General features: G+C 59.1%; 54 protein-coding genes and 2 tRNA genes (2 of these 56 cut by a window edge). 22 read left to right on the plus strand and 34 right to left on the minus strand.

The annotated features are described in order from the left end of the window. From ligA to AC097W_RS08830, 5 genes are all read right to left on the minus strand, one after another. A protein-coding gene (ligA, locus tag AC097W_RS08810; protein ID WP_479602424.1) for an NAD-dependent DNA ligase LigA crosses the window boundary here: on the minus strand, positions 1-608 show its start. 1,495 nt of this gene lie to the left of the window's left edge; the window shows 608 of its 2,103 coding nt (coding positions 1-608); its start codon is at positions 606-608; its stop codon lies off the left edge, out of view. Between the two features lie 20 nt (positions 609-628). Beyond that, positions 629-1,669, minus strand: coding sequence for a cell division protein ZipA C-terminal FtsZ-binding domain-containing protein (locus AC097W_RS08815; RefSeq protein ID WP_479602132.1), 1,041 nt, complete (start codon positions 1,667-1,669; stop codon positions 629-631). Between the two features lie 16 nt (positions 1,670-1,685). Further along, positions 1,686-5,201 carry a chromosome segregation protein SMC gene (gene smc, locus AC097W_RS08820; RefSeq protein ID WP_479602133.1) on the minus strand — a complete coding sequence of 1,172 codons (3,516 nt, stop codon included), beginning with the start codon at positions 5,199-5,201 and terminating at the stop codon, positions 1,686-1,688. An 86-nt stretch (positions 5,202-5,287) separates the two neighbouring features. Then, positions 5,288-5,674: a response regulator gene (locus AC097W_RS08825; RefSeq protein ID WP_479602134.1), complete on the minus strand. Its 387-nt coding sequence runs from the start codon at positions 5,672-5,674 to the stop codon at positions 5,288-5,290. A 329-nt stretch (positions 5,675-6,003) separates the two neighbouring features. After that, on the minus strand, positions 6,004-6,282 hold the full coding sequence (locus tag AC097W_RS08830; RefSeq protein WP_479602135.1) for an Hpt domain-containing protein: 279 nt from the start codon (positions 6,280-6,282) through the stop codon (positions 6,004-6,006). A gap of 190 nt (positions 6,283-6,472) precedes the next feature. On the opposite strand from AC097W_RS08830, the gene dapC reads away from it, so the two are divergent. Genes dapC through AC097W_RS08860 form a run of 6 tightly spaced genes read left to right on the plus strand, consistent with a single transcriptional unit; the run spans position 6,473 to position 13,774 of the window. Beyond that, complete coding sequence (gene dapC / locus AC097W_RS08835; protein WP_479602136.1) at positions 6,473-7,690, plus strand: succinyldiaminopimelate transaminase; 1,218 nt, start codon at positions 6,473-6,475, stop codon at positions 7,688-7,690. Between the two features lie 22 nt (positions 7,691-7,712). After that, the gene (gene dapD, locus AC097W_RS08840) at positions 7,713-8,537 is read left to right on the plus strand and encodes a 2,3,4,5-tetrahydropyridine-2,6-dicarboxylate N-succinyltransferase (RefSeq protein WP_479602137.1); all 825 of its coding nucleotides are present in this window, start codon (positions 7,713-7,715) and stop codon (positions 8,535-8,537) included. Between the two features lie 29 nt (positions 8,538-8,566). Then, on the plus strand, positions 8,567-9,727 hold the full coding sequence (locus AC097W_RS08845) for a PilT/PilU family type 4a pilus ATPase (protein WP_479602138.1): 1,161 nt from the start codon (positions 8,567-8,569) through the stop codon (positions 9,725-9,727). After that, positions 9,727-10,938: a succinyl-diaminopimelate desuccinylase gene (gene dapE, locus AC097W_RS08850; protein ID WP_479602139.1), complete on the plus strand. Its 1,212-nt coding sequence runs from the start codon at positions 9,727-9,729 to the stop codon at positions 10,936-10,938. Before AC097W_RS08845 ends, dapE begins: the two co-directional genes overlap by 1 nt. Then, positions 10,935-11,834 (plus strand): 50S ribosomal protein L3 N(5)-glutamine methyltransferase, encoded by a 900-nt coding sequence (gene prmB / locus AC097W_RS08855; protein WP_479602140.1) that lies wholly within the window; start codon positions 10,935-10,937, stop codon positions 11,832-11,834. The genes dapE and prmB overlap by 4 nt, the downstream gene beginning before the upstream one ends. Next, on the plus strand, positions 11,831-13,774 hold the full coding sequence (locus tag AC097W_RS08860) for an ABC-F family ATP-binding cassette domain-containing protein (RefSeq protein ID WP_479602141.1): 1,944 nt from the start codon (positions 11,831-11,833) through the stop codon (positions 13,772-13,774). Before prmB ends, AC097W_RS08860 begins: the two co-directional genes overlap by 4 nt. A gap of 210 nt (positions 13,775-13,984) precedes the next feature. On the opposite strand, the gene AC097W_RS08865 is transcribed toward AC097W_RS08860, so the two are convergent. The 7 genes from AC097W_RS08865 to AC097W_RS08895 form a co-directional block, all read right to left on the minus strand. Beyond that, positions 13,985-14,060, minus strand: a tRNA-Lys gene (locus AC097W_RS08865). Positions 14,061-14,123: 63 nt separating this feature from the next. Beyond that, a tRNA-Lys gene (locus AC097W_RS08870) sits at positions 14,124-14,199 on the minus strand. A gap of 46 nt (positions 14,200-14,245) precedes the next feature. Next, the gene (locus AC097W_RS08875) at positions 14,246-15,070 is read right to left on the minus strand and encodes a tRNA threonylcarbamoyladenosine dehydratase (RefSeq protein WP_479602142.1); all 825 of its coding nucleotides are present in this window, start codon (positions 15,068-15,070) and stop codon (positions 14,246-14,248) included. Between the two features lie 8 nt (positions 15,071-15,078). Then, entirely contained in the window at positions 15,079-15,858 is a 780-nt protein-coding gene (ybgF, locus tag AC097W_RS08880) for a tol-pal system protein YbgF (RefSeq protein WP_479602143.1), read from the minus strand. A 17-nt stretch (positions 15,859-15,875) separates the two neighbouring features. Beyond that, positions 15,876-16,412 carry a peptidoglycan-associated lipoprotein Pal gene (gene pal, locus AC097W_RS08885; protein WP_479602144.1) on the minus strand — a complete coding sequence of 179 codons (537 nt, stop codon included), beginning with the start codon at positions 16,410-16,412 and terminating at the stop codon, positions 15,876-15,878. Positions 16,413-16,436: 24 nt separating this feature from the next. Further along, positions 16,437-17,702, minus strand: a complete 1,266-nt coding sequence (tolB, locus tag AC097W_RS08890; protein ID WP_479602145.1) for a Tol-Pal system beta propeller repeat protein TolB — start codon at positions 17,700-17,702, stop codon at positions 16,437-16,439. A gap of 7 nt (positions 17,703-17,709) precedes the next feature. Continuing rightward, positions 17,710-18,564, minus strand: coding sequence for a glycosyltransferase family 2 protein (locus AC097W_RS08895; protein WP_479602146.1), 855 nt, complete (start codon positions 18,562-18,564; stop codon positions 17,710-17,712). Between the two features lie 69 nt (positions 18,565-18,633). On the opposite strand from AC097W_RS08895, the gene AC097W_RS08900 reads away from it, so the two are divergent. The 3 genes from AC097W_RS08900 (at position 18,634) to msbA (ending at position 22,538) form a co-directional block, all read left to right on the plus strand. Continuing rightward, the gene (locus AC097W_RS08900) at positions 18,634-19,422 is read left to right on the plus strand and encodes a glycosyltransferase family 2 protein (protein WP_479602147.1); all 789 of its coding nucleotides are present in this window, start codon (positions 18,634-18,636) and stop codon (positions 19,420-19,422) included. A gap of 99 nt (positions 19,423-19,521) precedes the next feature. After that, positions 19,522-20,730, plus strand: a complete 1,209-nt coding sequence (locus AC097W_RS08905) for an O-antigen ligase family protein (RefSeq protein ID WP_479602148.1) — start codon at positions 19,522-19,524, stop codon at positions 20,728-20,730. A gap of 83 nt (positions 20,731-20,813) precedes the next feature. Next, positions 20,814-22,538 (plus strand): lipid A export permease/ATP-binding protein MsbA, encoded by a 1,725-nt coding sequence (gene msbA, locus AC097W_RS08910; protein ID WP_479602426.1) that lies wholly within the window; start codon positions 20,814-20,816, stop codon positions 22,536-22,538. On the opposite strand, the gene AC097W_RS08915 is transcribed toward msbA, so the two are convergent. Genes AC097W_RS08915 through AC097W_RS08960 form a run of 10 tightly spaced genes read right to left on the minus strand, consistent with a single transcriptional unit; the run spans position 22,535 to position 31,426 of the window. After that, entirely contained in the window at positions 22,535-23,701 is a 1,167-nt protein-coding gene (locus AC097W_RS08915; RefSeq protein WP_479602149.1) for a glycosyltransferase family 4 protein, read from the minus strand. The two genes, msbA and AC097W_RS08915, sit on opposite strands and share 4 nt — an antisense overlap. After that, entirely contained in the window at positions 23,701-24,447 is a 747-nt protein-coding gene (locus AC097W_RS08920) for a polysaccharide deacetylase family protein (protein ID WP_479602150.1), read from the minus strand. The genes AC097W_RS08915 and AC097W_RS08920 overlap by 1 nt, the downstream gene beginning before the upstream one ends. Positions 24,448-24,484: 37 nt before the next feature. Further along, positions 24,485-25,960, minus strand: coding sequence for a ribonuclease G (gene rng, locus AC097W_RS08925; RefSeq protein ID WP_479602151.1), 1,476 nt, complete (start codon positions 25,958-25,960; stop codon positions 24,485-24,487). Between the two features lie 34 nt (positions 25,961-25,994). Next, positions 25,995-26,612, minus strand: a complete 618-nt coding sequence (locus AC097W_RS08930; protein WP_479602152.1) for a Maf family protein — start codon at positions 26,610-26,612, stop codon at positions 25,995-25,997. 7 nt (positions 26,613-26,619) lie between these two features. Beyond that, positions 26,620-27,087, minus strand: coding sequence for a 23S rRNA (pseudouridine(1915)-N(3))-methyltransferase RlmH (rlmH, locus tag AC097W_RS08935; protein ID WP_479602153.1), 468 nt, complete (start codon positions 27,085-27,087; stop codon positions 26,620-26,622). Positions 27,088-27,094: 7 nt separating this feature from the next. Beyond that, positions 27,095-27,859 (minus strand): ribosome silencing factor, encoded by a 765-nt coding sequence (gene rsfS / locus AC097W_RS08940; RefSeq protein ID WP_479602154.1) that lies wholly within the window; start codon positions 27,857-27,859, stop codon positions 27,095-27,097. Further along, the gene (gene nadD / locus AC097W_RS08945; RefSeq protein WP_479602155.1) at positions 27,859-28,476 is read right to left on the minus strand and encodes a nicotinate-nucleotide adenylyltransferase; all 618 of its coding nucleotides are present in this window, start codon (positions 28,474-28,476) and stop codon (positions 27,859-27,861) included. Before nadD ends, rsfS begins: the two co-directional genes overlap by 1 nt. After that, complete coding sequence (hemF, locus tag AC097W_RS08950) at positions 28,473-29,390, minus strand: oxygen-dependent coproporphyrinogen oxidase (RefSeq protein WP_479602156.1); 918 nt, start codon at positions 29,388-29,390, stop codon at positions 28,473-28,475. Before hemF ends, nadD begins: the two co-directional genes overlap by 4 nt. A 21-nt stretch (positions 29,391-29,411) precedes the next feature. Further along, a complete protein-coding gene (gene purD / locus AC097W_RS08955) occupies positions 29,412-30,710 on the minus strand; it encodes a phosphoribosylamine--glycine ligase (protein ID WP_479602157.1) in 1,299 nt (432 codons plus the stop codon). Next, complete coding sequence (locus tag AC097W_RS08960; RefSeq protein WP_479602158.1) at positions 30,707-31,426, minus strand: YebC/PmpR family DNA-binding transcriptional regulator; 720 nt, start codon at positions 31,424-31,426, stop codon at positions 30,707-30,709. The genes purD and AC097W_RS08960 overlap by 4 nt, the downstream gene beginning before the upstream one ends. Before the next feature lie 58 nt (positions 31,427-31,484). Between AC097W_RS08960 and AC097W_RS08965 the strand changes: the two genes are divergently transcribed. From AC097W_RS08965 to AC097W_RS08975, 3 genes are read left to right on the plus strand one after another with little or no spacing between them, the layout of a single operon-like run. Beyond that, positions 31,485-33,014, plus strand: coding sequence for a helicase HerA-like domain-containing protein (locus AC097W_RS08965; protein WP_479602159.1), 1,530 nt, complete (start codon positions 31,485-31,487; stop codon positions 33,012-33,014). A gap of 54 nt (positions 33,015-33,068) precedes the next feature. Beyond that, positions 33,069-33,698, plus strand: a complete 630-nt coding sequence (gene upp, locus AC097W_RS08970; RefSeq protein ID WP_479602160.1) for a uracil phosphoribosyltransferase — start codon at positions 33,069-33,071, stop codon at positions 33,696-33,698. 7 nt (positions 33,699-33,705) lie between these two features. Further along, positions 33,706-34,986, plus strand: coding sequence for an amidohydrolase family protein (locus AC097W_RS08975; protein WP_479602428.1), 1,281 nt, complete (start codon positions 33,706-33,708; stop codon positions 34,984-34,986). Between the two features lie 308 nt (positions 34,987-35,294). Here AC097W_RS08975 and AC097W_RS08980 read toward each other — a convergent pair whose 3' ends face one another. Continuing rightward, positions 35,295-35,645 carry a DsrE/DsrF/TusD sulfur relay family protein gene (locus tag AC097W_RS08980; RefSeq protein ID WP_479602161.1) on the minus strand — a complete coding sequence of 117 codons (351 nt, stop codon included), beginning with the start codon at positions 35,643-35,645 and terminating at the stop codon, positions 35,295-35,297. Between the two features lie 11 nt (positions 35,646-35,656). Then, on the minus strand, positions 35,657-36,328 hold the full coding sequence (locus tag AC097W_RS08985) for an ArsR/SmtB family transcription factor (RefSeq protein ID WP_479602162.1): 672 nt from the start codon (positions 36,326-36,328) through the stop codon (positions 35,657-35,659). Between the two features lie 78 nt (positions 36,329-36,406). Between AC097W_RS08985 and AC097W_RS08990 the strand changes: the two genes are divergently transcribed. Beyond that, the gene (locus tag AC097W_RS08990; RefSeq protein WP_479602163.1) at positions 36,407-37,258 is read left to right on the plus strand and encodes a sterol desaturase family protein; all 852 of its coding nucleotides are present in this window, start codon (positions 36,407-36,409) and stop codon (positions 37,256-37,258) included. A gap of 24 nt (positions 37,259-37,282) precedes the next feature. Beyond that, positions 37,283-38,014, plus strand: coding sequence for a DUF1499 domain-containing protein (locus tag AC097W_RS08995; protein ID WP_479602164.1), 732 nt, complete (start codon positions 37,283-37,285; stop codon positions 38,012-38,014). A gap of 43 nt (positions 38,015-38,057) precedes the next feature. On the opposite strand, the gene AC097W_RS09000 is transcribed toward AC097W_RS08995, so the two are convergent. Continuing rightward, positions 38,058-38,534, minus strand: coding sequence for an FKBP-type peptidyl-prolyl cis-trans isomerase (locus AC097W_RS09000; RefSeq protein ID WP_479602165.1), 477 nt, complete (start codon positions 38,532-38,534; stop codon positions 38,058-38,060). Between the two features lie 28 nt (positions 38,535-38,562). After that, positions 38,563-40,011 (minus strand): exodeoxyribonuclease I, encoded by a 1,449-nt coding sequence (sbcB, locus tag AC097W_RS09005; RefSeq protein WP_479602166.1) that lies wholly within the window; start codon positions 40,009-40,011, stop codon positions 38,563-38,565. A gap of 30 nt (positions 40,012-40,041) precedes the next feature. Here sbcB and cdd point away from each other — a divergent pair, with 30 nt between their 5' ends. Genes cdd through deoA form a run of 4 tightly spaced genes read left to right on the plus strand, consistent with a single transcriptional unit; the run spans position 40,042 to position 43,481 of the window. After that, the gene (cdd, locus tag AC097W_RS09010) at positions 40,042-40,479 is read left to right on the plus strand and encodes a cytidine deaminase (protein WP_479602167.1); all 438 of its coding nucleotides are present in this window, start codon (positions 40,042-40,044) and stop codon (positions 40,477-40,479) included. Beyond that, entirely contained in the window at positions 40,476-41,327 is an 852-nt protein-coding gene (locus tag AC097W_RS09015) for a purine-nucleoside phosphorylase (protein ID WP_479602168.1), read from the plus strand. Before cdd ends, AC097W_RS09015 begins: the two co-directional genes overlap by 4 nt. A gap of 8 nt (positions 41,328-41,335) precedes the next feature. Then, positions 41,336-42,106 carry a deoxyribose-phosphate aldolase gene (deoC, locus tag AC097W_RS09020; RefSeq protein WP_479602169.1) on the plus strand — a complete coding sequence of 257 codons (771 nt, stop codon included), beginning with the start codon at positions 41,336-41,338 and terminating at the stop codon, positions 42,104-42,106. Positions 42,107-42,134: 28 nt separating this feature from the next. Further along, a complete protein-coding gene (gene deoA, locus AC097W_RS09025) occupies positions 42,135-43,481 on the plus strand; it encodes a thymidine phosphorylase (RefSeq protein ID WP_479602170.1) in 1,347 nt (448 codons plus the stop codon). Positions 43,482-43,828: 347 nt separating this feature from the next. On the opposite strand, the gene AC097W_RS09030 is transcribed toward deoA, so the two are convergent. From AC097W_RS09030 to AC097W_RS09040, 3 genes are all read right to left on the minus strand, one after another. Further along, positions 43,829-44,293: a hypothetical protein gene (locus AC097W_RS09030; protein ID WP_479602171.1), complete on the minus strand. Its 465-nt coding sequence runs from the start codon at positions 44,291-44,293 to the stop codon at positions 43,829-43,831. 100 nt (positions 44,294-44,393) lie between these two features. After that, the gene (locus tag AC097W_RS09035; protein ID WP_479602172.1) at positions 44,394-46,631 is read right to left on the minus strand and encodes a RelA/SpoT family protein; all 2,238 of its coding nucleotides are present in this window, start codon (positions 46,629-46,631) and stop codon (positions 44,394-44,396) included. A gap of 21 nt (positions 46,632-46,652) precedes the next feature. Next, on the minus strand, positions 46,653-47,549 hold the full coding sequence (locus AC097W_RS09040) for an alpha/beta fold hydrolase (RefSeq protein ID WP_479602173.1): 897 nt from the start codon (positions 47,547-47,549) through the stop codon (positions 46,653-46,655). A gap of 70 nt (positions 47,550-47,619) precedes the next feature. Between AC097W_RS09040 and AC097W_RS09045 the strand changes: the two genes are divergently transcribed. Further along, positions 47,620-48,390: a 3-hydroxybutyrate dehydrogenase gene (locus AC097W_RS09045; protein ID WP_479602174.1), complete on the plus strand. Its 771-nt coding sequence runs from the start codon at positions 47,620-47,622 to the stop codon at positions 48,388-48,390. Positions 48,391-48,396: 6 nt separating this feature from the next. On the opposite strand, the gene AC097W_RS09050 is transcribed toward AC097W_RS09045, so the two are convergent. The 3 genes from AC097W_RS09050 to AC097W_RS09060 form a co-directional block, all read right to left on the minus strand. After that, complete coding sequence (locus AC097W_RS09050; RefSeq protein ID WP_479602175.1) at positions 48,397-50,853, minus strand: protein kinase domain-containing protein; 2,457 nt, start codon at positions 50,851-50,853, stop codon at positions 48,397-48,399. Between the two features lie 126 nt (positions 50,854-50,979). Next, the gene (locus AC097W_RS09055; RefSeq protein WP_479602176.1) at positions 50,980-51,687 is read right to left on the minus strand and encodes an SIMPL domain-containing protein; all 708 of its coding nucleotides are present in this window, start codon (positions 51,685-51,687) and stop codon (positions 50,980-50,982) included. Positions 51,688-51,736: 49 nt separating this feature from the next. Next, on the minus strand, positions 51,737-52,030 hold the full coding sequence (locus tag AC097W_RS09060) for a hypothetical protein (protein WP_479602177.1): 294 nt from the start codon (positions 52,028-52,030) through the stop codon (positions 51,737-51,739). A gap of 161 nt (positions 52,031-52,191) precedes the next feature. Between AC097W_RS09060 and ompR the strand changes: the two genes are divergently transcribed. After that, positions 52,192-52,923 carry an osmolarity response regulator transcription factor OmpR gene (gene ompR, locus AC097W_RS09065; RefSeq protein ID WP_479602178.1) on the plus strand — a complete coding sequence of 244 codons (732 nt, stop codon included), beginning with the start codon at positions 52,192-52,194 and terminating at the stop codon, positions 52,921-52,923. 17 nt (positions 52,924-52,940) lie between these two features. Further along, a complete protein-coding gene (locus tag AC097W_RS09070) occupies positions 52,941-54,350 on the plus strand; it encodes a sensor histidine kinase (protein WP_479602179.1) in 1,410 nt (469 codons plus the stop codon). On the opposite strand, the gene ispF is transcribed toward AC097W_RS09070, so the two are convergent. Together ispF and ispD are read right to left on the minus strand one after the other, a co-directional pair. Then, complete coding sequence (ispF, locus tag AC097W_RS09075) at positions 54,322-54,819, minus strand: 2-C-methyl-D-erythritol 2,4-cyclodiphosphate synthase (RefSeq protein WP_479602180.1); 498 nt, start codon at positions 54,817-54,819, stop codon at positions 54,322-54,324. The two genes, AC097W_RS09070 and ispF, sit on opposite strands and share 29 nt — an antisense overlap. Then, on the minus strand, positions 54,816-55,553 hold the full coding sequence (gene ispD, locus AC097W_RS09080; RefSeq protein ID WP_479602181.1) for a 2-C-methyl-D-erythritol 4-phosphate cytidylyltransferase: 738 nt from the start codon (positions 55,551-55,553) through the stop codon (positions 54,816-54,818). Before ispD ends, ispF begins: the two co-directional genes overlap by 4 nt. Before the next feature lie 96 nt (positions 55,554-55,649). On the opposite strand from ispD, the gene mfd reads away from it, so the two are divergent. Beyond that, positions 55,650-57,671 carry the 5' portion of a transcription-repair coupling factor gene (gene mfd / locus AC097W_RS09085; protein WP_479602182.1) on the plus strand. It continues 1,506 nt past the right edge of the window, so only the first 2,022 of its 3,528 coding nucleotides appear in the window; its start codon is at positions 55,650-55,652; its stop codon lies beyond the right edge, outside the window.

A 57,671-nucleotide genomic window follows, 5' to 3' on the forward strand; every position in this document is an offset into this window, starting at 1 on the left:
AAGGCTTCGAAATCATCGCGCCGCATGTAGACCTCGCCCCGCACTTCAAGCACTGGAGGTGCACCGGCGGGCAAGCGCAGAGGAATCTGGCCAATGGTGCGGATGTTCTGCGTTACATCCTCTCCATATTCCCCGTCTCCGCGGGTGGCTGCCTGCACCAACACGCCGTGCTCGTAACGCAGGTTCATGGCCAGGCCGTCAAATTTGAGTTCGACCACATACTCCACAGGCGGATCGGCTTCAGTCAGACCCAGCTCTTTGCGGACCCGGGTGTCAAAATTGTGGGCCCCGGTGGCTTCGGTATCGGTCTCGGTGCGGATGCTGAGCATGGGTACCGCATGACGCACTGGTGCGAACTGGTCCAGCGGTTTGCCACCCACCCGCTGTGTGGGTGAATCCGCCGCCACCCACTCGGGATGCGCTGCTTCCAGAGCCTGCAGTTCCTGGAACAAGCGGTCGTATTCCGCATCGGGAACCGAGGGCGCATCCTGAACGTAGTACTGATGGGCATACCCATGTAGCAAACGGCTCAATTCTTCCATTCGCTGTTCGTCAGAGGGTTTCTCAGCGTCCGCCTCCGCTGCTGAGAACAAATCCAGATTGGCCATCATTCGACCCCGCCGATCGCTCAGGAAAACAGGCGACGCGCCAGCAGCGAGCCCGCTGCCAGATCCCGTTGTTCGAGCATGTCGTAAAGCGATTGCAATTCGGTGCCAATCACATCCATGGTCTGTGGAGCCAGTGGCTGGCCATTGTCATCCGTCACCACGCCGTCCATGGTTTGCGCCAGAGCCATGGCTGCTTCGCGCATGCGCTCAAAGGGTTGTTCGCCGCGCTCCACCTGGGGTACGTCCAGGTGCAGCGACAGCTCCCGGATGGCCGACTGTGCCGGGTCTTCTGCCAGGGCAGCCTGGGAATCAAAGCTCAAAACCAGCAGCGGCGCCATGCCCTCCGCGCTTGCGGGCAGCACCATCCGCCCCGGAATCACACCCGCAACAAACCCGAGACGCGATGCGTTTTGCGCAATGTAGCCCGGGCTCCACGACGCATTGCGAGCCCGGATGGTGAATCCCAATTGGGCATCGTGTGCGCTGGCGAACTGGTCCAGCTCGCGCGCCCTGGCCACTTCGTCCCGCATTTCAGGAAACTCAGGCGTGCCATTGATGGTGTCGGCAAACGCCTGCGTCTTGACGACAAACTCGGAATACTCGATCTCATTGAGCGCGCCAGACCGGTTGGCCAACTGCACTCCGGCCTGAAAACCACCGTAACGCTGCCCCGCCGCCGGTGGCTCCCATACCAGCGACTGCAGGTTGTAGCCTTCAATCGCAAACGGCTTGCTGCCCGCCCGCCGTGTGGCGGGCAGGGCGGCCAGTGCGGCCTCACCGGACACGGCGGTCGCCGGGCCATCCAGCGCAATGGTGGCAATTACATCAATCAACGAATCCATGACGGGACGCCGGGCGACTGCTGGCAACGGAAAGGGGTTGGTATCGAGTTCCGGCTCCGTCAGGGTCGGCTCCCGGCCTGCCACGGGAAGTCCGTCGGAGCCAGCCTCTGGCAGAGCCTGCCTGGGCGCGTTTTTGCGCGCGCTCCAGGCACCGTGGGCGACCACAGCGGCCAGGATCACTCCACCCGCAACCGCCAAACCAATCTGTAAATTACTCATGCTTTTCGTCGATCCATCAGGCCAGCTCAGCCAGTGTGATGGCGGACTCCATGTCCACGGCAACAATGCGCGAAACGCCTTGCTCCTGCATGGTCACGCCAATGAGTTGTTCGGCCATTTCCATCGCAATCTTGTTGTGACTGATGAAAAGGAATTGGGTTCCCTTGCTCATGCTGGAAACCAGTTTGGCATAGCGCTCGGTGTTGGCGTCGTCCAACGGCGCATCCACCTCATCGAGCAGACAAAACGGCGCCGGGTTGAGCTGAAAGATCGCAAACACCAAGGCAATGGCCGTCAGAGCCTTCTCGCCACCCGACAGCAAATGAATGGTCTGGTTCTTTTTGCCCGGCGGCTGCGCAATCACCTGCACACCGGAGTCCAGAATTTCATCACCGGTGATCACCAGCCGCGCGTTACCCCCACCAAACAACTCGGGGAACATCAAGCCAAAGTGGTGGTTCACCTGGTCAAAGGTGCCGGAGAGCATTTCGCGCGTTTCCGCGTCGATTTTGCGAATGGCATCTTCCAGCGTTTCCATGGCCTGTGCCAGATCGGTGTTCTGGGCATCCAGAAACTGCTTGCGCTCGCGCGCTGAAGCCAGTTCGTCCAGCGCAGCCAGATTGACCGCGCCCAGGGCGGCAATCTCGCGGTGCAGGCGGTCAATCTCGCCTTGCATGCCAACCAGGCGCACGTTACCTGCCAGTATGGAGCGCTCCACGGCCTCCAGGTCGGCTTGGGCATCTATCAATTGGGCTTCGTATTGTTCAAAGCCCAGGCGCGCAGCCTGTTCCTTGAGCTGGAATTCGGTGATGCGCTGGCGCAGCGGATCGAGCTCGCGCTCCAGTTGCATGCGCCGCTCGTCGCTGGCGCGCAGCTTGGCGGTGAGGTCGTCGTATTCGCTGCGCCGGGCGCCCAAAGCCTGCTCGCGGTCGAGTTTGAGGGCCAAGGCGTTTTGAAGTCCCGCTTGTGCTGCCGCGTCGGTCAGGCGGGTCAACTCGTCTTGGGCGCGCTGCAGCTCGGCATGGATGGAGTCGGTTTGCTGGGTGGCGGTGTCAATCGTACGGGCCAGCTCGGCGTTGCGCGCCTGCAGGCTGCGCTGTGCAAAGGTGGCCTCCTGCGCCTGGCGCTCCAGGCTGCGCTGCTGCTCGCGGCACTGGGTCAGCTTGCGCTGGACTTCAATGACCCGCTCATCCAGTTGCGCATGGCGCTCCTGGTTGTCGGCCAACTGCATGTCCAGCGACTCAAACCGGCCTTCAGCGGTCTCCCGGCGCTCCTGCAGATCGTCCAGCTGGGCATTCACCTCGGCCAGATCCGCCTCAATTTGCGCACTGCGCGCACGCGCCTGTTCGGCCAATTGCGACAGGCGCAAGGTTTCAACCTGCAGGGTATGTGACTGGGTTTGTGCCTCGGTTGCCTCGCGACGCACACTGACCAGGCGCTGTGAAGCGTCGGCATAGGCGGCTTCTGCGCGTACCAGTGCGGCGCGGGCTTCGTCCGAAATCATGACCTGGGCGCGCAGTTCCTTCTCGGTATTTTCGATTTCCTGCGCGCGTGCCAGCAGACCGGCCTGCTCGGAGTCCTGCGCGTAAAAACTCACGCTGTGCGCGGTGACCACATGGCCCGATTTGACGTAAATACTCTCGCCAGGCTGCAGCTGGCCGCGCTGGGCCAGCGCGTCCTCGAAACTGGACGCCGTGAAACAGCCCTGCAGCCAATCCATTAGCACAGCCTTTTGACCTGCATCGTTCAGGCGCAACAGATCGGACAAGCGGGGCAAGGCGGCAGTGCGTTCAGGCACCGCGGCAAGTGGCGGACTGAAAAACGCCAGCTTGGCCGGCGGTGCGTCGTTGGCGAAGGCGCGCACCATTTCCAGACGGGACACCTCCAAAGCCGAAAGCCGCTCGCGCAGCGCGCCCTCCAGGGCATTTTCCCAGCCTTGTTCAATGTGGATACGACTCCACAAACCCTGCAAACTGTCGAGCCCATGCCGGGCCAGCCAGGGTTGCAGTTTGCCGTCGGTCTTGACTTTTTCCTGCAACGCCTTGAGCGCCTCCAGACGCGCAGACAAGTCGGCCTGACGGGAGGATTCGGCGTTGACCCGCTGCTGCTGGGTACGCCGGGCCTCGTCGCGCTGCGGCACCTGCTCCTGCAACTCTTGCAGGCGGCCATCGGCTATCGCGGCAGACTCCTGTGCTGCCTCCAGTTGCATCTGCAGGTTTTGCAGCCGCGCCTCGTCGGGTGCAGCCAGTGCATTGCGGTCAGTGGCCAACCGCTCGGCACGCGTGGAGACCTGGCGAGACTGCTCCTCGATGCTGCGCTGCTCGGCAGCCAGCACCTGAATCTGCTGCTGTACCTGCATCACGCTGCCACGCTGGTCATTGGCTGCGGTTTGCGCCGCAGTCAACGCGTCCTCCAGGTCAGGCAATTGCTGCGCCTGCTCTTCCACCTGCGCGGCCAGCAGTTCGGTTTGCTCGTCGCCCAACAAGGCCAGTTCGGCCAGTCGCTCAATCTCACCCAGTGCATCGTCCTTGCGCGTGGCCCACTGCCCGACTTGCTCCTGCAAGGTCACAAGGCGCTGTTCGACGCGTTGCCGCCCCTCGACCACGAAGCGGATCTCGGCCTCCAAACGGCCCACGTCGGTGCTGGCCTCATAGAGCAGCCCCTGGGCCTGGTTGACCTGGTCACCCGCTGCGTAGTGGGCCTGGCGCACGGTTTCGAGATCGGACTCAATATGGCGCAGATCCGCCATGCGGCTTTCGAGCGCATTGACCGCGCCCTGCGCATCTGCTTTGACCTTGGACTGGTCCGCCAGCGCCTCGGCGCGCTTCAAGAACCATTGCTGCTGCTGCTTGAGGCTGACATCCGCCTGCAAGGTGTTGTATTTGAGGGCCACCTCGGCCTGCTTTTCGAGCTTTTCGAGATTGGCATTGAGTTCGCGCAGGATGTCCTCGACGCGCGTGAGGTTCTCGCGGGTGTCCGACAAGCGGTTTTCGGTCTCCCGCCGACGCTCTTTGTATTTGGAAACCCCGGCCGCCTCTTCCAGAAACAGGCGCAACTCCTCGGGCTTGGACTCAATAATCCGGCTGATGGTGCCCTGACCGATGATGGCGTAAGCGCGTGGGCCCAAGCCCGTACCCAAGAACACGTCCTGCACGTCCCGGCGGCGCACTGGCTGGTTGTTGATGAAATAGCTGGAGGTGCCGTCACGGGTGAGCACGCGCTTGACCGCAATCTCGCCAAACTGGCCCCATTGGCCGCCGGCGCGATGGTCTGCGTTGTCAAATATCAGCTCTACGCTCGCGCGGCTGGCGGGTTTACGCGTGTTCGTGCCGTTGAAAATCACATCCTGCATGGATTCGCCGCGCAGTTCGCTGGCACGGCTCTCGCCCAGCACCCATCGCACCGCATCCATGATGTTGGATTTGCCGCATCCGTTGGGCCCCACCACGCCGACCAGTTGGCCCGGCAACAGGAAGTTGGTGGGCTCGGCGAACGATTTGAACCCGGATAACTTGATGGAATTGAGACGCACGAAAGAAAGAAATTAGGCAGAACGGTCGATGATACCGTGTGCGGTCGTCAAGCCTGCCTTGGCGGCGCGCATCACAAGCACCTCACTCAGTTACGCAGCGCCACTTCGATTTTGTGCGCCAGTGCCTCCAGCGAGGGCGGTTTGACGAGATAGCCGGACACCCCTAGCGGCACGGCTTCACCGACGGTGGCCTTGCTGGAGTCGGCGCTCAAAAAAATCACCGGGATGTTGCTGATCTGATTGTTCGACAGTGCGCGCATTTGCCTGACGAAATCAATGCCGCCCATGGGTAGCATGTGGATGTCGGTCAGTATCAGATCGGGCTTGACTTTGGCGACTTCCCGCAACGCAGCGGCACCGTCTTCGTAGGCAAAGAGATCCAGGATGCCAATACGCCTCAGGGTGCCCAAAATGAAAGCACTCATGACGCGCTCATCCTCAATCACCATGATTCGCGCTCTTTTTATATCCACGTCAACACTCCATCCCAATGCAAATAGCCAGCGTGCCTGAAAAAACTCAGTGTCGGCAATTGACACACGGTCCCACCCGCCAAGTCTATTACGGAAAATCTGCCGACTCGCCGGCGGGTTCGCGCATACTGCTTCCCTTTGGCGACTTCGAGGAAATCCCTATGACACTGTGTCCGATCGCGGTCGTAACCGGCTGCGCAAAATGCGCGGCTTTCAAGATTTGCCCACTCAAAGGCGTCATCGGCGACCAAGCGAAGCCGTCTGCGACAGAAGCGCCCAAGAAAGCGGCGCGCAAAACAAAGAAATAACACGATTGCCCGGCGCAGCAGTCATTCGTTTGCAGGCAGCAACGCCAGATACCGGTCAATCTCAAGCTGCAACGCCTGCAACTGGGGCATGAGCGCCGAGTAGGCCCGCCCCACCTCCAGTGCAACGCCAGATTTACTCAATTGCTCCACCTTTTCCAGGTGCTCGCACAGGGTGGGAGTACAAAAAATGGGCATGCATCCCTTCAATGAATGCAGCAATCGGCTGGCCCCGGTGGCGTCTTCGGTGTCCAGAAGATGGGCGATCTGCGGGACGTCCCGCTCCAGGAGCTCTTGAAGCATAGGAAGCATATTCCGCAGAGCCTCAACGTTTCCGACCTGCCGCAGTGCACGCGGAACGTCCAGGTACATCAGTGAATCTCCATCTGGGGAAGTGCTCAACATCCATTGCTCCTGGCACGATTACGATCAAAAAATACCGCAGGCGGCAGCCGCCGACAGTGTAGCGACTGCTCGGGGATAATAGTGGCCCATGAACCCGAACTTGTCCCACTTGCAGGCTTACCCGTTTGAGCGCCTGCGCCAGCTGTTTGCCTCCGTCACCCCCAACCCCGCTTACCGCCCCATCAGCCTGGGCATTGGCGAACCGCGGCACCCTACCCCCGCATTGATCAAGCAGGCCTATTGCGATGCCATCATGGCTCCGAACGGCGGGCTTTCCACCTACCCCGCCACGGCGGGGGAGTTGGGGCTGCGCCAGTCGATTGCCGGCTGGCTGCAGCGCCGCTACGGACTGGCACTGGATGTGGCGACCCAGATCCTGCCGGTCAATGGCACACGGGAAGCCCTTTTTGCCTTCGCGCAAACCGTGGTCAACCCCGTGCTGGCCAGCGAAAAGAAGGAGCCGGTGCTGGTCGTTTGCCCCAATCCGTTCTACCAGATCTATGAGGGTGCGGCCATTCTGGCAGGCGCCGAGCCTTACTTTGTACCATCCAACCCGGCACGCAACTTTGCGCAGGATTGGGATGGCGTACCCAGCGAGGTCTGGGCACGCACCCAACTGCTCTACGTGTGCTCCCCCGGCAACCCCACTGGTGCCGTCATGCCGCTGGAGGAATGGCAAAAGCTGTTTGCACTGAGCGATGAATACGGCTTTGTAATTGCGTCAGACGAGTGCTACAGCGAGATCTACTTCCGGGAAGAGCCGCCGCTAGGAGGGCTGGAAGCTGCTGCGCGCCTGGGCCGCCCCGACTTCAAGAACCTGCTGGCTTTCACCAGCCTGTCCAAACGCAGCAATGTGCCCGGCATGCGCAGCGGTTTTGTTGCGGGCGACGCCCAATTGGTCAAGCAGTTCCTGCTGTACCGCACCTACCACGGCAGCGCCATGAGCACGGTCGTGCAGGCCGCGAGCATCGCCGCCTGGGATGACGAACAGCACGTGCGTGACAACCGTGCACAGTACCGGGCCAAGTTCGCCCAGGTGACACCCCTTCTGGCGGATGTGCTGGATGTTGCCCTGCCTGATGCGGGCTTCTATTTATGGGCTGGCGTGAAAGGCAGTGACACCGATTTCGCCCGCGACCTGCTCGCTCTTTACAATGTTACTGTTTTGCCAGGCAGCTACCTGGCGCGCGAGGCCCAGGGCCACAACCCTGGCGCCAACCGAATCCGCATGGCATTGGTCGCTGAAACCGCCGAGTGCGTGGAAGCGGCCCAGCGCATCGTCCAGTTTGTTCAATCCCGAGTCTGAAATTCAACTAAAACCCAACCCCATGAGCCAACAACTCCAAACCATCATCGACGCCGCGTGGGAAGACCGCGCCAACATCACTCTGCAATCCGCTTCCAGTGAAGTACGAGAAGCCGTGGAACATGTGATCCAGGGTCTGGACGAAGGCAGCCTGCGCGTCGCCACCCGCGAAGCGGTCGGCCAATGGACCGTTCACCAGTGGATCAAAAAGGCGGTGCTGTTGAGCTTTCGGCTGCGGGACAACGAGATCATCCAGGCGGGCCAACTGGGTTTCTATGACAAAGTGCAAACCAAGTTTGCGGACCTGTCGCCCGAAGAAATGCGCGCCACCGGCGTTCGCGTGGTACCACCGGCTGTGGCCCGCCGCGGCAGCTTTGTTGCCAAAGGTGCGATTTTGATGCCCAGTTTTGTGAACATTGGTGCCTATGTGGACGAAGGCACCATGGTCGACACCTGGGCGGCTGTGGGCTCCTGCGCACAGATCGGTAAAAACGTGCACCTGTCGGGTGGCGTAGGCATTGGCGGCGTGCTCGAACCCATGCAGGCCAACCCCACCATCATTGAAGACAACTGCTTCATCGGCGCACGCTCCGAAGTGGTTGAGGGCGTGATTATTGAAGAAAACTCGGTCCTGTCCATGGGTGTTTACATCGGACAGAGCACACCGATTTACGATCGCGCCGCAGACACCGTGAGCTACGGCCGCGTGCCATCGGGTTCGGTGGTGATCAGTGGAACCCTGCCCAAAGACGGTGGCAAATACAGCCTGTACGCGGCCATCATCGTCAAGCGCGTGGATGCGCAGACACGGGCAAAAACCTCGCTCAACGATTTGTTGCGCGATTGATTCACCTGAACCCCAAGCAAGGCTGACTTATGGCAACGACCAGCGCACCCGGCACGATGGACCGGATTCTTCGCCTCATGAGCGAAAAAAAGGCGTCAGATGTCTATCTGTCGGCACATTCACCCGCGCTCATCAAGATCAACGGCCAGTGCGTCCCGATCAATAGCCAGTCCTTGCCTGCTGATGCGCCCCGCAACCTGCTGGCTGAAGTGCTGCCCGCTGAACGCATGGCCGAACTCGAAGCCACAGGCGAGCTCAATATGGGTTTTCCTCTGGAGGGTGTCGGGCGATTCCGGGTCAGCGCCATGCGCCAGCGCGGAACCATTGCCGCAGTGTTTCGCTTTATTGCCGTGGAGGTTCCACCACTGGCCAACCTGTCGGTTCCCACGGTACTGGGTGACCTGATCATGGAGAAGCGCGGGCTGATCCTGATGGTCGGCGCCACCGGCGCGGGCAAGAGCACCACGCTGGCCTCGATGATCGATTTCCGCAATGAAAACGTGGCAGGCCACATTCTGACCATTGAAGACCCGATTGAGTTCTTGTTCAAGAACAAAAAATCCGTGGTGAACCAGCGCGAAATCGGCACCGATACGGAGAATTTGCAAGTGGCGCTGAAGAACGCGTTGCGGCAAGCGCCTGACGTGATCCTGATTGGGGAAATTCGCGATCGCGAAACCATGTCGGCGGCGATTGCCTATGCGCAATCCGGGCACCTGTGCCTGGCAACCATGCACGCGAACAACAGCTACCAGGCACTCAACCGTATTCTGAACTTCTACCCCATTGAGGTGCGACAGAGCATGCTGGGCGACCTGGCCGCAGCCATGCGGGCCGTCGTGTCACAGCGCTTGCTGCGCTCCACCACCGGCAGCCGGGTTCCTGCGGTAGAGGTCTTGCTCAATACCAAGCTGATTGCGGAGTTGATGGAAAAAGGCGACTTTTCCGGAATCAAGGAAGCCATGGAGAAGTCGATGGCTGAGGGCTCCCAGTCCTTTGAGCATGACATAGCGCGCCTGATTGTGGAGGGCCAGGTGGACCGCAAGGAAGGTCTGGCGCACGCCGACTCGCCCACCAACCTGATGTGGCGCATGCAAAACGACTTTCATAAAGCCGCCCAGCCCGTGGCGGCGCCGGAAGAAGATGAAGAAGCGTCGTTTACCGAGATCACCCTGGACGTGAAACATTGATGAGTGCAACGCTTTACCTGGCTGAGCAGCTGATTGCGCGCGCATCCGTCACCCCCACCGACGCCGGCTGCCAGGACCTGATTGCCCAGCGATTAACCGCGATAGGCTTCGTCTGCGAGACCATCGTCAGTGGCCCGGCCGACTTCTCCGTCACCAATTTATGGGCAAAACGGGCTGCAGCCCCCGTAGAATATGCGCAGGCAGCTACTGATTCGATAGCAAAGCGTGCGCAGCCCAAGACGCTGGTGTTTGCCGGCCACACCGATGTCGTGCCGACGGGGCCCCTGACCGAATGGCGCAGCGCCCCGTTCACGCCCAGCCACCGCGATGGCAAGCTGTATGGCCGTGGTGCCAGTGACATGAAAGTTTCGCTGGCCGCGTTTGTCGTGGCCATCGAAGAATTCATTGCAAGCAACCCACAGCATGGACTGAACATCGCCCTGCTGCTGACCAGTGACGAAGAAGGCCCGGCAAACGATGGCACGGTTGTTGTCTGCAATGCACTGAAAGCGCGTGGTGAGACACTCGACTATTGCATCGTCGGCGAGCCCACGTCGGTCGAGCGGACCGGCGACATGATCAAAAATGGCCGGCGCGGCACCATGAGCGGCAAGCTCACGGTCAAAGGCGTTCAGGGCCACATTGCGTACCCGCACCTGGCCAAAAACCCCATCCATCTGATGGCGCCTGCGCTGACTGAGCTGATCACCATTCAATGGGACATGGGCAACGCCTTCTTCCCGCCCACCACCTGGCAGGTGAGCAATATCCATGGCGGCACCGGTGCCAGCAATGTCATTCCCGGCACTATCGTCATCGACTTCAACTTCCGTTTTTCCACCGAGTCCACCCCCGAGTCACTGCAAAAGCGCCTGACCGGTGTGCTGGAAAAACACGAACTCGAATATGACCTGACCTGGACTGTCGGCGGCCTGCCCTTCCTGACCACACCGGGTACGCTGGTGGATGCCGTGCGCGACGCGATTGCAGCCGAGACCGGCTTGACAACCCAGCTCTCGACCACCGGAGGCACTAGCGACGGACGCTTCATCGCGCAGATCTGCCCGCAGGTTATCGAGATGGGACCGCCCAACGCCACCATCCACAAGATCAATGAGTACGTGGCCGTGGCGGACATTGAGCCCCTGAAAAACATCTACCGCCGCGTGCTGGAAAATCTGGACCAACAGGAACGTGAGGCCCGTGCATGACCCTGATTGAACTGATCGAGTCGGGCGCGCAGCAACTCACCGACGCCAGGGTGTCGTTTGGTCATGGCACCACCAATGCAAAAGACGAGTCCGCCTGGCTGGTGCTGTGGTGCCTGGGCTTGCCACTGGATTCCGCCCTGGATGGCGAAGAATCCATAGCCAATCAGCCTGTAGCCCCCGTAGATACTGCGCGGGTAGCTACGCTTTTAGGAGCGCGCATCAGCACCCGCAAGCCTGCGGCCTACCTGACAAACGAGGCCTGGTTGCAGGGCGTGGCGTTTTATGTGGATGAGCGCGTGATCGTGCCCCGCTCACTGATTGCCGAGCTGCTGGTCGACGCCACCATTGACTACTGGCTCAAAGAGTCCACCCATACCGTGCTGGACCTTTGCACCGGCAACGGCAGCCTGGCCATCCTCGCCGCCATGACCTACCCCGATGTGGAAGTAACAGGCTCCGACCTGTCGGCTGACGCACTGGCCGTGGCTCGCATCAATGTAGACAGACACGGTTTGCAGGACCGCGTGACCTTGCTGGAATCCGACGGCCTGGGCTCATCCGAGCTGCAAGCGCGCGGGCCGTTCGACCTGATCCTGTGCAACCCGCCCTATGTCAATGCCCAGAGTATGGCCGCGCTACCAGCCGAATATTTGGCTGAACCCGCGCTGGCGCTGGACGGCAACACCGCTGGCGGCAGTGACGGCATGGACTTTATCCGTGCGCTGCTGAAAGACGCCCCGAAAAACATGACACCAGGCGCAGTCCTGGTGTTGGAGGTTGGCAATGAGTGCCAACACTTTGAAGCCGCATTTCCAAAACTGGAAGTGATCTGGCTGGAAACCAGCGCTGGTGATGACCAGGTCTTGCTAATTACGCGCGAAGCGCTTTTGAAATGATCACTCTGAAAAATGTCATCTTGCGCCGCGGCGCAAAGGTGCTGCTCGACGGCGCAACCGTCACCCTCAATCCCGGAGAAAAAGTCGGTCTGGTGGGGCGCAATGGTGCGGGCAAATCGTCGCTGTTTGCACTGCTCAACGGTAACCTCCATGAAGACGGGGGCGAGTACTACATTCCCACCCAATGGCGCATGGGCCAGGTCGCCCAGGACATGCCAGAGACCGATCAGGCCGCTACCGACTTTGTGGTCGATGGCGATACCCAGCTGCTGGCCGCGCAGGACGAAGTGACCGCGTCTGAAGCCACCGACGACTACGACCGCATGGCTCACGCCTACATGGCCTTGCAAGACGCGGGCGCACACGATGCCCCCGCCCGCGCGCAAGCGCTGATTCTGGGTCTGGGCTTCAAAAGCAGCGAGCTCAACAACCCGGTCAACAGCTTCTCGGGCGGCTGGCGCATGCGCTTGCAACTGGCCCGTGCGCTGATGTGCCCGAGCGATCTGCTGCTGCTGGACGAGCCCACCAATCACCTGGACCTGGATGCTTTGGTGTGGCTGGAGGCCTGGCTGAAAAAGTACGAAGGCACCATGGTGGTCATCAGCCATGACCGCGAGTTTCTGGATGCAGTGACCAACGTCACCCTGCACATCGACGCGGGCAAGCTGGTGCGCTATGGTGGCAACTACAGCAAGTTTGAAGACCTGCGCGCCGAGCAGATGGCCCTGCAACAAGGCGCCTATGCCAAGCAGCAGGACAAAATCGCCCACCTGCAAAAGTTTATTGCCCGCTTCAAGGCCAAGGCCAGCAAGGCCAAGCAGGCGCAGAGCCGGGTCAAGGCGCTGGACCGCATGGAGAAAATCGCGCCGCTGCTGGCGGATGCAGATTTCACCTTCGAGTTCAAGGAGCCCGCCAACCTGCCCAACCCGATGTTGTCCATGAGTGGCGCCAGCTTTGGCTACCCACCGCCTGAAGACGCACCCGAGGGCACGCCCCCCACCGTGATCGTGCGCAATGTGAGCCGCTCGGTGTTGGCGGGGCAGCGTATTGGTATTTTGGGTGCCAACGGCCAGGGCAAATCAACACTGGTCAAAACCATCGCCCGTGACCTGAAGGAAATCGGCGGCGAAATCACCGAAGGCAAGGGTCTGAACATTGGCTACTTCGCCCAGCAAGAGCTGGACGTGCTGCGCCCGGCCGACACCCCGCTGGAACACATGATTCGCCTGGTCAAGGAAGTCACTGCCGCTGGCAAAATTTCCGGCCAGCAAACCCGTGAGCAAGACTTGCGCAGCTTTCTGGGCACCTTCAACTTCGGCGGTGACATGGTCAAACAAGCCGTGGGCAGCATGAGCGGTGGCGAAAAGGCTCGCCTAGTGTTGTGCATGATTGTGTGGCAGCGCCCCAACCTCTTGCTGCTGGATGAGCCAACCAATCACCTGGACTTGGCAACCCGCGAAGCACTGGCCATGGCGCTCAACGAGTTTGAAGGCACCGTGATGCTGGTCAGCCACGACCGTGCTCTCTTACGCTCGGTGTGCGACGAATTCTGGATGGTGTCCCGCGGTGGTGTGGAACCGTTTGATGGCGATCTGGATGACTACCAGCGCTACCTGCTGGACGAAGCCAAGCGCATGCGTGAAGAGGCCAAAGAGGCGGCCAAGGCCCCCGCGAAACCGGCTGCGGTTGCCGCTCCGGTTAAATCAAAGGGCAAGGGCGACACTTCACCCAAATCCAAGAAGGCGCTTGACGATGTGGAATCCCGCATGAAGGTGCTCAACGGAGAAGGCGCACAACTCGAAGACCGCTTGTCCACCAATCCGCACCCCTCGGAGATTGCCGAAATTGGGCGCAGCTTGAAGCTTGTCAATGACGAACTGGCACAACTGGAAGACCAGTGGCTGGAGTTGTCCAGCCGCAGCGAGACCACCGGTGCGTGACGCAGGAAAGTAACTGGATGCGCGCTGAATACCTGATGGACCAGGCGATTGCGCTCACCTACCGGTGGGCGGGATACGCCCTGCTGAACTGGGCCGACGATGCTGCACTCATGGCGTTGATGTTCTGCTGAGCAGTTAGCCCTACAAGAGCCAAAAAAAAAGCCTGCTCACTTTTCAGTAGCAGGCTTTTTTGTACCCTTTCGGGCCATCTGGTGGGATCTGAGAGATTCGAACTCTCGACCTACGGATTAAGAGTCCGCTGCTCTACCAGCTGAGCTAAGATCCCGGAAAATCGTGATCACTAATGAAAATGCCCGGAACCGTGAGGTACCAGGCATTTACAAAATACTGGTGGGACGTGCGGGGGTCGAACCCACGACAAACGGATTAAAAGTCCGCTGCTCTACCAACTGAGCTAACGTCCCGACAGGTCATATCAATGTTACTTGTTACACCCTGCGAAGCTTTAAATTATAGCGTTTTTTCGCTCTCGATTTGAGAGCGGTTGGAAATTTTATCAATCACCCAACCCGCCGCGCACAAACCGAATGTAGCGGTCACCGTTACCAGCGAACCGTATCCGTGACAGTTGAGCGAATTATCTTCTTGTATTGCGCACGATGCATCGGCGGCGGCCACGGCCTCCCGGCTGAACACACACTGGACTGCCATCTTCTTGCCCTCGCGTGGAGCATTGTGTGACTTGCGCAACCGGTAGCGTACTTGCGCTAGGAGCGGGTCATGGGTGGTTTCACTCAGGTCCGCTATATCGACCTTGTGTGCGTGGCGTTTTCCGCCCGCTGCGCCAACACAGATAAAAAGCGTCTTGCTGCGCCGCGACCAGTCCGCCATCGCAGTCTTCGCCTTAACCTGATCGCACGCATCAATGACCGCATCCACGCCAGCAGGAAGGAGGGACAACCAATTGTCTGGCTCCACAAACGCGTCAATGCAGATCACCTTGCAATGAGGATTGATGAGCGCGATGCGCTGCCGCATCGCTTCAATCTTTGCCATACCGACGGTGGATGTCAAAGCGTGGACCTGTCGATTGATGTTGGACTCAGCCACATGGTCCATATCAATCAGCGTCAATTGGCTCACGCCGCTTCGTGCCAAAGCCTCAGCGGCCCATGACCCTACACCGCCAATGCCCGCGATGGCCACGTGTGCATCGCGCACTGCCTTGGCTCCGGCGACGCCGTATAAGCGATCCAGTCCGGAGAAGCGTCGCTCCAGGGCTGATGCATCAATTTCTGGCAGGGGCTCCCCGAGCCGTACATGAACGTCAGTCAAGGGCGACCTTACCGAAAGCGCGCCAAACGGTCCTTGGCCGCGGCTGCGGCCTCTGATCCTGGGTACTTGGCGACCAACTCTTCAAGCGTTTTGCGCGCCGACTTGGTGTCCTTCATTTCCAGCTGACAGTTTGCAACAGCCAATATCGCTTCCGGGACCCGCATATGGTCAGGAGTCGATGCGACCAAGGCCCGGAAACTGGTCAATGCGTCCTTGTAATCTTTGGTGGCATACTGCGCGTTACCCAGCCAAAACAATGCAGACGGACGGTACCCGGTATTCGCATTCCTGTTCAAGAAGTCGACAAAAGTAACCTGCGCCGCAGCAAACTCGCCTCTGCGAAAAGTGGCCATCGCAGCGTCATAGTCACGCTTTTCAGAAATTTCTGCCACAAACTCGCGACCATCCAGTGTGACGCGGGTAGGTTCGAATTTGCGCAATCGTTCATCCACGGACTGCGTGGCATCCTTCTGACGTCTTTGCACCTCAGCCAACTCACGGGCCATCTGTTCGTCTTGACCACGCAGCTTCGCCAGTTCACCACGCGTGATTTCGAGCTGGTTTTGCAACTCGATGAGGCTGCGGCGCAACTGAGAGGTGTCCTCGACTGATCTTCTTGTTTCTTCCGCGAGCTTCTGGTCCGAATCAGATCTGACCGTGTCGATTCTTTGGCGCAAGTCCAGTATGGCCCTGCGAGCCTCTTCATCGTCAAAAAGGCCAGCACTTGCATGACCAAAGGTCGTCACCAATGTAACGACCACAGCCATGCGCATCGCTCGTGAAGCCATATAAAACGAATAAGAATTCATCGGTAAGAAATTTCGGCACGGCGATTCTTCGCCATGGCTGCTTCCGTTGAGCCCAGTTCCGCAGGTTTTTCCTTGCCGAAACTCACGGCTTCAATCTGATTTTCAGAAACGCCCAACAGACCCAGCGCGCGGCGTACGGCTTCTGCCCGCTTCTGGCCCAAAGCAAGGTTGTATTCACGTCCACCACGTTCGTCGGTGTGCCCTTCAATCGCGACTTTCTTGTTTTTATCGGCTTTGATGAATCGGGCATGGGATTCAATCACGGACTGAAATTCCGGCCGAATGACGAAGCTGTCGTAGTCAAAATAGACCATTCGGGCGGTCGATTGCATGGCAGCATCCTGGTTGGCCTTGCCAAGGTCGACAGCAGCGACGCCGCCCTGACCTACGCCGCCAGCATTGCCCCCACTCATTGCGCCTGACCCGACACTCGCGCCAGATTTATCTTCAACCGGTACGTTGTCCAGCTTGACCGGTGAGCTGCAAGCGGTTACCAACGCAGCAATACCAACCGCCAATATCAGTCGATTCATCCAATACTCCTAGTTAAATTGCAATCACTTTTGCACGGGACCCCAATCGGGCTCCCGAATGTCACCACTTTTACCCGCCAGTCGGGCCTTGATTTTTCCATCAAGCGTTGTCGTCATCAACGCCTCGCGCCCTTGCTGCTGGGTCGCGTAAATGATGAGTCTGCTATTGGGAGAAAAACTGGGATTCTCATCTGCAGTGGTGTCAGTAACCGGATTTGCCGCGCCCGACGCAATGTCCATAACATGCAGCTTAAAGGCGCCGCTTATTCGGGAAATATAGGCCAGCCATTTCCCATCGGGACTGATCGATGGAGAAATGTTGTAAGTGCCGGAAAACGTGACCCGTTCTGGATTGCCACCTGATGCGGGCATGCGATAGATCTGCGGCGAGCCACCACGATCGCTTACAAAATAGATGGTTTTACCGTTTGGAGTGAAGGTTGGTTCGGTATCAATGGCGCTGGATTGGGCGAGCCGCCTTGGCTCGCCGCCGGTCGCATCCATAAGATACAACTGGGAACCGCCGTCACGACTTAAAGTTGCCGCGAGCGTTTTTCCATCGGGTGACCAGGCCGGCGCACTGTTGGAGCCCTTGAAGTTGGCGACCAACCTACGCTTTCCGGTCGCGACATCGTGGACAAAAATCACGGGCTTGCGGGACTCAAAGGACACATAGGCAATCTGGGCTCCGTTCGGCGCCCAGGTTGGAGAAATGATGGGCTCGGAGCTGTTCAATGCGCTTTGTGCGCTCTCGCCGTCAGCGTCTGCCACCCAAAGGTTGAATGATTGTCCAACTTTGGTTACATATGTAATGCGGGTCGAAAACACGCCTTTGTCACCGGTAAGCTTCTCATATACAAAGTCTGCCACACGGTGCGCGGCCAGTCGGAGATCGCCAGAAGTCACGGCATAACTTTGCCCGCCCAGATCCTGCCCACGGACTACGTCCCAAAGGCGCATGCGTACATCAAAGCGGCCATCAGCAAGACGACTAATGCTACCGGTTACTAAAGCGTCGGCCCCTTTCTGACGCCAGGCAGACACTTCCGGTCTGGAACCCTCATCCAGCGAAAAACCACCGGCGTCCACACCACGAAATTGGCCGCTACGCTCCAGATCAGCCAACACAATGGACGCGATCTTCTGCGGCGCAGCGTCATCACCCCGAAAAGCGACCACGGCAATCGGTAACTGCGTCAAGCCAACTCCAGACACCTCAACCCGAAACTGGGAAAAAGCCGGAAGGCACACAAGACCTGCAAACAAACAAAACAAAAAACGTTTCAACATGGCGCCATTATCCCAGTCTTGTAATCACAACCCCTTCGGAGTCGTGTTTATGTGAAAAACCTGTCGTTGATCGGGTCACTTTCGATGTGACCCGCTCCATCACCGTTCGGGCGTTTTGCGACTCGCGATCACGTGCGGCTTCCTTATGCCAGAGATGAAAAACTTCTGTCGCACAAAATCCATTCTTTCTTGCCACCCCACTGTGATGGAGGCGCAGCACAAAGTCCGCATCTTCGTGCCCCCAGCCGACAAATGACTCATCGAACCCATCAACGCGTTCAAAATCGGACCTCCAAACTCCCATATTGCAACTGCGTATTCCCTTCCATGAGAACGTGCGCCTCACACGAAAAGAGCCATCAGGCAGTCTGATCAAACCACTCAGCTTGTTGGCGCGACCCAAAACACGCTGCGTGAGCCAAAACCAAGGGGAACGACCACAAAGTGACTCTACGCCAGCGAGCACACCCTGGGTGAGATCTGCGGACAGAAGCACGCGGCTGCCATTCACAAAGACGCCCTCTTGCCCAAGCAGCTTGTGTCTGGCAATAAAATCGACTTCGGGCACACAATCACCATCAAGAAAAATAATGTACTTCCCACAGGAGTTCGCCACGCCACGGTTACGAATACTGGAGGCCGTAAAGCCGACATCCGGGTGCCACACATGGATCGCTCGCAACGTCCGTGCGGCTTGCGACCCAAAAACCCGCTGTTGATGCTCCAAACGGGAACCGTCATCTGCCACGATGACCTCAAAGTTCTGATCGGTCTGACAGGTCAGACCGTCCAGCACCGCCAGCAAGGCATCGCTGCGGTTGTAGGTGGTGACGACCACTGAAACAAGATCGGAAGTATCCATTTTGAACTAGACTCGACGGCTGGCAAAGTGCCGTTTACGCTGGACAGGCGCCAAATACTAACATCTCCGATGAGCAAAATATCCGTATACATCATCGCTTACAACGAAGCAGAAAAAGTCGCTGCGACCATCGAAAGCGCCCAATGGGCAGACGAGGTGGTTCTGGTGGATTCTTACAGCACGGACGGGACACAAGAGATCGCTACTCGCCTGGGCGCCCGAGTCGTCCAGGTTGAGTTCAAGGGTTTCGGGGATTTGCGCAACCAGGCGATAGCCGCCTGCACGCACGAGTGGATCTTCAGCCTCGACGCTGACGAGCGCTGCACACCAGAGGCCGAAAACGAGATACGAGAGACCATCGACAGTCCCGATGCAGCGGATGCCTACTGGATGCCCAGGCGCAATTTTTTCATGGGTCGCTGGATCAAACACTCGGGTTGGTACCCCAACTACCGCCAGCCGCAATTGTTTCGTAAAGGCTGCATGAGTTACGAGTTGAAAGCAGTCCATGAAGGCTATGTGCTGAACTCTGCCAAATCAATCGGCCATCTTCAAAATGCTATCTGGCAGTTCCCGTTCAAAAATATGAGTGAGGTAATGCACAAGGCCAACCGGTACTCTTCACTGGGGGCGCAACGCATATCCGAGCGCCGCCTGTCGATGGGAACAGCCTTGTCGCACGGCATCTGGTCTTTTGCCAAACACTATTTTTTCAAACTGGGCTTTTTGGATGGCTGGGCGGGTTTCGTCATCGCACTGGGCAATTTTGAAGGTACCTTTTACCGGTATGTCAAAGCCATTGAAATCCAGAAGGGTGTCGAATGGCAGGCTCCAGTGCACGCCAACCACCCGAAGTAGCCATCGTTGTCAATGGCACCCACTACACGTCCACCGCATGCCGGCTGGAGCTTGCGTCTGATTTTTGTATGCCTGGCCGCCGTTTCAGTAAGCTTACCAATGGCATGGATCAGCCTTTCCAAATTGATTCTGTTTGTTTTGGGATTGGGATATCTGCTGGCCGGGTACGTCAACAACCGGAGCGACTCCACATTTCAGCGACTCTGGACAACAAAGACCATTCTCGGAATCCTGATTGCGTTCGCACTCAGCCTCCTGTGGACCGAGGTCAGTATGGATTTTGCCTTGAGCATGTTTGTCAAGCACGCCAAGCTACTGAGTATCTTGCTTCTGATTTTCTTGATAAGGACAGAGCGGGAAGCTCGGTTAGCTATTGGATTTCTCGCTGCTGGGCAGCTCTTTGTTCTGATCGCGTCGTGGGCACTCGCCTCTGGAATTCTTCCATTCTTGCACTCCGACTCAACAACAAACCCAGCCAACCGGTCTGTGGTTTTCGCCGAGAGCTACCTCGATCAATCCATCATGTTTGCGACAATGGCCGCCATTTTCTGGCACCTTGCACCAGAAAGATTCTGGCCCCGTTGGTTGGCTGGTTTGGTGGCGTTGGCCGCTCTTTCCAATGTCTTGCTGCTCCTTCCAGGGCGCACCGGCTATCTGGTCGCTTTGGCAATGCTGTCTCTGGCTGCCATGTGGACGATGAACAAGCGGTTGCGACTAATTGCCCTCATCGCCACACCCCTTGTTGTCGTCATGGGTTTGTACCTTTCATCCGGTCAAGTGCGAGAGCGTATATCCCAGGTAATCATCGAATCGCAGAGTTACACCAAGCAAGTCGAAACGGCCAGTTCCTCCGGTTGGCGTCTCAACGCTTGGCGACGCTCTGTTCAGGCAATATATGAAAAGCCTTGGAACGGATACGGTGTGGGAAGCTGGACACCCGCCGTCAAACGCATGGAGGGAGACACAGCAACCCAAACCTTCGGAGTCAGCAACTCCAGCAACCCGCACCAAGAGTATCTATTGTGGGGTGTTGAATTAGGCGTTGGTGGCCCCTTGCTTTTGATCACTTTATTGGTTGCAGTGATCCGCGATACACGATTTTTCCCCGCTGCTGTTGCCAGGGCTACGTTATCGATCCTTGCTGGCATTGCCATTGCGTGCCTCTTCAACTCCGCTTTGTTTGACGATTTGATGGGCGACTATTTATGTATCAGCCTCGGACTCATGATGGCACTGGGACTGCGAAGCCGCTCTCCAAGGCAAGTCGGAAGGACACAAATGCCACAGCCTATTGAGGGCAGAACGTGACACCCGATCAATCCGCCCCTCCGGTTCAACCCGATTTGAAAAACCCTCCAGCAACCACCGTGATTGCCCGCATACGACGATTGATGCCCTATTTTGGCACCTACCCTGGAACCTGGCTGCTGGTTGCAGTAAGCGCGGTCGTAGGGGCTGCATCGGAGCCGCTGATCCCCGCACTACTGAAGCCATTATTGGATCGTGGGTTTCAACAGGGAACACTTGAAATTTGGACGGTTCCGGTCGCCTTGATATTGCTCTTTGGAGTCCGTGGTTTGGCTGGATACATATCGCAAATCGGGCTATCCAAAATCACCAATCGCGGGCTCCAGAACATGCGTCACGCAATGTTCAACAAAATACTAGTCGCCGACTTGAAACTGTTTTCAGGTCAAACCTCCAGTGCACTTACCAACACCCTCGTATACGAAGTTCAGACCGGTGCAGTGATGTTGGTCAACTCCATATTGAGCCTCGTGAGAAACGGCCTGACTTTGCTGGCACTCGTCGGATATCTTTTCTATCTCAACTGGAAATTGACCCTCATTGTGGCGGCGATCTTTCCGGCAGTGGCGCTAGTGATGCGCGTACTTACTGGAAGAGTTCATCGACTTACCCAAGCCAGTCAGGAAGCAACAGACAAGTTGGCATATGTGGTCGAGGAAAACGTGTTGGCCCATAGGGATATACGCCTTTACTCAGCGCAGCAATCACAGTCCGAGCGCTTCTCTCAACTTGGGGAGGCTCTGCGGCACCTCGCCATGAAATCGACGGTTGCGGGAGCCGCCATGACCCCCATGACGCAGATGCTGGCTGCAGTAGCCTTGTCAGCTGTTATATCGGTCGCACTCGTCCAAAGTGCCAGCAGCGGCACTTCGGTAGGGGGATTTGTTGCGTTTGTTACCGCTATGCTGATGATCATTGCGCCGATCCGACAACTTTCCGAAGTATCCAGCCCAATCACCCGTGGTCTCGTCGCGTTGGAACGAGGTTTATCACTGATTGAGGAAACGCCAAGCGAAATAGAGGGCAATTTCTCCAAACCGCGTGCAGCGGGGGATATATGCTTTCAACAAGTAAGTGTCCGCTACCCCTCCAGTTCAACACCCGCGATCGAAGACCTTGACCTGAACGTAATGTCGGGGGAGACGGTTGCGCTGGTCGGCAGCTCCGGGTCAGGTAAAACGACTCTGGCAAATCTCCTTCCCCGGTTTGTAGATGTTTGCTCAGGGCAGGTTCTTCTGGATGGCCATGATGTGCGTGATTGGTCACTGCAGGCACTGCGCTCACAGATTGCTTTTGTAAGCCAAAGCGTGGTCATGCTCAATGACAGTATTTTGGCCAACGTGGCACTGGGAATGGAGATCAACCGCGACAGAGTGACTCAATGTCTCAACGCGGCCAATCTGGCGCAGCTTGTGCAAGATTTGCCCCAGGGCATCGACACCATCGTTGGCCACAATGCCACTCAGCTTTCCGGAGGGCAACGGCAACGACTTGCCATCGCGCGCGCGCTCTACAAGGATGCACCCGTACTGATCCTGGATGAAGCCACTTCGGCGTTGGACACCGAATCCGAAAGGGCTGTTCAGGATGCATTGCAGAAATTGATGCAGAACAGAACCACTCTGGTCATCGCGCACCGGCTTTCCACCGTGATGCATGCTGACCGCATTGTCGTCATGAATGCCGGACAAATCGTCGAAACCGGCACACATCAGGACCTGATTGAAAAAAACGGGCCATATGCACGGCTGTACAAACTCGGCCTCCATGGATCAGATGAGGTCGATATGCCTGTGGCATCAGTCTAGCCCGTTGATTGCACAGCGGAATAGTAGATTGCTTCTTGCTTGCGCGCCATTTCAGACCAGAGATGAGCTTGCGCAAATAATTTCCCGGATGCCGTCATTCGCGCTGTCAAGTCCTGTTCAAACAGCACTCGGTTCAATGCGCTCGCCAATGCAGGAACATCGCGTGGATTTTCCAGAATCAGGGCGTTCATCTCGTGCGTCAAAAGTCCGGAAATCCCACAAAACCTGGCATCGCTCACCACAACAGGCAAGCCGTGGGCCATTGCTTCCAAAACGACCATAGCGAAAGTATCCTCAAGGGTCGGATGGGCGAGGCAATCAGCCGCACGGTAGGCGTCATTTACCTGTTCCAAGGCTCCCAAAAAGAATATCCGATTGCCTATGCCGCCGCCCTCGACCTCATCCCGAAAGCCAGGTATCTGGGCTGCATTGCCAACGACTGCCAAATAAACGTCTTCAGGCAGATACCGTATCGCATCAATCAGGGCCGAAAGCCCTTTTTTCCGATAATCATTCCCGACAAACAAGACGCAACGCCCCAAAACCGGCAACCCTAGCAACAGACGCGCATCACGTTTTTCGTCAATACTGATTGCAGCTTGGATTGATAGCACACCCGGCGTCACGACCTGCACCGCACCTGCGGATCGAGGATAGGTTTGGGCCATGATGGAGGCCAAACTGTTGGAAGTCACGACGATGATCCGTTGCTCGTGAACTGCGTACCTGCCACGCTCCAGAACAAGATAAGTGAGCAATCGCGGGCTGGTGAGGACCTTCAACCAGCGCAAGGCCAAGCGCCAACCGGTGCATCCATGAAATAAGTTGTATTTGACTGGCAACACATGGACTGTTTGGACCTGCCCATGCCAGGTGTTCTCATGCGAATGAACTACATCAAACCCTCGGCGTGTCGCCCACCACGAGGTAAGCGCAAACCAGAGTTGATTAATCCAGCGTGGTCTGGACAACGGGGCAGACAGCTTGTGGTAGGTCACTCCGCGCCAGTGGTGGTCTATTTGCTGCGCAAACACATGAATATCATGCCGCTGGGCCAATTGCTCAACCAACGCAATTGAATAGCGTTCGGCACCACCGCCAGTCGGCCGAAAAATGCGATTGAGGACTGCAATGCGCAGTCGCTTCGGATGGACGGCGCCCATTACACCCGCCGCCGATCTTCATACGCCGTAGCGACTTTCATCCAGAATGCCAACCGGGTCGACGAGCGAACAACCGGCACCCTGGGCAGGGCAAAAAGATCCTCGCCGGCTATGCAGCGACTACGCTGCGTCGTGGTAGCCGTCCTGTATCCCGCGTCCCTCACCATATTCACATGCTCAGCAGAAAACTCTCCGTAGGGATAACAAAAATGCTCCACCGGCTGGCCAATTGCATCCTCCAGCTCGGCTTTGCATACGACTATTTCGGCTTGACTAGAGGATGCGTCAAGCTCTTTCAGGTGGACATGATTCCGGGTGTGCGCACCAACCTCCTGGCCACCTTGGACCCATTGCATCAATTCCGCGGATGACATAAGTGCAGTTTGCTGGATTCCGACATTCAGATCCCAAATATTCGTACCACCCAGCTTCTGGCTGACCACATAACAAGTAGACGAAAACCCGTAACGCTTCAACACAGGCACCGCATTCACCAGGTTGTTCAAATAGCCATCGTCGAAAGTAATCCCAACGACCTTGCCGGATCGCTCACCTGTCAAATAGGGTTGCAAGGCGCTCATTGACAGCCCCTGGTATCCAAGCAAGCTGAGCAAAGCCATCTGACGCGAAAAATCCACCGGTGAGACGTACAAACTCCGATATGCAGCGCCTTTCACCGGTGCTACAGCAATCTGGTGATAGGTCAAAATTGGAATCGGCGACCGATTGGTAGAGCGGTAGTTCACGTTTTATCAGCGATCGGTAAGCGGTAGGTTGGCCGATTCACAGCAAAACAATATCGTACTGCGCCTGCCCCATTGCAGCCTCACTCTGCAAAGACACCGGCTTGCCAATGAACTCACTCAAGCTCGCCAGATGCTGGCTTTCTTCGTCCAGAAACAGTTCAATGACTTTGGGTGACGCAACCACGCGAAACTCCCGCGGGTTGAATTGCCTGGCCTCGCGCAATATTTCTCGCAAAATATCGTAGGCGACGCTGCGCGGGGTCTTCACGATGCCTTTGCCTTCACATGCGGCACAGGGTTCGCACAACATGTGTGCCAAAGACTCCCGGGTGCGTTTGCGCGTCATCTCAACCAAGCCCAGCTGCGAAAACCCGCCCGCCATGGTTTTGACGCGGTCGCGCGACAATTGCTTTTTGAATTCGGCCAGAACGGCGTCACGGTGATCCTCGCGCACCATGTCGATGAAGTCCACAATAATGATGCCACCGAGATTGCGCAATCGCAGCTGCCGGGCAATCGCCTGCGCAGCCTCCAGATTGGTTTTGAAAATGGTGTCGTCAAAATTACGGGCACCGACAAAACCTCCGGTGTTCACATCGACTGTGGTGAGCGCTTCCGTCTGATCCACGATCAAGTAACCACCCGACTTGAGTTCCACCCTGCGGCCGAGTGCCTTGGCTATTTCTTCATCAATGGAAAACAGGTCAAAAATCGGACGCTCGCCCTTGTAGTGCTGGAGCTTCTCGGATGCCATCGGCATGAACTCTGCCCCGAAGGCCTTGAGCGCTTCAAACTGCTCACGGGAATCCACCCGGATCGTCTGGGTGGATTCACCCACCAGATCGCGCAACACGCGCTGCAACAGGCTTAAATCCTGGTGCAGGATGGATTGCGGGGGCAATCGGAGCGACGCATCCTTGATGCGGGCCCAGGCTTTGCGCAAGTATCCAATGTCATCGGCCAACTCGGCATCCGATGCATCTTCGCCGTTGGTGCGCAATATGAAGCCGCCGCCCTGTGATCCGGCAAGTTGCTGCAACCGCGAGCGCAACTCATCTCGCTGGCCGGTTGGTATCTTTTGAGATACGCCAATGTGGTCATCCTGCGGCAGAAACACCAGCAAACGCCCGGCAATACTTATCTGGGTGGACAGTCTGGCACCTTTGGTGCCAATCGGCTCCTTGATGACCTGCACCATGAGGGCCTGGCCTTCAAAAATTTGCTTCTCAATGGGGATGAGCGGTGCTGCGCCTTTTGCGATGAAGGGCGCCTCGCCATCGGGCTGTCGGTGCCAGACATCGGCCACATGCAAAAAAGCCGCGCGCTCCAGGCCAATATCAATGAAGGCCGACTGCATGCCCGGCAAGACTCTGGCTACCTTGCCGAGGTAGACATTGCCCACCAGCCCCCGCTCCAGTGTGCGCTCCACATGCAGCTCCTGCACCGCGCCGTTTTCCATGATCGCCACCCGGGATTCCTGTGGCGACCAGTTGATCAGAATGTCTTGTTGCATGGCACTGAGTCTAGTTCGGTCCGGCTTGTAACCTTCAGACGGCGAAACCCATTGAACGCAAGGCCTGAGCCGTCTCAAACAACGGTAGTCCCATGATGCCCGAATAGCTTCCGCTTATGTGGGCAATATGTGCTGCGGCCCTGCCCTGCACCGCATAAGCGCCAGCCTTGCCGATCGGCTCTCCGGTCGCCACATACGCCTCAACGTCGCCCTCGGTCATGTCCGCAAACGTCACCCACGATTCACTGCACGCCATGACCTGCCGATCCCCAAACCCCATCGCAATCGCGGTGATGACCCGGTGGGGGCGATTGGCCAAAGCCCGGAGCATGCGCTTGGCTTCGTCGGCATCCGCTGGTTTGCCAAAAATGGTCCGTCCCATTGCCACGGTCGTGTCTGCACACAGCACCAAAGCAGGCGGCAATTGCCGCCTCAACATGCGCGCTTGCGCCGCCGCCAGCTTCAATCCGGTAACGCGCTGTACATAGGTTTTGGGTGCTTCACTAAACACCACGGCTTCCAGCGCTTCAGCGTCTTCATCCGCGTCTGGCAGCAGCAACTCATGCTTCACTCCCAGTTGGTCCAGTAGCTGGCTGCGCCGCGGACTCTGCGACGCAAGATAGATGAAATCAGTGCCAAACGTGGGGGTCATGTCTACTCTATTCGCGGTGATAGGGATGGTTGGCATTGATCGACCACGCGCGGTACAGCTGCTCAATCAACAGCACACGGGCAAAGGCGTGTGGCAAGGTCAGATCTGACAAACGAATGCGCTCATGGGCAGCCTTGCGAAAAGCGGGGTCCAGTCCATCCGGCCCCCCGATCACCAGCGCCACGTCATCTCCACCCAGTTGCCAGTCTTTGAGCTTTCCCGCCAGGGCAACCGTGGTCAGCGTTGTGCCACGTTCGTCCAGCGCAACAATGCGCGCGCCTTTGGGGATAGCAGCCTCAATGCGTGAGCGTTCAGCCGCATAGAGCGTCTCCAGGGTTTTGGAGCCCCGGGGTTCGGTCTTGACGGCCTTGAGTTCCACACGCAACTCATGTGGAAACCGCTTGGCGTAATCGTCCCACGCGGTCTGCGCCCAATCGGGCACACGCAGACCCACGGCAACAATGACCAGCCTCACAGGCGAATCAGGTCTTGCGAACGGCTGGTTTCTTGGCAGCTGCTTTTTTGGCAACTGTCTTGGCGATCGTTTTGGCAGGCGCCTTCACAACCAGTTTGATTGCGGTTTTTGCCACCGCTTTTTTTGCCACGGCCTTTTTCGCAGGAGTCGATTTGGCCGCCGGCGTCTTGGCTGCCGCAGTTTTTACGGCTTCCACTCTGGGTGCTGCCTTCGGGGCTGCAGCCTTGCGTGCCGGGGCTTTCTTGGCGGCCGCGGCCTTGACGGCCTCGGTTTTCTTCAATTGGGCCTTGGACGGGAACGCTTCCTGCACCCCTTTTTTGGCCGCATTGGAACGCCTCAAACTCATCTCGACAACAGGTGCCGCCTTGACGGGCCTGGCGCTTTCCGCCATGGCTGGCTTGGCAGAGCCCAGCTTGAGGCGTACCGGCTTTTCACCCCACAGCTCTTCCAGGTTGTAATACGTGCGGAAACTGGGCTGCATGATGTGCACCACCGCCTGGCCGCAGTCCACAATGATCCACTCACCATTGGCTTCGCCTTCAACCCGCGGCTTGGGGAAGCCCGCCTCACGCACCGCATCGCGTACGCTGGCAGCCAAACCTTTGGTTTGCCGGTTGGACGTACCCGACGCCACAATCACCCGCTCAAACAAGGCAGACAAATGCTCGGTGTCAAACACCTGAATGTCCTGGGCTTTGACGTCTTCAAGGCCGTCGACGATCGCTCGCTGGAGTTTGGTAATGTCTTTTTTGGCAACGGTGGAAGTAGTCATCAGGCAGTTCGATAGAGGTGATGGTGATCAATATAACGCGCAACGGATTCAAAAACCAGAGGGGCAACGCTTTGGTGGCTCGCCACAAGGCGGCGAATATCGGTGGCGCTGACGTCAACCGGCGGCATTTCCAGCCGCCGCAAGGTGGGCGCATCCGACAATAAGGCATTAAATGTGCCCTTGGCCCCCGCAAAATCTGCGCGAGCAGCTACACAAATTATAGCAAGTCGGGGGATTTCCTCCCAACGGTGCCAGCTCGTCAGGGCTTCTGCCTGGTCCTGACCCAGGATCAGGAACAGCTGCACACCCGGTTGTTCCGCATGCAACTCCTGCAAGGTATCCACGGTATAAGTGGCACCCGAACGCTGAATTTCCCGAGGGTCAACTACCACGCGGACCATATCCGAAAAGGCCAGTCGGGTCATCGCCAACCGGTGCTCTGCAGCTGTTAGGGTTCGACTTTTATGCCAGGCCTGCCCGGTCGGAATGATGCGCAACTCATCCAGCTCGAGTTGCACCAGGGCTGCCTGCGCCAAAGCCCGGTGTCCCAAGTGGGGAGGATCAAAAGCTCCGCCGAAAACACCAAGGCGCCGGGTCGGGCCGGGTTGAGTGCTCAAACCCAATCCCGCTTCACCAGGAATTGCGCGTACAAAGCCGCTTCCGGTGACTCCGCCTCGGGAACGGACTGGTAAGACCAGCTCGCCAATGGCGGCATGGACAGCAAAATGGACTCGGTGCGCCCACCCGATTGCAGTCCAAAATGGGTGCCACGGTCCCACACCAAATTGAACTCCACATACCGACCCCGGCGATACAGTTGAAAGGCGCGCTCGCGCTCGCCGTAAGCCGTGTCCTTGCGACGCTCCACGATGGGCAAATAGGCGGCCAGAAAAGCATCGCCCACCGATTGCATCAGAGCAAAACCATTGTCAAAACCACCCTCTGCAAAGTCATCGAAGAAGATGCCGCCGACGCCGCGCGGCTCATTTCGGTGCTTCAGAAAGAAATACTCGTCGCACCACTGCTTGAAATGGGGGTACTTGTCATCGCCAAACGCCTGCAACGCGTCGCGGCAGGTCGCGTGAAAGTGGCGCGCATCGTCTTCCTGCCCGTAAAAGGGCGTCAGATCCATGCCGCCGCCAAACCAGCACACCGGCTCCTCACCCGGATGACCAGCCGAAATCATGCGCACATTCATATGCACCGTGGGTACGTAGGGGTTGCGCGGATGAAACACCAGCGACACGCCCATGGCCTCAAATGGCGCGCCTGTCAACTCAGGCCGGTGCTGTGTGGCCGACGGCGGCAAAGCCGGGCCGCGCACATGCGAAAAACCGCAACCCGCACGCTCAAACACCGAGCCGCCTTCCAGAATACGGGTGATGCCGCTGCCTTGCAATGGCTCACCCGGCGCTTTGGACCAGGAATCTGTCAGAAAGCCCGTGTCATCCAGCCCTTCAACGGCCGTGGTGATGCGGTCCTGCAGGCCCGTTAAATAGGTCCGCACGGAGCCCACGCGTGAATCGCTCATCCCATATCCCTTTTCATTGCGTCAATGCTTGACAGCCCGGTGACCAATGTCTGTGCGGTACTGCATGCCGTCGTACCGAATGCCGTGAACCACTTCATAAGCCACCTGGCGGGCGGCCCGCGCGTTTTCCGCTAATGCAGTGACACACAGCACCCGACCACCGGTGGTTCGCAGCGTGCCACTCTGCAGTTCTGTTCCCGCGTGAAACACCATGGCGTTCTCGCTCTCCGACGGCAGCCCTTCAATGGCATCGCCCTTTCGCGGCGACATCGGGTAACCGTGCGCGGCCAAGACGACACCCAGTGCGGTGCGGCGATCCCACTCCAGCTCCATATTTGCCAAGCCACCTGGCTCCGCTGCGGCCCACAGCACGTCCAGAAAATCAGTTTTCAGGCGCATCAGAATGGGCTGTGTTTCAGGGTCCCCCATACGGCAGTTGAATTCCAGAGTCTTGACGTGGCCATGGGTATCAATCATCAGGCCCGCGTATAAAAACCCGGTGTACGGAATGCCGTCCTGCTCCATGCCCTTCAGTGTGGGCAGGATGATCTCGCGCATGGCGCGGGCGTGGATCTGCGGTGTCACTACGGGTGCGGGTGAATAGGCCCCCATGCCACCGGTATTTGGTCCCTGGTCGTCATCCAGCAGGCGTTTGTGATCCTGACTGGTGGCCAATGCCACCACATCCTTGCCATCGCACATGACGATGAAGCTGGCTTCCTCGCCTTCCAGAAACTCTTCAATCACGACCCGCGGTACTGCCACGCCATCTTCGCCGTCGTTGTGCGCCACACCCAGGGTGTTGTCACCCAGCATGAAGTCAATGGCCGCGTGCGCATCGTCCAGCGTCATGGCCACCACCACGCCTTTGCCCGCAGCCAACCCATCGGCCTTGACGACCGTGGGTGCCCCCATCTTGTTGACATACGCATGGGCCGCCACCGGGTCAGAGAACGTGGCGTACTCTGCCGTGGGAATACCATGGCGGCGCATGAACGCCTTGGAGAACGCTTTGGAGCTCTCCAGCTGCGCAGCCGCTTTGGTGGGCCCGAATATGCGCAGGCCATGCTTGCGAAACTCGTCCACCACGCCAGCGGCCAATGGCACTTCCGGCCCCACCACGGTCAGGCCAATCTTGTTTTCCTGTGCCCAAAGGCGCAGTTCCACGACATCGGTGATCGGGATGTTCTTTAGCCGCCCGTCCAGCGCGGTTCCACCGTTGCCCGGGGCGACGTAGACCATCTGGACTTTGGAAGACTGCGCGAGCTTCCAGGCCATAGCGTGTTCACGGCCGCCTCCGCCAATTACAAGTACGTTCATAGTGCAGCGTTGTGATAGATGTCTTGGGTGTCGTCCAGGTCTTCGAGTACATCCAGCAGCTTTTGCATCCGCTGGGCGTCCTCACCCGTCAACTCGATTGTGTTTTCGGCCCGCATGGTCACGCCAGCCACCTCAGCAGTCAGGCCAGCGGCTTCCAGCGCATGTTTGACCGACTCGTAGTCGGCATAGGCGGTCAGCACCTCTATGGCGCCGTCGTCATCCGTAATCACGTCTTCGGCACCGGCTTCCAGCGCCACTTCCATGATTTTGTCTTCGTTGGAGCCCGGAGCAAAGATCAACTGGCCACAGTGTTTGAACTGAAAAACCACCGAACCCTCAGTGCCCATGTTGCCGCCGAATTTACTGAAAGCGTGGCGAACTTCGGCCACGGTGCGCACCCGGTTGTCCGTCATGGTGTCAACCAAAATGGCGGCGCCGCCAATACCGTAGCCTTCGTAGCGAATTTCTTCGTAACTCACACCTTCGGCGTTGCCAGTAGCCTTGTCAATGTTGTACTTGACGCGGTCTGCGGGCATATTGGCCGCCTTGGCCCGTTCCACCGCCAGGCGCAGACGCGGATTGGTGCCCAGATCACCGCCGCCAGCCCGGGCGGCGACCGTAATTTCGCGAATGATGCGCGTCCAGATCTTCCCGCGCTTCTCATCCTGACGACCCTTACGATGCTGAATATTGGCCCATTTACTGTGTCCTGCCACGGGGATTCCTTAAAAAATTCGTTACGCTATGAGTTGAATTGTACTTTTTAGGGTTTCCATGGCTTCATCCTCTGACGCGTCCATCCTCATTGCCCAGCATGGCGACACCCAATGCCATTTGCTGGCGGACAAAGCCAATCGCCACGGCCTTATCACCGGCGCCACCGGAACCGGCAAGACCATCACCCTGCAAACCCTGGCCGAAGGCTTCTCCCGCATCGGGGTACCGGTCTTCATGGCCGACATCAAGGGCGACCTGACCGGCATCTCGCAAGCCGGAGTCATCGGTGAAAAACTGGCTGCAGTCCTCAAGGATCGTGGGCTGGACGCTCCTGAATCCATAGCATGCCCGACCACTTTGTGGGATGTTTTTGGTGAACAGGGCCACCCGGTGCGCGCCACCATCAGTGATTTGGGCCCCTTGCTGCTGGCACGCATGCTGGATCTGAACGAAACCCAGGCGGGTGTGCTCAACCTGGTTTTCAAGATTGCCGACGACAACGGCCTGCTGCTGCTCGACCTCAAAGACCTGCGCGCCATGCTGCAGTACGTGGGCGACAACGCCAAAGACTTCACCACCCAGTACGGCAACGTCAGCGCGGCCAGCATTGGCGCCATCCAGCGCGGGTTGATGCAGGTGGAGTCACAAGGCGGCGAGAAGTTTTTTGGCGAGCCCATGCTCAACATCAGCGACTTCATGCAGACCGTGGGTGGCAAAGGGGTCATCAACATCCTGGCGGCTGACAAGTTGCTGAATTCTCCCCGCCTGTACGCTACATTTTTGCTGTGGATGCTGGCCGAACTGTTTGAGCAGCTGCCCGAGGTGGGCGACCTGGACAAGCCCAAGATGGTTTTCTTCTTTGACGAAGCCCATTTGCTGTTCAACGAAGCCCCCAAGGTGCTGATCGAGCGCATTGAGTTGGTGGTGCGACTGGTGCGATCCAAAGGCGTGGGCGTGTATTTTGTGACGCAAAACCCGCTGGATATTCCCGACTCCGTGCTGGCCCAGCTGGGCAACCGTGTGCAGCACGCGCTGCGCGCCTTTACCCCGCGTGATCAGAAAGCGGTCAAGGCGACGGCGCAGACCATGCGGCAAAAGCCGGGCCTGGATATTGAAACCGCCATCACCGAACTGGCTGTGGGTGAAGCCCTCATCAGCCTGCTGGACGATAAGGGGCGCCCCACCATGACCGAGCGGGTCTATGTACTGCCGCCCGGCAGCCAGATTGGGCCCATCACCCCAGCGCAGCGCCAGGCGCTCTTGCAAGGCTCGCTGGTGGCGGGGGTTTACGAAAAGACCGAGGACCGGGAGTCTGCATTCGAAAAACTCAAAGCGCGCACCGCCGCAGCACAAACCCAGGGGGGTAGCAACCAGACGGGTGCCGCAGGCGCCAGTGCCGAGAAAAGCGGTGGCATGTTTGGCGGATTAAGCGATGTACTGTTTGGCTCCACCGGTCCACGCGGTGGCCAACATGAGGGGCTGGCCACGGCCATGGTGAAGTCCGCTGTACGCACCATGGGTTCGACCGTGGGCCGGGAGATCATCCGTGGCGTATTGGGCAGCATGCTGGGCGGCAAAAGCCGCTAAACCCGATACAACCCGACATGAACCCGGCACAACACTTGCAAGGAGACTTACACCATGAGCAACGTACACGTCATCAAACACCCGCTGGTTCAGCACAAATTGACGCTAATGCGCCAAAAAGACACCAGCACCAACAGTTTTCGGCGCCTGCTCAATGAGTTGAGCATGCTGATGGCCTATGAGGTCACCCGCGACATGGCCACCCAGGACATCGAGATCGAAACCCCCATGGAGAAAATGACCGGCCAGGTGATCGACGGCAAGAAGCTGGTGCTGGCCTCCATCCTGCGGGCAGGAACCGGCATCCTAGACGGCATGCTCACCGTCGTGCCAGGCGCACGGGTGGGCCATATTGGCCTGTACCGGGACCCCAAGACCCTGCAGGCCGTCGAGTACTACTTCAAGATGCCCAAGGACATGGAGGAACGCGACGTCATTGTGGTGGATCCCATGCTGGCCACCGGTAATTCCGCCGCCGCCGCCGTGGAGCGCGTGAAGAAACTCAACCCCCGCTCCATCAAGTTCTTGTGCTTGCTCGCTGCGCCCGAAGGGGTGGCTACCTTGCAGGCGGCGCACCCGGACGTGCCAATCTACACCGCGGCAATAGACCGGGAACTCAATGACCACGGCTACATCCTGCCCGGTCTGGGCGATGCAGGTGACCGTATTTTCGGCACCCAGTAAGGTCCCCATGCTCGATCTGCTGCTACACAACGCCACCCTACCCGATGGGCGCACCCAGATGTCGGTGGCGGTGCAAAACGGCCGCATCACCGAGGTGAAGCAGGGTTTGCTGGCACCTGCGGCCGAGACGATTGATGCGCAAGGCATGCTGCTGAGTCCGCCCTTTGTGGACGCCCATTTCCACATGGACGCCACGCTGAGTTACGGCCTGCCCCGCATCAATGAGAGCGGCACGCTGCTCGAAGGCATTGCACTGTGGGGCGAACTCAAACCCCTGCTCACACAAGATGCGCTGATCGAACGCGCCCTCACCTACTGCGACTGGGCGGTGGCCAAAGGCCTGCTGGCCATTCGAAGCCATGTGGACGTGTGCGACCCGCGCCTGCTGGCCGTAGAGGCGCTGCTGGAGGTCAAACGCCGGGTCGCGCCCTACCTGGACCTGCAACTGGTCGCCTTTCCGCAAGATGGCGCGCTGCGCGACCCACAGGGCCTGGAAAAAATCCAGCGCGCTCTGGCCATGGGCGTGGATGTCGTGGGCGGCATTCCACACTTTGAACGCACGATGGAACAGGGCGCCTTGAGCGTCAAACTGCTCTGTGAGCTCGCAGCAGCGCAAGGCAAGCTGGTGGACCTGCACTGCGACGAGTCCGACGACCCGCTCTCGCGCCACATTGAAACTCTGGCCTTCGAGAGCCAGCGCCTGGGACTGCAAGGCCGCGTCACCGGCTCGCACTGCACCTCCATGCACAGCATGGACAACTACTACGTGAGCAAGCTGCTGCCTCTGATTGCGGAGGCCGGGGTCAGCATCATCAGCAACCCGCTCATCAACATCACCCTGCAAGGCCGCCACGACACCTACCCCAAGCGCCGCGGCATGACCCGCGTGCCCGAGCTATTGGCACATGGCGTAACGGTGGCCTTTGGCCACGACTGCGTGATGGACCCCTGGTATTCACTGGGCAGCGCCGATATGCTGGAAGTGGCCAACATGGGCCTGCACGTAGCACAAATGACCAGCCAGACTGCCATGCGCCAGTGTTTTGAGGCGGTGACCAACAGCCCTGCGAAAATCATGCATCTGGAAGGCTATGGGCTTGAAAAGGGCTGCCACGCTGACTTTGTCCTGTTGCAGGCGCAAGCCCCTGTCGAAGCCATCCGCCTGCGCGCAACCCGGCTCAAGGTATTCCGGCGGGGCAAGCTGGTGGCACAGTCGCCGTCAGCAACAGCCACGTTGAATCTCCCAGGGCGACCGGAAGCCACTTCTTGGATGCATTTAGACCGCTAGCCCCAGTGAAATATGCGTGAGCAGCTATTGATTTAATAGCATATCGTGAAAGATTCCTGAATGAATCCCTGCCGTCTTGTTCCACGTTTTTCACCTAAACTCGCTGCTCACCCATCAACGCATACTATTCAAGCTCTATGGCTCCTAGATGTCCTCGCCCTCCATCTGGTCAGGCCGAACATTGCTGGATATGCCGTGTGCGGAGACAAAGCCCGTGAAGCGGTCCAGGAGTGCTTCATCGAAAAAAATGTACCCGCCGCAGAGTTTCAACTCCAATACGCCTCAAGTCGCAACCGGCAACGTGGATATCAGAATACCAGCACCTTGTCTGCCTCGACAGTCCAGTCAGCGAGCTGCGCCAGGGTGCCGCGCTGGGCACCTTCCATGATCTCATCTACACGCAGCCCACGTGCATCCATGCAGGTACCACACAGCAAGACTTCACCCTTGCGTGCGATTTTTCCCAGCATCAGCTGCACGTTGTAATACCCCTCCGGCAGCTTTTGCCCACTCTTGGCGCAGGTCACCGCATCGGCCATCAAAAACATCCGTATTTTCTGTCCTTCCTTGCCAGCTACTGCTGCGGCCAGGCGCAATGCGTTATAGGCACGCTCGTTGCCATAGGGTGCGTCGTTGAGGATGAACAGGGTGGATGACATACGTTTCTCCTTCAAAAATCAGGTTTTTTTTCAATTGGCAACCCTGCGGCCCGCCACTCACTCACGCCATCAAAAGTCTTGCGAGCGCGGTAGCCTTGGGCTTGCAGCAGCTTCACGGCTTCATCGGACATCAGGCAGAACGGGCCCCGGCAGTACGCAACGATCTCCACATCGCGAGGCAACTCGGCCAAACGCTGGGCCAATTCGGGCAGGGGCAACGAGCGCGCGTGCGGCAGATGGGCCGTGTCGTATTCGCTCTGCGGGCGCACATCAAGAACAATGACCTCGCCGCGCTTTGCCTGCGCCATCAGCTCTTTACGTCCCACGCTGACCATGCGATCCGGCTCTGCCATCAACTGCTGCAACGCCATGCGCAGCTCGACCAGGTGTTCTTCAGCCACCTGGCGCAGCGTGACGCCGAGCTGGGCAACATCGCTACCCGTGAGACTGTAGAAAATGCGCTTGCCCTCGCGGCGGGTTTGAACCAGGCGGGCTTCTTTCAGTGCTTTCAGGTGTGCACTGGCCAGCTTGTTGTCGATGGCCACTTCGGTGGAAATCGTTTCGACGGCCTTTTCCCCCTGAGCCAGCATTTCCAGTATTTCCAGCCGCTTTGGGCTGGACAGCGCCTTGCCCACGCGGGCAACCTGCTCGTACAACAGGTCTTTGACTGTTCGGTTATTCATGGTGTATATTCTAACGATCGTTTGAATGATTGGTTGATTTTCAAGGGAAATTCTTTGCGCAGGTCACCGGAAATAAATATGCAATTTGAACAGTTTGTACTTGAGCACGAGCCTGTAATCCGGCTCAGCTTCTTTTTTGTCATATTTGCCGTGGTTGGCATCTGGGAAGTCCTGGCACCTCAGCGTGCGTTGACCGTATCCAAATCCCTGCGCTGGGCAAGCAACCTTGGTCTGGTGATCCTCAATACAGTGGTGCTGCGCCTGCTATTCCCCATGGCCGCGGTGGGCATCGCGGCCTTCAGCGAAGCGAATGGCTGGGGCCTGCTCAACCATTTCCCTGTCCCATTCTGGTTGGCGGTGCCGCTGGCCGTCGTTGCCATGGACTTGGTAATCTGGCTACAACACGTCATGGTTCACGCCGTGCCTGCACTATGGCGGCTGCACCGGGTGCACCACGCGGACCTGGATTACGACCTGACCACCGGGTCACGCTTTCACCCCATTGAGATCGTGCTGTCGATGCTGATCAAGTTCGCCACCATTACCGTGCTCGGCGCACCGGTAGTGGCGGTGGTGATCTTCGAGGTGGTGCTCAATGCGGCTGCCATGTTCAATCACGGCAACATCCGTTTGCCTGTGGGCCTGGACCGCGTGCTGCGCCAGTTCATCGTCACGCCGGACATGCACCGCGTGCACCACTCCGTGGAGGATGACGAGACCCATTCGAACTTTGGCTTTAACCTGCCCTGGTGGGATCACCTGTTTGGCACCTACCGCGCGCAGCCCCGCGCTGGCCAGTTGGGGATGACCATTGGCATTCACGGCCATACCGATCCGCGGGAGGTGGCGCGCCTGGATGGCATGCTGATGATGCCCTTCAAGAGCGAAGTCGAGGGTTATGCCATCAACCGCCGTACCTGGTCTGAATAAGCCAACACACCTAACGAGACCCCAATGACAACACCTACAAAACAACTTTCGTGGTACGCGATGGCGGGGCTGATCCTCGGTATTGCCGCGACAGCTACCCTGGTGGCATCCGGCATAGGCTCACGCCAGGGCTGGTGGCATTTCACGCTCGCTTTGCAGGTTTCGGAATGGGCATTCTATGGCGCTGCATTGGCCCTCCTTTTGTCGATAGGGGGTTTGATTCAGGCACGCCCAGGGTCACAACGCAGGGGCCTGCTTCTGGCCGTCCTGGGCATCGTTGCATCACTGCCTCTCGTAGCAATAGCGATCCAATGGGAGGTTGCGAGCCGGATGTATCCCGCCATCAATGACATCAGCACCGATACCAGCGATGCGCCTGTGTTTTGGGATATGCCGATCGCCACGGACTACCCTAACGCCAAGGTTGCTGCGCAGCAACGAGCAGCCTATCCTGACCTTGCCCCACTGAAATTGGCAATACCCCCCAACGAGGCGTTTGAAAGCGCACTGGCCGCAGCAAAATACAGTGGGTGGGAGATCGTTGCCAGTGTGCCGGAAGAGGGGCGAATTGAAGCGACTGCCAAGACTCGACTGTATGGATTCACGGACGAAGTAGCGGTGCGAGTAAAACCCGCAGACGGCGGCTCCCAAGTGGATGTTCGGTCGCGTTCACGTGTCGGGCGCATTGATCGCGGAGCCAACGCCAAGCGGATTCGCGCCTATCTTGCTGCGTTGGACAAACGGGTCGCACACTAGCGCCATGGCAGCACAAGTTGCGCCTCGACTGACCGGAACTCAATCAATGGTGATGTCCATGCTCGCCGTGTACATGCTTGTGGGCAATTTCTTCCGCTGAAGCTGGACGCACATCCAATACCTTGACGGTAAAGCGCAAGTCCTTTCCCGCAAGCGGGTGGTTGCCGTCCAAGTGCACGGTATCGCCCTTGATCTTGAGCACGTTGAATACCTGCTCATTTCCGCCTTCGGTGTAACCCTTGAGCTGGCCACCTACCTTCACGCCGGCAGGAAACTCCTTTTTGGGAATGGTGCGAACCAGGGCCTCTTCACGCTGGCCGAAGGCTTCGTCAGCCGTCAGAGTCAGTGTCACCTGGTAGCCGGGTTCCTGGCCCTCCAGTGCGGATTCGATCTTCGGAAAGGTGTTGTCATAGCCGCCATGCAGGTAAACCATGGGGTCACTGCTATTGTCGATCAGTTTGCCTGCGGCATCCGCCACAGAAAAACGCAAGGTAACGGCGGTGTCTTTTTCAATTTTCATAAGGCTGTGTAGTCGGTTGGATGGGGGATTATCCGTGGCGTTCGGGCGCAATGGATTCAGCGTAATCGTACAGCGCGCCCAGAATGGCCTCGCCGCGCTCATCGGCAGATTCCGACAGTTGGTCAATCTGGTCCGCCAATTGATCCACCGTGCGGGCGCCGTCCGCGCCGTCAAACAGGCGCCGTGCGCGATGCGCTTCCCAGCGCCCGGCCTCTACCGCAGTCAACAGACCGGGGAAATTGCGCGCGCGGTATCGAAACAGCAATTCGGGCAAACGCTCATCTTCAAAAGCGGGATGTGCACTTGCCAGTTGTTGCGCAGACATAGCGCGCAAGTCGTTCAGCCGACGCCGGTCACTGTCTCCAATGAACCCGGCATACAGGTCCTCGTCCACGTCTGGTTGTGGCTGCGGGGGGCGCTCAAACACTGCAGGCCATATGGCGCTCATGTCCGGCAGATCCCGCGCCAGCGCTGCGTGGTTCAACTGTAATTCCAACTCCACACCCCAGCGCTGGGCCATGGCGCTGGACAAAACCTTCAAATTGGATATCACCATGGGTGATTTGTTGAGGTGAATGGACTTGATGGGCAAGCGCGTCACCCCTTGCGGCAACTCCGCCGTCTTGCTGAACAGCCGCAGACGCATGTCCGCTGCGTTGAGCGAAGCCAGTTCGCGCGGGTCATGCGCCAGATCCCAGGCAATCAGCTCGTTTTTGTTATGGGGGTGCATGGCAAGCGGCCACATGATCGCCAGACACCCCCTCTCAGATGGGAACATGCCCGAGACATGAATAAAGGGGCGCGCCGATTGCAGCGTAGTGGGCAACCCCAGCTCGGCCATCACCCGATCCTTCTTGTGCAGGCCCAGACAAAAGTCAAACAGCCGCGGCTGGGCCGCTTTGATCAGACGGGCCAGCGCAATGGTGGCCCGCACGTCGCTCAATGCATCGTGCGCGGCCTCGTGCACCAGGCCGTTGGCGGCGGTCAAGTCAGTCAGTTTGAAACTGGCACCGCCTTCCGGCTTGGCGGGCCACACAATACCTTCGGGGCGCAAGGCATAGGCGGTGCGTACCACATCCAGCAGGTCCCAGCGACCACATTCGTTTTGCCACTCCCGGGCATAGGGGTCGATCAAGTTGCGCCAGAACAGAAAGCGCGTGATTTCGTCGTCAAAGCGGATGGTGTTGTAGCCCACGCCAATCGTGCCAGGATGACCCAGGGCTTGTTCGATCACGGCTGAAAACTGGTACTCTGGCACACCGCGCTCCAGGCACAACTGTGGTGTGATGCCGGTAATCAGGCAGGACTGCGGATCGGGCAAAAAATCGGGCGCAGGCTGGCAATACAGCATGATGGGCTCGCCCACCTCGTTCAAATCGGCATCGGTGCGAATGGCCGCAAACTGTGCGGGTCGGTCGCGCCGCACCTGGGTGCCAAAGGTTTCGTAGTCGTGCCAGAGAAAGGTGTGCTGGTGCATGGTGGCGCAACACTACACTATTGAACCCACTTGAAACAACATCAAGGATCGCTGATGCTTCAACTCTCCAACGATGTACTGCAACGCCTGCTGGAAGCAGCGCAGGACGCCCGCGCCCATTCACACTCACCCTACTCTCTCTGTGCAGTCGGCGCCGCCGTGCTGGACGAGCACGGTGCCATCCACGCGGGCTGCAATATTGAGAACGCCGCCTACCCCCAGGGTTGGTGCGCCGAGGCCACCGCTTTGGGGGCCATGGTGATGGCCGGAGGCCTCCGGGCCAAGGCGGTACTGGTTACCGGGCCGGGCCCGGACGTCATCACCCCCTGTGGCGGGTGCCGCCAAAAACTGCGCGAATTTGGCGACGACGACCTGGTCGTCATCGCAGCCGACCCCAGTGGCATCCAGCAAAGCTGGACGCTGGGGCAACTGCTGCCCGCCAGCTTTGGCCCGGACCACCTGAAATGAATGCCGCGCTCTCATCAGCCGTTGCCGAATCGGCAGGCAAACTGCAGGCGGCCTTTGGTGCGGCCCCTGAGGTTGCCGTAATCTTGGGCTCAGGCTGGGCGGGCGCCGCACAAAAGGTCAATGGTGCCCAACGCCTGGCCTACGCCGAGCTGCCAGCGTTTGTATCGACTGGAGTGGAGGGCCATGTCAGTGAAATAACCGTAGGCAACATCGGCGCACAGCGGGTGGCCGTGCTGGGCGGCCGCACCCACACCTATGAAAGCGGTGACTGCTCTGGAATGGCGGGGGCCCTGCGCAGCCTCAAAGCCTGGGGTGTCAAGGTGTTGATTCAAACCAACGCGGCAGGCAGCCTGCGCGCGCACATTCCGCCGGGCAGCCTGATGCTGATTGCCGACCACATCAACGCCCCGCAACGCTCGCCCTTGGTGGGTGAGCCCGGCAACGCGCGCTTTGTGGACATGAGCGCCGCCTATGACCCGGAGCTGCGCACACATGCCAAAAATCTGGCACAAGCCCACAAACTGGTGCTGGCTGAAGGCACCTATCTTTGGGCGCTCGGACCGCAGTTCGAAACCCCCGCCGAAATCCGCATGTTTGCCACCTGGGGGGCTGATGCGGTGGGCATGAGTACCGTGCCAGAAACCATTCTGGCCCGACATGCCGGTTTGCGTGTGGTGGGCCTGTCGTTGATCACCAACATGGCAGCGGGCCTGTCCGCCGAGGCGCTCACCCATGCGGCCACGTTGCAGCAGGCAAGAGTATCAGGCGAGCACGCTGCGCATTTTTTGAGCACGCTGATCGCCAGCCTGGCCGATCTGCCATCACTGCCTAACCAGCACGTTTCCTGAGGCCAGACATGACACAAGACCCCACCCTGACCGAATATGCCCGACAGGCGCTGCAATGTCTGGACCTGACCAGCCTGAATGATGCGGATACCCATGCCGATATTGAAGCGATGTGCAAGCGGGCGCAGACACGTTTTGGCCCTGTGGCTGCGGTATGCGTGTGGCCGCGCTTTGTGGCACTGGCGCGAAGCCTGCTCCCTGCCGATATTCGGGTGGCTGCGGTGGCCAATTTTCCCGATGGTGCACTGGATGGGGTCCGCGCGCTCGCTGATGTGCAGCAAATTGTTGCCGCGGGCGGTGATGAGGTCGATGTCGTGCTGCCCTACCGCGCCCTGATGCAAGGCAAGACGCAAGAATGCGCCGATTTCCTGAATGAGGTTAGGGCGGCCAGCCGACCCCTCACCCTGAAAGTCATCATTGAGAGCGGCGAACTGGTCCAACCCGAATGGATAGCCCAGGCCACCCGCCTCGCGCTGTCGGCTGGCGCCGATTTCGTCAAGACCAGCACCGGCAAGACCCCGGTCTCTGCCACGCTGGACGCGGCAACCATCATGCTGCGGGAAATTGCCACCAGTGGCCTCCCCCTAGCAGGTTTCAAGGCCTCGGGCGGCATTCGGTCGGTCCTTGATGCCAAGACCTATCTAAGCCTGGCAGCCAGCACACTCGGAGCAGCAGCGGTGACTCCGCAGCGGTTTCGTTTTGGCGCGAGTGGCCTGCTCAACGACATTGAAGCCGTGCTGGAGGGCCAGGGATCAGCGCCCGTTTCCGGCACGTACTGAACGCATCCGGAAGAACAAGTAGAAGACCATGCTGGCGCAAGAAATCATACGAATCAAACGCGACGGCCACGCACTGAACGTTGCCCAAATCCAGCATTTTGTAAAAGGCCTGGTGGACGGAAGCTGGAGCGAAGGCCAGGTGGCCGCCATGGCCATGGCCATCTTTTTGCGCGGCATGGACCGCGATGAATGCGTGGCCCTGACCCACGCCATGATGCACTCCGGCCGCGTCATGATCTGGCGCGACATGCCCGGCCCCGTGCTGGACAAACACTCCAGCGGCGGCGTGGGCGACAAGGTCAGCCTGATGCTGGCACCCATGGTTGCGGCCTGCGGTGGCTATGTACCCATGATCTCAGGCCGCGGCCTGGGCCACACCGGTGGCACCTGCGACAAGCTCGAAGCCATACCCGGCTACAGCACCACCCCATCACCCCAGTTGCTCGACCAGATCGTGCGCACTGTCGGCTGCGCCATCATCGGGCAGACGGCTGACTTGGCGCCCGCCGACCGCCGCTTTTACGCCACGCGCGACGTCACCGCCACCGTGGAAAGTGTGCCATTGATCACCGCCAGCATCTTGTCCAAGAAACTGGCGGCGGGCTTGCAGGGTCTGGTGATGGACGTGAAGTGCGGCAACGGCGCCTTTGCCGATTCGCGCCCCATGGCAAATGAACTGGCCAGCAGCATCGTCGCGGTGGCCAATGGCGCAGGCCTGAAAACCACCGCCCTGATCACCGACATGAACCAGGCGCTGGGCCGCGAGGTGGGCAACGCACTGGAAGTGGCAGAGGCCATTCGCTACCTCACCGGCGATAGCAGCGTGGGTGGCCGTAACACGGGGCGTGAGGCGCGCCTGCACGCAATCACCCTCGCCCTGGGCGCCGAAATGCTGGTGCTGGGCGGCCTGGCGGCCAACACAACGGCCGCGCGCGCCCAGTTGCAAGCGGTGCTGGACAGCGGCGCTGCGGCTGAGCGCTTTGCGCGCATGGTGTCCGCCTTGGGCGGCCCTGCTGATTTGCTGGAGCGACCCGCGGCTTACTTGCCTGTAGCGCCCGTGGTGTTGCCCGTACCGGCACCCCGATCCGGCCTGTTGACAGCCATGCAGACCCGCGATATCGGCCTGGCGGTGGTCGAGCTCGGTGGTGGCCGCCGCAAGGCGGGCGACGCCCTTGATTTGCGCGTGGGCCTGAGCCAGATGCGTCAACTGGGCGAGCACCTGGAGGCCGGCGAACCGATCGCCTGGGTACACGCGGCCAACCGTGCCAGTGCGCAGCGTGCGGCCGCCCAGTTGCACGCGGCGTGCACCATCTCGGATGCGGGCTTGCCTTGGTCGGCCATACCTTGCGTGCTGGCCGTCATCGCCGCCGATTGACGGTGAAAAAGCCTTCTAGCCCCCGCAGAATATGCGCAGACAGCTACTAAAATAATAGCAAATTGGCACATCTAGCATCCACAGACCTGCGTGGGGCCTAGGCGTTTTCATGCTGAAGACTCGCTGTTTCAGAGCTTCGACGCGGGCACGTCGATCGCCGCGTACATGCGCTGTGGCTTCGTGGCATCGCCGCTGCAACCGAGCTTTTTGATTCCACCCTAACAACGCAAGTACCGATCACGAACGCGGACGTGCAACAACTCATGCGCGAAATGCTTGGCCAGACAAATGCATACTGCGACACAACCCGCCAAAGCCCGAGTAGCCTGCGCTTGAAGGCACAGACTCTAGGGAGTCAGAAGCACTTGGATCGTGGCGACTTGCGCAAAGTCATAGGTGGATGTCGCGACAAGCGTGATGAAGAGCGGAGCGGCCAGCGGGTAGCCAATGCCCGTGTCAATCGCGACTCGTGATGCGGTCAGTTCCGTAAGGGTGATGGCCACGCCGCCGTAGTAAACCGTAACCCCCGGTCCCGAGACGGTTGTGCCACCCACATTGAGTGACCACGTGACCGGTTCGTTTGCATTCAACACCATAGATTGCCCCGCGCGCATCGATACGCGTTGCAAGGGACCGGGTGTAAGAATGACACCCGTCAGCGGCTGCCCCCCGACGGCCACGTGAATATCAAACGGTGGCGTATCGACATACAAATCGCCTCCACCGCATCCACTCAGTGCCATTACGGCCACGAGGACCGTCGCGCCAAGCATTGCATTGGTGAGGTGCTGCTTTCCAATGGTTGGTTTCATTCACCAACAACGCGCCGGATGCCCGGATGAGCCGACTTGGCATCGCAAAGAAAAATGTAAGTAATTGTTGCCACCAATGTCCGACGACCGCGCAAAGGCCTCAACGTCGCCGAGCCGTCCGCACCCCATTCAGTTCCGCCACGATCCCCAGCACCTTGGTCAGGCGCCCGGAACTACTCACCTCCACGGTAAAGGTCATCCACGCAATGCCCCGAATCGACTGGGTTTGCACGCCAATGACGTTCATTTTTTCTTTGGCAAACACTTCGGAGATATCGCGTAGCAGGCCCTGGCGGTCGTTGGCTTCCACCGCCACATCCACCGGGTAAACAGAACCATCGCCACCCGTCTTGCCGCCCCATTCCACCTCGATAACGCGGTCGCCACTGCGGGTGACCATGTTGCGCAGGTTGGAGCAGTCGGCCCGGTGCACGCTCACGCCCTTGCCGCGGGTCACAAAACCGCAAATGGCATCGGGTGGTGCGGGTTTGCAGCACTTGGCCAGTTGGGTCATGAGCGAATCCACACCCACCACCAGCACCCCGCCCTTGGATGAATGGCTGGGAGCCTTGGGCTTTTTGAGCAGCAAAAACTCGTCTTGCGGCAACACCGGCTCGGGCGGGCGCAGCACGATTTCTATGTTGCGCAGCGAGAACTCGTCTTTGCCCACCACTTCAAACAGCTCTTCGGCTGAATTGAAGCCCAGTTGGGACGCCAGGTCTTCGAGCTTGATGGCCGTCTTGCCCTCGCGTTGCAACAGCTTTTCAACCGCCTCGCGGCCCTTGGCCACGGTTTCTCCCATGGCCAGGGCATTGAACCAGGCGCGCACCTTGGAGCGGGCTCGCGGGCTCACCAAAAAACCCAGCTCCGGGTTGAGCCAGTCACGCGACGGACCGCCTTCTTTGGTCACGGTCACTTCAACCGTCTGGCCATTTTTGAGCGGCGTGTTGAGGGGCACCATGGCACCATCGACCCGCGCACCCCGGCAACGGTGGCCCAGGTTGGTGTGCACGCTGTAGGCAAAATCTATGGCTGTGGCGCCCTGAGGCAACTCCACGATAGCCGCATCGGGCGTCAGCACATAAATACGGTCTTCGAAAAAACCGGGGGCCTTGCTGTCCATCCCGGCACCGGACAGATCGCGCTCCCATGCCAACAACTGGCGCAACACTGCAATCTTGGCGTCGTACTCGCCGCTGGCAGACACTCCGGCATAGCCCTTGACGCCCGCTTCCTTGTAGGCCCAGTGGGCCGCGACGCCTGTCTCTGCCAGGTCGTGCATGGCCTGGGTGCGCACCTGCACTTCTATGGGCTGGCCAGAAGCGTCCCGCACCACGGTGTGCAGCGACTGATAACCATTGACCTTGGGGCGCGCAATGTAGTCGTCGAATTCATCCAGCACTGGCGAAAAATGGTTGTGCACCCAGCTCAAGGCATCGTAGCAATCGGGAATCGTAGGCACCACAATCCGCAGCGCGCGGATGTCGTACACCTGATCAAACCCCAGCGACTTGCCCCGCATTTTCTTGACGATGCTGTAGATGTGCTTGGGGCGCCCCTGCACCGTAGCGTGAATGCCCTGGCTAGCCAGGTCGGTAGCCAGCTGGAGGCGCAGCTGCTCGATATGCGCTTCGCGTTCCGTGCGTTTTTCATCCAGTAACCGCGCTACTTCGCGGTAGGTTTCAGGTTCCAGAAAACGAAAGGAAAGGTCTTCCATTTCCCACTTGATCTCCCAGATGCCCAGACGATTGGCCAAGGGTGCAAACACTTGCAGCGACTCATTGGCCAAGCCGGGGGGAACCGGCAGTTTTGTGGCAGCGAAATGGCGCAAGGTTTGCAGCCTGGAGGCCAGACGCAGCATCACTACGCGCAAATCACGCGAAAACGCCAACAGCATCTTGCGCACGCTTTCCGTCTGCGCCGCCGCAGTCTGGGCCATGGGAATGGGCGTTCCGGAGTGGCTGGCAGAAATCTGGGCTAACCGGGCCATGCGCTGCACCCGCACCAGCTTGGTGGTCTCCATTGCCAAGTCCGCGAAGTTGTCACCAAATGCCTTGGCGATCACCTCATGCGGCTTGTTCAGGTGGTCGCAGGTATACACCAGGTAGCTGGCCGCCTGCATGGTCTGCGATCCGCCAATCGACTTGAGAATAGCGGCCACCGCATCGGCATGGGCCAGGATGTTCTCGCCGGTATCCAGGGTTTCGCTGGCCAGCAGTGGCTCAGCAAACGCACGCGCGCGCGCCAGTGCATCGGCTTGCTCGTGCTGGCTTTGGGTCGTGGCAGCAATCACGGGCGGAGGAACCACCGCGGAAGTGTCTGGTGACGAGCTTTTCATGTGGGCGTTGGTCGTTGGGGTTCAGTCCAGCAGAAAAGCCGTCACGGCCTGCACCTGGTCTGCGGCAATCAAGGTGGGCGCATGGCCCACACCTGCAAACTCCACCAACCGGGCTTGGGGACCGCGCTCGGCCATTTGACGGGCTGTGCCACCAGAGAGTAAATCCGACTCTGCGCCCCGAAGCAACAGCGTTTGAGCCTGAATGCCGTCATAGAGATGCCACAGCATAGCCTCGCCTTGGGCGGCCGATTCTTGTGTCATGGCACCAAACGGCACCGCAATGGCAGGGTCGTAATGCAGAGTCACCGCGCCCGGAGTACCCGCTACCGGCTTGACCATATGCCGGGATAACTCCAGCCATTGCGCCGGGGTGTGGGGGCCAAAGGTGGTGGAAACCGCCCACATGGCGTCAGCCGCCTGCTGCAGCGATTCGAACTGCACGGACCGCCCCAGGTAGGTACCAATGCGCACAATCGCTTCCCACTGAATGGCTGGACCCACGTCATTGAGCACCAGGCGGCGTACCGGCACGGGAAGCGGCAACCCTGGCTGGCCACACACAGCCATGCCGATGAGTCCGCCCATGCTGGTGCCAACCCAGTCCAGCGTTTGTGGCTTCAAATGCGCCAGCAGTGCCAGCATGTCCGCAGCATAGGTTGGCAATTGGTAGCCTTGCGGGTCAATCAGCCAATCGCTTTGGCCGCGGCCCGCCATGTCGGGGCAGATCACCCGGATGGCGCCACCCGCCTTTTGCACCAGTCCCTGAGCCAGCACATCGAAATCCCGGCCCTGGCGGGAAAGGCCGTGCACACACACCACTACATGCGCAGCATTGACGTCCCCCCACTGCCAATATGCCAGGCGATGGCCGGCACCGCTGTCAGGGCAAGATAGGTAGTTCAGCGTAGGTTCAGCCATGGTGGAATGTTGGTTTGATAATACGTCTACATCCTAATTGAATCCCCAACCCTTTTTTGAAAGCGACACCATGCTCAAAGGTAAAACTGCACTCGTGACCGGATCCACCAGCGGCATTGGATTGGGGATTGCCAAAGCACTTGCCGCGCAGGGGGCCAATATTGTTCTGAACGGCTTTGGCGATGTGGAGGGCCCCAAGGCGGAAATCGCAGCCTTGGGCGTGCGGGTGACTTATCACGGCGCTGACATGAGCAAGCCGTCAGAAATCGAAGCCATGATGAAACACGCAGAGCAGACGTTCGGCTCGGTTGATATTCTGGTAAACAACGCGGGTATCCAGCATGTGGCCCGCGTTGAGAACTTCCCCATTGAGCGCTGGGACGCCATCATTGCCATCAACATGAGCAGTGCCTTCCATGCCACCCGTCTGGCTTTGCCTGCCATGCAAGCGAAAAACTGGGGCCGCATCATCAATGTGGCTTCCATCCATGGTTTGGTCGGTTCTGCGGAGAAGTCTGCCTACGTGGCGGCCAAGCACGGTGTGGTGGGTCTGACCAAGGTCACTGCCCTGGAGAACGCTACCACGGGCGTAACCTGCAATGCCATCTGCCCCGGCTGGGTGCTGACGCCACTGGTACAAAAACAGGTGGATGCCAAGGCTGCTACGCAGGGCATTTCCAACGCGGATGCCACCAAACAGCTGCTCGGTGAAAAAGAGCCGTCCATGCAGTTCACTACCCCCGAAGAACTGGGCGCCCTCGCCGTGTTCTTCTGCTCACCCGCCGGCAACAACGTGCGCGGCGTAGCCTGGAACATGGATGGCGGCTGGACCGCGCAGTGAGTTGCTCTAACTGGACTGCTTGAACGCCATCACCGCCTGGTTGCGCAGGGTGCGCAGCAAGGCGAGTTCTTTTTCGTCCAGTTCCAACGAGCCGTGCTCAATCTTGTCGGCATAAATCAGGCCGAACGGTGCGCCCTTGATCTGCAAAGGCAACAACAAAAAAGTGGGGGCATTCAGGGACTTGCGGTACCACTCTGGCAGTCGCTGAACAATGCGCGCCTCGGTGGCGTCACTGATCATGGTGTCAGCACCCTTGAGGCACACCACAGCAAAAAGATCCGGCGTTGCGGCCTTGAGCGGGACTTTGAAGCTCTTCACGAAATTTTCCACGCCATTGCCCAAACCAAAACGGCCGGTGACTGTTTCAGTTTTTGCATCACGCATGCAGAAAATAATGCGGTCAAACCCCATGGCCCGGTACATGGTCTCCAGAATCATGCGCAGCACGTCGGTAAGCTTGAAGTCCTCGACCATGGCATTGGTGATGTCCTGAATGCCGGCCGATAGCGTGTCTGCCACGCGGTTGTCCTTGGGCGGAGGCTCGATGACCCCGTTCAGTGGGGCCGCCTGAGTGGCCTGTAGTTCAAAGCGTCCCAGGTTGCCATCGGTATCGGGGCTTTGTTCAGCGGATTGACTGGTCAGATTTTCTGGCGCCTTCAGCAATTTGGATGCGGGCGAGCCCGGCGCCACCCGAATCTCCATGGCGCCAGCCAAATCAATCAGCTTTTGTCGAGCCTTCAGGGTTGCATCCTGAACAGTCTTGAAGCTAATTCCCATCGACGCTGCGTATTTTCGGGTCACCAGCGCAATGCGGGCATCAACCTCTTTGGGGTCACTTTGGAGCAGCACATCGGCGATTTCATTGGATGCCAATGCGATCCATCGAATGCGCTCCCCCGCATCAGCGGGCGCACTGCCGGGCGGCGTGCCAACCGGCTTGCGCATGCAGCGCTGAATGCCCTGTGGCAACCCCCACGCCTTGGCAATGCCCAAGCCCAGGTCTTCGAAGCTCAACCCCAGCACACGCGTTGATGCAACCGCCTCCGTTAGCGGCTCACGCTGGGACTGCAACAGGCCCCGTACCTGGGTAGCCTCCTCGGAAAAATAAAACTGAACCAGCAAGCGCCCCAGATTCTGGAACATGGACCCAATGAAAGCCTCTTCACTTTCACGCAACACCGGGCACAACTCACCGGCAATGGAGCCCGCCATAAGCGACCGCAAAAACTCTTCCTTGAGCTGCGCCGCATGGGCTTTGTCCTGCATGTGCTCCAGCAGCACCAGGCTCAGGGCCATGTTGCGTATGCCATTGAAACCGACAAGACTGACAGCCCGTGACACCGTGCTGATATTGCCACCACGCGCATAGTGGGCGCTGTTGACCAGTCGCAAGAGCTTGTTAGTCAGCGCAACGTCTTTCAATATTTCGTTGGTGACGCTGTTGACGCTCTCGGTCTCCGATGTGGCCATGCTCTGGATGCGGACAACCGAATCGGACAAGGCCGGGAAGTCACTTTTGTGCCGCATGCGGCGCAACAGGAATTCGAGTGTGCTGTTGGCACCCGCGGAACTGTCCGCATTTGCATCAACGGGCTTGGCCCACTGCTCCAACTCGCTCTGGAACGCCCGGGCACTGGCAAACCGCTGTTTGGGGTCACGCGCCAGTGCGCGCATGACGATGGCGCGCAATCGGTCGTCGACCTCGGCATTCAAATTGGCAGGCAACATCAGCTGTTCATGCACCACCCGGTAAATGGCCCGGTAGGGGTCGCGCTCCTCAATCAGGCGCTTGCCCATAATCAGCTCTGCAAGGACCACACCCGCAGAAAATATATCCATGGAGGCTGCAGGTGCCGCACCGTTGGCGGCCTCAGGGGACAAATACCCCACCGTGCCGCCACTGGCGGCTACAGGGTCGCTGTCATTGCGGTCCTTGATGCGGGCGGCAATGCCAAAGTCCATTACACGAGCGCGTCCGGCGGCATCTACCAGCACATTGGAGGGCTTCAGGTCGCGATGCACCATGCCGGCTGCATGGGCGACGGCCACCGCGTCGAGCACATCCATCATCAGCGCCACTGCTTCGGGTGGGGGCAAGGCGCCGCGTTCCTGAACCAGCTGATCCAGCGTTTTACCGGCAACATACTCAAACACCAGATAAGGTTGGCGGCCGTGAACATCAGCTTCGTACACTGGAACGATATTCGGATGCGTGACACGTCCCACGCTGCGCGCCTCCTGCAGCCAGGTTGACACAGCCTTGTCGTCCGATCCGTCGCCAGGGCGCATGACCTTGATCGCCACTTCACGCTCCATGCGTGGGTCAAACGCCAACCACACCGTCGACTGGCCACCTTGCCCCAGGATCTTGCGCAATTCGAAACGTCCCAGTGTGTCGGACGGCCGCAACGCACCGGTCGCAAGCGAAGGACGACTGTTTGAAAATGAAGAAGTTTCTGACATGCTTTGGGAAATAGGGAAGACGCACGTTTTTTTATACCGGCGTCAGTATGACACCGACCGGCTTCACCCCGCAGGATGTCATTCCCGCAATTCCCGCATTGCCCGCTAGCACGGGCGGCCAGACGACTATTTGAGCTGGACGGACCCTGTCACGTTCACCACCACCGAAGACTTGCCAGCCTCCATCGGAACAGGTGCGTCGGAAGCTGCCGCCTTCAACTCCATGGAGACCATCCGTGGACGCGGTCCATAGTTCTGGTCATTGGCGTTTACGGACACTTCGCGCAGCGAATAGGAGCCGAATCCAAAACCCTGTGCAATATCCGTCGCCTTGGCCTTGAAGCGATCAATGGCCAGGGTCTGTGCCTCGGTTTCCACCCTGTTGCGCAACTCGCGGCTGAGGCTGAACGCAACATTGCTGATGGTGAGGGTTTGTATCTTGCCCGCAGCCGCGCCAATGCGCACAAAATCCCGCCCCTCCAGAACCAGCTCGGTAGTACCCTGCCAGCCCGAAATCTTGCCATCGCGCCCGTAGCGCGGCTGCAAACCGAATGCGCCGGTCCGAACATCCATGGCCCCTGCCTGGGCCGTCTTTTTGGCTTCGGCAAGCGCTGACTCCAGGGCCAGCCGGAGTTGCGTCTGCACCACTGCAGGGTCCGCACCTTCTCGGGTACTGCCCAGGGTCACGGTCAAAAGGTCCTGTTGAACCTCGACCACCCCGCTGGCGGCAAGCTGGACGACGTTACGCAACTCAACTGCTGCAGACTGAGCAAAAGCACCCGTAGCCCCCGTCAAAATTGCGCAGGCAGCTATGTATTTGATAGCAAATTTCAAAATGGACCTTATGAAGAAAACATGGGCTTGCAAACCCTGACCGGGTGGACTAGCCAGGTGCGTCGCGGCGTTGCTGCCGCAATTGTTCCCGCAACTCGGCGCGTTCCTGCAGGTTGAGCTGTCGCACGACTGTGGACGGTGCGGGTGGTGGCGTGAACCCATCGCGTTGCGCCTGCAGGGCCTGCCGCAACGCCGCTCTGCGAATCTGCGCGTCTGCGTCGGCTCGCTGCGGCGAACCGGTGGCTCTGTCCCTCTCGGTGTCGCGGTTGCCGATGCCCGGCTGCGCGAACGCAGACAGCACCCACACACCGAAAAAGAAACCAACCGCAATATGTTTGAACATGGCATTTAAACGGGTCGAATGGTGACCCGGTGGACATTGTTGGCCTGTCAGCGAAGAATGTGGCGTCCATATTTGTAACATTGTGTCAAATGCCCCTATTCAGTTAGACACAGTTTCCAGAAGCAACGCAAAATAAAGCTTGTTACACATTCAACACTCCCATGCTACAACCGGCACCCCGACCCTACAAAATCTTGGTGGTAGATGACGACGCACGCATTCGCGATCTGCTGAGGCGCTATCTGTCGCAGGAAGGATTTGAAGTCCTGATGGCAGAAGACGGCAAGTCGCTGACGCGGATCATGCTTCGTGAAACAGCCGATCTGATCGTCCTCGACCTGATGATGCCGGGGGAAGACGGGCTGTCCATCTGCCGGCGACTGCGTGCTGCCAACGACCACACGCCCATCATCATGCTCACGGCCAAAGGGGAAGATATTGACCGCATCGTCGGTCTTGAAGTCGGTGCGGATGACTACCTGGGCAAGCCCTTCAACCCACGCGAACTACTGGCCCGGGTGCACGCCGTCTTGCGCCGCCGCCCAGCTGCAGAGGTGCCTGGTGCACCATCCACCGACAATGAAGTGGCGCGTTTTGGACCATTTACCTTCGACCTTGGTGCCCGCACCCTCCACAAGAACGGGGAAGAACTGACACTGACGACCGGGGAATTCGCCATGCTCAAGGCGCTGGTTCGCCATCCGCGGGTGCCCTTGTCGCGCGAGAAACTGGCGCAGCTGTCGCGCGGCCGCGAGTTCGAACCCTTTGACCGCAGCCTGGATGTTCAGGTTTCCCGGCTGCGCAAGCTTGTTGAAACCGACCCCGCAGCCCCCCGACTGATCCAGACCGTATGGGGCGTTGGATACGTTTTTGTACCCGACGAAGCTTCCTAGTGAGAGGGTCCGGACCGGTGGCAAAAACCAGAGTGGTCGACTTTGAAAGCAGCAGCCCTGCGCCGCTGACCAAAACGGCACACGGTCGGACTGTCAAGCCCTATTCGGGGTTAAGTCTTTTTTGGCGTACCTTTTTTCTGCTCGCACTGCTGTTGCTGGGAAGCATATTGGCCTGGCTGCAAACACTGCGGTCCCTTGAATTCGAGCCCCGTGCCATCCAGACGGCACAGCAACTGGCGTCCCAGGTCAATCTGAGCCGCGCCGCACTCATTCATGCGGATGCCATTGCCCGCGTATCCCTTCTCAAGACCATGGCGGACGAAGAAGGCCTGCGCATCGTTCCGCGCGAGCCCACGGATCAATTCACACCCTTCAATGCGGATGCCATCAGCCGCCAGGTTGCACTGGAGCTGACGACACGCCTGGGGCCCGGCACTGTGGTTGCCAGCAGCGTCAACGCCCAGCCAGGGCTATGGGTCGGCTTTATCATCGACGGAGACGACTACTGGCTGTTGACCGATCAAAACCGCTTCAACCCGGCGGGCGGGAGAACCTGGGTTATCTGGTTAACGGTTGCGGGGGCACTGTCGCTGGCCGGTGCTGCGCTGATTGCACGCTTGATCAATCGCCCATTGAAGGAGTTGTCGTTCGCAGCCACCCGCGTGCGGGAGGGCGACTTCGCCGCCAGCCGTCTCGATGAAACCGTCATAACCGGCGAAATTCGCGAGGTCAATATTGGGTTCAATCGCATGGCACAAAGGCTTGCCAAGATTGAGCAAGACCGCGCGGTCATGCTGGCGGGCATCTCGCACGATCTGCGCACACCCTTGGCACGACTGCGCCTTGAGACCGAAATGAGCGTATCGGACCTGGACGCGCGGGAGCACATGGCAGCCGACATCGCCCAGCTTGACGCCATCATTGGCAAATTTCTGGACTACGCCCGGCCCGACAAAGGCAAGCTCGACTCCGTCATTCTTTCCGATGTGGTTGAGGCCTGCGTCTATTCGCTGAGCAAGCAAAGTGACGTGCTCATTGACGTTCAGCTGGAAGAAGACCTTTTGATCAAGGCTGACCGTGTGGAGTTGGGAAGAATAGTCTCCAACTTGCTGGAGAACGCCCGCCGCTATGGCAAGTCGGCAGACACGGGCGTCGCCAAAATTGAGATCAAGGCGATTGGCCGCGACAAATGGGTTTTGATCAAGATCCGTGACCACGGCCTGGGCGTGGCACAAGAGCAACTGGCCAACCTCACCCAGCCGTTCTACCGAGGGGAAGCGGCCCGCACCGCCGCCAATGGCGCTGGCCTTGGGCTGGCCATTGTCGAAAAAACCATTCAGCGCATGGGCGGGACTTTTGCGTTAACCAACGCCACCTCGGGTGGCCTGTCCGCGCACATCAAATTGCAGCGGGCGACGCAGGCCTGAACAACAGCGCGATAGCCCGGGCTTCCATTGCGAGGCCCTCTCCCACCGGGCCCATTTTTTCGGCCGTCTTGGCTTTGACGTTGACCTGCTCCATGTCAACCCCCAGCACCTGGGCAATGCGCATGCGCATGGCTGCAATGTGCGGCGCCAGTTTGGGGGCTTGCGCCACCACGGTGCTGTCCACATTGCCAATTTCGTAGCCTTTTTCGCGCACCCGGCGCGCGGCTTCGGCCAGCAGTACGGTTGAGTCAGCGCCCTTGAACCGGGCGTCAGTATCGGGAAAATGCGCGCCAATGTCGCCCATGGCCGCCGCCCCGAGGAGCGCATCCGTAATGGCGTGCAACAACGCATCTGCATCCGAATGCCCCAGCAGGCCCTTGCTGTGGGGAATTTCCACTCCTCCCAGAATCAGTTTGCGCCCTTCCACCAAGGCATGGATGTCCCAACCTTCGCCAATTCGGAATTTCATGGTGTCCCTGTTTTCATAGATGGGGTGCTGTGCGCCCGCGCCAGCAACACGGACTGCGCCAGCGCAAAGTCCTGCGGATAAGTCACTTTGAAGTTCTGTGCGCTACCCTCCACCAGCAAGGGTGGCTTGCCCACGAACTCCATCGCACTGGATTCATCGGTCACCGCGTCACCCGCCGCCTGCAGCGCAGCCATCAGTGCGTCAATGTGAAACATCTGTGGCGTCTGGGCCAGCCATTTGTCGCCACGCTCCACGGTCTCGGCCACGCGTCCGCCGACTTCACGCTTTAGCGTGTCGGGCAATTTGAGCGCCAGTAAGCCGCCCACGGCGTCCGTCACGCAGGCGTCCATCAGGGTGCGGATCTGTTCCGGGGTGATGAGGCAGCGCGCAGCGTCATGCACCATCACCCAGTCACCGGGGGCTGCACCTTGCTCCAGCAGCGCACTTAGACCATTAAATACGCTCCTAGCCCTGGTAGAACCTCCGCAAGCAGCTATCAAAACAGTAGCACCCACCGATTCAAAGAACCGGTCTCCTTGCGTCACCACCACCAGAACCCCTGCCAGCTGGGGCACCAACCCGAAAGCCGCCAGCGTGTGCAGCACCATGGGCCGGCCGGCCACGCTTTGGTATTGTTTGGGACCGTCTGCACCCGAGCGGGAGCCGGTACCGGCACAGGGAATCAGGGCCCAAATACGGGCTTCAGGGTGGGAATTTGGAAGGGTGTCGGTCATGATGGTGTGCCCCATTCTAAAATCGAAGCCATTCACTTCACCCAATCCCCCGCCGCGGCGACCCGATAAGCGGTTTGCCGGGCACCCAAACCATCCATGGATCTCCCTAAACTACACGTTGGCAAGCGCTTCACCCTGCCCCGGCCCGCGGGTTCTGCCGATGCCATGCTGCTGGCGCGCCTGGGCGAGCGCGAAAAAGCCAGCGGCAAACCCATGACGGTGATTACCGCCGATGCCAGCGACGCTCAGCGACTGCTCGATGAAATCGCATTTTTCGCCCCTGGCCTTCGCTGCGCGCTATTCCCCGACTGGGAAACCCTGCCCTACGACACGTTTTCGCCGCACCAGGACCTGATCAGCGAACGGCTGGCCGCGCTGTGGCGCATCTCGCAGCGCGACAAGGAAACCGGCGCCGACGTCATCATCGTGCCGGCCACCACGGCGCTGTACCGTCTGGCACCACCCAGTTTCCTGGCGGGCTACACCTTCCAGTTCAAGGTCAAGCAAAAGCTCGACGAGGCCAAGCTCAAGGCCCAGCTCACGTTGGCGGGCTACAGCCACGTGACGCAAGTGGTGAGCCCCGGAGAATATGCGGTGCGCGGCGGTTTGATCGACCTGTTTCCCATGGGCAGCGCCGTGCCCTACCGGGTGGATTTGTTTGACGACGAGATCGACAGCATCCGCACCTTCGATCCCGACAGCCAGCGCAGCCTGTACCCGGTGCCCGAAGTGCGCCTGCTGCCCGGCCGTGAATTCCCGATGGACGACGACGCCCGGGCCAAGTTTCGCAGCCGCTGGCGCGAACTGCTGGAGGGCGACCCCACCAAGAGCCGCATCTACAAGGACATTGGCAACGGCGTAGCGACGGCCGGCATTGAGTACTACCTGCCGCTGTTTTTTGAAGAAACCGCGACCGTATTCGACTACGTGGGCGCGGACGCCACCGTGGTTCTGCACGGCGATCTGGAGGGCGCCTTTCAGCACTTCTGGCAGGACACCAAAGACCGCTACCGCTTGGTGCGCGGCGACCCCGAGCGCCCAGTGCTCCCCCCTGAGAGCCTCTTTTTGGGCACCGAGCAGTTCTTTGCCCGCGCCAACACCTATGCGCAACTGGCGCTCAAACCCGTGCGGGTTGAAACGTTGTCCGCACCAGACCAGGCTGCCGCCGCAATTGACACTGCAACCGACTACGTCGACATCGCCCGTCTGCCCGCGCTCACGGTGGAGCGCGGAACCGACGACCCGCTGGCCCGACTCAAGACCCATGCGCGCAACACCCAGCACCGCATTCTGGTGCTGGCCGAGAGCGATGGCCGCCGCGAGAGCCTGCTCGATTTTTTGCGGGCCAGTGGCATCAATCCGCCGGCTTTCGATTCGCTGCTCGACTTTCAGACCAGCAGCGAGAAATTTGGCATTGCCACCGCCGCGCTGGCCTCGGGCTTTAGCTGGCTAGAGCACGCTATTGACCTGGTCACCGAAACCGAACTTTTTGTAGCCGGCCCCACCACCCGCCGGCGCAAAAAACAGGAACAAGTCAGCGACGTAGAAGCCCTGATCAAGGACCTGAGCGAGCTCAATGTGGGCGACCCCGTGGTGCACTCCGCCCACGGCATTGGCCGCTACCGGGGTTTGATCAATCTGGACCTGGGTAACAAACTGGCCAATGGTGACCCCGAGATGCAGGAGTTTTTGCACCTCGAATACGCGGACAAGGCCACGCTGTATGTACCCGTGAGCCAGCTGCAGCTGATCAGCCGCTACACCGGCGTGAGCGCCGACGAGGCACCTCTGCACAAGCTGGGCTCGGGCCAATGGGACAAAGCCAAGCGCCGCGCCGCCGAACAGGTGCGCGACAGCGCGGCCGAGCTGTTGAACATTTACGCCCGCCGCGCCGCCCGCGAAGGCCATGCCTTCCGCTATTCACCCAGCGACTACGAAACCTTTGCCAACGATTTCGGCTTTGACGAGACGCCCGACCAGAGCGCCGCCATCCATGCCGTGATTCAGGACATGATCAGCCCGCGCCCGATGGACCGCCTGATTTGTGGCGACGTGGGCTTTGGCAAGACCGAAGTGGCCCTGCGTGCCGCCTTCATCGCCGTGACCGGCGGCAAGCAG

This window comes from Rhodoferax sp. GT1R46 (assembly GCF_056521285.1).

Bases quoted from the DNA above. Each gene is read 5' to 3' on its own strand.
- AC097W_RS08815 (WP_479602132.1), bottom strand. From the start codon at position 1,669: ATGAGTAATTTACAGATTGGTTTGGCGGTTGCGGGTGGAGTGATCCTG.
- AC097W_RS08830 (WP_479602135.1), bottom strand. From the start codon at position 6,282: ATGCTTCAAGAGCTCCTGGAGCGGGACGTCCCGCAGATCGCCCATCTT.
- dapC (WP_479602136.1), top strand. From the start codon at position 6,473: ATGAACCCGAACTTGTCCCACTTGCAGGCTTACCCGTTTGAGCGCCTG.
- dapD (WP_479602137.1), top strand. From the start codon at position 7,713: ATGAGCCAACAACTCCAAACCATCATCGACGCCGCGTGGGAAGACCGC.
- AC097W_RS08845 (WP_479602138.1), top strand. From the start codon at position 8,567: ATGGCAACGACCAGCGCACCCGGCACGATGGACCGGATTCTTCGCCTC.
- dapE (WP_479602139.1), top strand. From the start codon at position 9,727: ATGAGTGCAACGCTTTACCTGGCTGAGCAGCTGATTGCGCGCGCATCC.
- prmB (WP_479602140.1), top strand. From the start codon at position 10,935: ATGACCCTGATTGAACTGATCGAGTCGGGCGCGCAGCAACTCACCGAC.
- AC097W_RS08860 (WP_479602141.1), top strand. From the start codon at position 11,831: ATGATCACTCTGAAAAATGTCATCTTGCGCCGCGGCGCAAAGGTGCTG.
- ybgF (WP_479602143.1), bottom strand. From the start codon at position 15,858: ATGGCTTCACGAGCGATGCGCATGGCTGTGGTCGTTACATTGGTGACG.
- pal (WP_479602144.1), bottom strand. From the start codon at position 16,412: ATGAATCGACTGATATTGGCGGTTGGTATTGCTGCGTTGGTAACCGCT.
- tolB (WP_479602145.1), bottom strand. From the start codon at position 17,702: ATGTTGAAACGTTTTTTGTTTTGTTTGTTTGCAGGTCTTGTGTGCCTT.
- AC097W_RS08895 (WP_479602146.1), bottom strand. From the start codon at position 18,564: ATGGATACTTCCGATCTTGTTTCAGTGGTCGTCACCACCTACAACCGC.
- AC097W_RS08900 (WP_479602147.1), top strand. From the start codon at position 18,634: ATGAGCAAAATATCCGTATACATCATCGCTTACAACGAAGCAGAAAAA.
- AC097W_RS08905 (WP_479602148.1), top strand. From the start codon at position 19,522: ATGGCATGGATCAGCCTTTCCAAATTGATTCTGTTTGTTTTGGGATTG.
- msbA (WP_479602426.1), top strand. From the start codon at position 20,814: ATGCCCTATTTTGGCACCTACCCTGGAACCTGGCTGCTGGTTGCAGTA.
- AC097W_RS08915 (WP_479602149.1), bottom strand. From the start codon at position 23,701: ATGGGCGCCGTCCATCCGAAGCGACTGCGCATTGCAGTCCTCAATCGC.
- rng (WP_479602151.1), bottom strand. From the start codon at position 25,960: ATGCAACAAGACATTCTGATCAACTGGTCGCCACAGGAATCCCGGGTG.
- AC097W_RS08930 (WP_479602152.1), bottom strand. From the start codon at position 26,612: ATGACCCCCACGTTTGGCACTGATTTCATCTATCTTGCGTCGCAGAGT.
- rsfS (WP_479602154.1), bottom strand. From the start codon at position 27,859: ATGACTACTTCCACCGTTGCCAAAAAAGACATTACCAAACTCCAGCGA.
- hemF (WP_479602156.1), bottom strand. From the start codon at position 29,390: ATGAGCGATTCACGCGTGGGCTCCGTGCGGACCTATTTAACGGGCCTG.
- purD (WP_479602157.1), bottom strand. From the start codon at position 30,710: ATGAACGTACTTGTAATTGGCGGAGGCGGCCGTGAACACGCTATGGCC.
- AC097W_RS08965 (WP_479602159.1), top strand. From the start codon at position 31,485: ATGGCTTCATCCTCTGACGCGTCCATCCTCATTGCCCAGCATGGCGAC.
- upp (WP_479602160.1), top strand. From the start codon at position 33,069: ATGAGCAACGTACACGTCATCAAACACCCGCTGGTTCAGCACAAATTG.
- AC097W_RS08975 (WP_479602428.1), top strand. From the start codon at position 33,706: ATGCTCGATCTGCTGCTACACAACGCCACCCTACCCGATGGGCGCACC.
- AC097W_RS08980 (WP_479602161.1), bottom strand. From the start codon at position 35,645: ATGTCATCCACCCTGTTCATCCTCAACGACGCACCCTATGGCAACGAG.
- AC097W_RS08985 (WP_479602162.1), bottom strand. From the start codon at position 36,328: ATGAATAACCGAACAGTCAAAGACCTGTTGTACGAGCAGGTTGCCCGC.
- AC097W_RS08990 (WP_479602163.1), top strand. From the start codon at position 36,407: ATGCAATTTGAACAGTTTGTACTTGAGCACGAGCCTGTAATCCGGCTC.
- AC097W_RS08995 (WP_479602164.1), top strand. From the start codon at position 37,283: ATGACAACACCTACAAAACAACTTTCGTGGTACGCGATGGCGGGGCTG.
- AC097W_RS09000 (WP_479602165.1), bottom strand. From the start codon at position 38,534: ATGAAAATTGAAAAAGACACCGCCGTTACCTTGCGTTTTTCTGTGGCG.
- sbcB (WP_479602166.1), bottom strand. From the start codon at position 40,011: ATGCACCAGCACACCTTTCTCTGGCACGACTACGAAACCTTTGGCACC.
- AC097W_RS09015 (WP_479602168.1), top strand. From the start codon at position 40,476: ATGAATGCCGCGCTCTCATCAGCCGTTGCCGAATCGGCAGGCAAACTG.
- deoC (WP_479602169.1), top strand. From the start codon at position 41,336: ATGACACAAGACCCCACCCTGACCGAATATGCCCGACAGGCGCTGCAA.
- deoA (WP_479602170.1), top strand. From the start codon at position 42,135: ATGCTGGCGCAAGAAATCATACGAATCAAACGCGACGGCCACGCACTG.
- AC097W_RS09030 (WP_479602171.1), bottom strand. From the start codon at position 44,293: ATGAAACCAACCATTGGAAAGCAGCACCTCACCAATGCAATGCTTGGC.
- AC097W_RS09035 (WP_479602172.1), bottom strand. From the start codon at position 46,631: ATGAAAAGCTCGTCACCAGACACTTCCGCGGTGGTTCCTCCGCCCGTG.
- AC097W_RS09040 (WP_479602173.1), bottom strand. From the start codon at position 47,549: ATGGCTGAACCTACGCTGAACTACCTATCTTGCCCTGACAGCGGTGCC.
- AC097W_RS09045 (WP_479602174.1), top strand. From the start codon at position 47,620: ATGCTCAAAGGTAAAACTGCACTCGTGACCGGATCCACCAGCGGCATT.
- AC097W_RS09050 (WP_479602175.1), bottom strand. From the start codon at position 50,853: ATGTCAGAAACTTCTTCATTTTCAAACAGTCGTCCTTCGCTTGCGACC.
- AC097W_RS09060 (WP_479602177.1), bottom strand. From the start codon at position 52,030: ATGTTCAAACATATTGCGGTTGGTTTCTTTTTCGGTGTGTGGGTGCTG.
- ompR (WP_479602178.1), top strand. From the start codon at position 52,192: ATGCTACAACCGGCACCCCGACCCTACAAAATCTTGGTGGTAGATGAC.
- ispF (WP_479602180.1), bottom strand. From the start codon at position 54,819: ATGAAATTCCGAATTGGCGAAGGTTGGGACATCCATGCCTTGGTGGAA.
- ispD (WP_479602181.1), bottom strand. From the start codon at position 55,553: ATGACCGACACCCTTCCAAATTCCCACCCTGAAGCCCGTATTTGGGCC.